The sequence below is a fragment of the uncultured Bradyrhizobium sp. genome, assembly GCF_947648125.1.
Lineage (GTDB): Bacteria > Pseudomonadota > Alphaproteobacteria > Rhizobiales > Xanthobacteraceae > Bradyrhizobium.
Window position 1 is genome coordinate 56,506 of record NZ_CANSMR010000020.1, and the last position, 54,851, is coordinate 111,356.

Genomic DNA, 54,851 nt, shown 5'->3' on the forward strand with positions numbered 1-54,851 from the left:
AGAAGGCGAGGTGGCCGGCGATCTCGGTCATGGCCGGGAACGGCGCCTCATAGGTCCAGATCGCATTGTCCAGCGTCTTGCCGTTGGCCTTGATGCTGAAGTAGTTCGCGTCCCCCTTGTAGGGGCAATGCGTGGTGCGCTCGGTGCGGGTCAAAAGCTCCATGTTGGCGTCCTGCCGGGGGACGTATTGCACGGCCGGATAGCTCGCTTCCTTCAAGGTCAGCGCATGGGTGGTCTCGGCAATGACGACGCCGTCGGCGGTGACGCGGACACGCCTGGCATTGGGCGTGATCGTGATCGGATGGTCGGGGCCGGGGAGCTTCATGATTCTGCGCCTCTTCTGGTCATTTCGGCGTGATGGCTTGTGACCGATTGATGCAGGTTTAAATCGCTGGGAATGGGAATATAGTGTGCCCCGGGATGACCTAGAAGACCTCAAGCGCCAGGTTTTATCTTGGGTTTTGCCTTGGGGTTTGTCTTAGTTTTCCTGGCCGAATCGGCCCTGATTCGAATGACCTGACGGAGGTGGACTGGGATGCCGATGGACGCCCGTGATATCGAATCGATGATCAAGGCAGCGATCCCTGATGCCGAGGTGACGATCCGTGATCTGGCCGGCGACGGCGACCACTACGCGGCCACTGTCGTTTCCGAGTCATTCCGCGGCAAGTCCCGCGTTCAGCAGCACCAGATCGTCTACCAGTCGCTGAAGGGCCAGATGGGCGGCGTGCTGCACGCGCTGGCCCTGCAGACCGGCGTGCCGGAAGGCTAGTCCCCGGCAACCGGGCGGGGGCCCCAAGCGATGGCAGATAATCCGCGCGGCGCGATGTTTCGCGTCATCGTGCCGAACCAGCACAGCCGCGTCACCAATGCCGAGCTGTTCTTCGACCTCGTCTTCGTCTTCGCCGTCACGCAGCTGTCGCACACGCTGCTGCACCACTTCACCCCGCTCGGCGCGGTGCAGGTCACGGTGCTGTTTCTCGCGGTGTGGTGGGTGTGGGTCTACACCACCTGGGTCACCAACTGGCTCAATCCCGACCTGACGCCGGTCCGCCTGCTGCTGTTCGTTCTGATGCTGGGCGGGCTGTTGCTGTCGACCTCGATCCCGACCGCCTTCGAGGGCCGCGGGCTGTGGTTTGCCGGGACCTATGCGGCGATGCAGGTCGGCCGCACTGCGTTCTGGCTGCTGGCGACGCCGCGGCGCCGGACCGCGGTGCGCCACAACGCAATCCGCATCCTGACCTGGCTGTCCTGCTCGGCCGTGCTCTGGATTCTCGGCGGCTTCGCCGAGCACGAGACGCGGATGTGGCTCTGGATCGCGGCGCTGGCCATCGAATATGTCGCGCCGGCTCTGCGGTTCTGGACCCCTGGGCTGGGCTTCTCCTCGATGGAGGCCTGGTCGGTCGAAGGCGGCCATATGGCCGAGCGCTGCGCTGGCTTCATCATCATTGCGCTCGGCGAGGCGATCGTGGTCGATGGCGCGACCTTTGCCGAGCTGACCTGGACGCCGGAGAATGTCGCCGCGTTCATCTCGGCGCTGGTCGGCAGCATCGCGATGTGGTGGATCTATTTCCACAAGGGCGCCGAGGCCGGCGCGGACATGATCTCCAGGTCGGAGGAATCCGGCCGCGTGGCGCGGATCGCCTACACCTATCTGCACATGCCGATCGTCGGCGGCATCATCCTCACCGCGGTCGCCGACGAGCTGGTGCTGAAGCATCCCGGCGGCCATTCCGACCTGAAGACCATCGTGAGCTCGGTCGGCGGCCCCGCGCTGTTCCTGGTCGGGACCATCCTCTTCAAGTACGTGATCCGCAATTTCCTGCAGCTCTCGCACGGCGTCGGCATCGTGGCGCTGGTGATCACGGCCTATTTCGCCCGCGAGATGTCGCCGCTGATGCTCTCGATCGTCACCACCGTCATCATGATCGTGGTCGCGGCGTGGGAATCGATCTCGCTGCGGTCGAGCGGGGAGGAAGAATAGCGGGCTCGTTACCCGCGACCGGCCGTCGCCACGCGGTGCTGCCAGTAGACGAACAGCGGGGCGCCGATCACCTCCAGCGCAGTGAAGCCCACGAAGGGCAGCGGCGGCAAGCCAACCATCACCATCGACAGCAGCCGGCCGATGCCACCGAGGAAGATGCCGCCCCAGACGACGCGGAACAGTACGCTCTCGCTCTCGATGCGCGGCACCAGCCAGAGCAAGGCGAGGCCGAGACCAAGCCAGACCCCGCCGAAGAAGCGCAGATTGCTGTCGAGCACCGGCAGCACTGGCACGCCCGACGAGGCGTAGAGCGGGTCGCTCACGCCGAGCATCGTGATGATGCCGGTCAGGATAGGGATAAGGGCGAGCAGGGCTGTCGCGATCTGTAGCGCACGCCGGCCCATGATTGTGCCTCGTCCGGTTTGGTTTAGGCCGCGACCAACGCGTGCACCGAGAACATCGTGTTGGCGTCGGTCCAACTGTCGCGCACCGTCCAGCCTGCGCTGCGGGCGAGCGCGGTGAAACGCTCGAGCGAGTATTTGTAGCTGTTCTCGGTGTGGATGCTCTCGCCGGGACGGAACGCGAAGGTGTTGCCGAGGATGCGCACGGTCTGTGCCTTGCGGCTGATCAGGTGCATCTCGATGCGATGGCGGTCGCGGTTGTAGATCGAGCGGTGGGTGAAGCCCGACAGGTCGAAATTGCCGCCGAGCTCGCGGTTGATGCGAACCAGCACATTGAGGTTGAAGCGCGCGGTGACGCCGGCCGCGTCGTTATAGGCGTCGTACAGCACCCGCTCGTCCTTCTCGAGGTCGACGCCGATGATCATCTGCGCGCCGTGGCCGAGGATCTTGCGGGCGCTGCGCAGGAACGCCAAGGCCTCGCTCGGCTCGAAATTGCCGAGCGTCGAGCCGGGGAAGAAGCCGACCTTCGGCATGTCGGCGACGGCCTCGGGCAGCGTGAACGGCGTGGTGAAATCGGCTGCGACCGGATAGATGCCAAGGCCCGGGAAATCGCGGCGCAACCCGTCGGCCTGGGCCTTGAGGAAATCGCCGGAGATATCGACCGGCACGTAGGCTGCGAATTCGCAGTGCTCGAGCAAGAGGCGCACCTTGGTGGTCGCGCCGGCGCCGAACTCGACCAGCGCCGCGCCGTCCGGAATGATCGCGGCGATCTCGCCGCCGCGGTCGCGCAGGATGCTGAGCTCGGTGCGCGTCGGATAATATTCCGGCAGCACCGTGATCTGCTCGAACAGCTCCGAGCCGGTGGCGTCGTAGAAATATTTCGGCGACAGCCGTTTGGGGTGACGGGCGAGATCGCCGATCACATCGCCGGCAAACGCCGAGGTCGCTTCGTCGAACGGATACGCTTTGGCCAAAGCGGCGGCATGCACATTCATGATACTCTCCCGAACGCGCTTACCGACGCGTTACCGATGTCGACAGGACTCAATCAGGCATAGTCGGCGAGGCGTAACCCCGTGAATTGCCAGCGATGGTGCGGATAAAAGAAGTTGCGGTAGGTGACACGGCTGTGACCTGAAGGCGTCGCCAGCGACGAGCCGCGCAGCACGAGCTGGTTGACCATGAACTTGCCGTTGTACTCGCCGAGCGCGCCTTCGATCGCGCGGTAGCCCGGATAGGGCGAATAGGCGCTGCGGGTCCATTGCCAGACGATGCCATAGGCGTCGTTGAGCAGGCCGGCGCGCGCCGCGACCTCCCATTCCATCTCGGTCGGCAGATGCTTGCCGGCCCAGCGGGCGTAGGCGTCGGCTTCGTAGTAGCTGACATGGCAAACGGGAGCCTGGGGATCGATCGGCTGCAGGCCGCCGAGCGTCATGATCTTCCATTCGCCGTCGATCTCGCGCCAATGGCCCGGCGCCTGCCAGCCCTCGTTGGTCACAGTGCCGAAGCCATCCATCAGCCACAGCGTGGCGGTGGAGTAGCCGCCGTCCTTGATGAAGGCGAGCCAATCGGCATTGGTGACGAGGTTTTTCGCGAGCTTGACCGGGCCGACCAGCGCGCGATGCGCGGGCTTTTCATTGTCGAAATGGAAGCTGTCGTCGGCGTGGCCGACGGTGTGGATGCCCTCGTTTAGTGTCACCCATTCCTCAGGCCCGCGCTGCGATGCCGGGAAGCGCCACGCCGGATCGTAGGCCGGCGGGATCGGGTTTTGTGCGAAGGCATGCAGGATGTCGGTGTACATCAGCTCCTGATGCTGCTGCTCGTGATTGAGACCGACCTCGACCAGCGGCACCAGCGTTTCGAGCTTGTCTGTCGGGGCAGTCTGGAAGAATTTCACTACCTCGGCGTCGACATGGCGGCGGTAGGCGGTGACTTCGTCTGATGTCGGGCGGGTCAGATGGCCGCGCTGGTGGCGGGCGTGACGGGGGCCAGCGCTGACGTAATAGGAATTGAACAGATAGGCGTAGTCCGGATGGAACGGCGTGTAGCCCTTGACGTGCTCGCCGAGCAGAAACTGCTCGAAGAACCAGGTGGTATGGGCGCGGTGCCACTTGGCGGGGCTCGCATCCGGCATCGACTGGATCAACTGGTCTTCCGCCGACAGCGGCGCGGCCCGGCGCTCGGTCTCGTCGCGGACCGCGCGATAGGCGTCCACCAGCCGCTGCGCGAGCGACCCGGATTCGGAGGACAATGACGGGGAGGTGCCGGGAATGGCTGCCGCGGCAGAGGCTGGTTTCGTCAACGATGGTCTCCGATTCAAGGGGAGAACGTTGCTTCGGTAAACTGGTTCCAGACGGACAGTTCGTCCTAGATAGGGGCTCCGTTACGGGAAAAAAGCCTCCCCCATGATGATATTGGGCCCGTCAGATAATCCCGGCCCGTTTTGCGGTGCCGTCCGGCCCCCGCCGCATGCCAGATTTCCGCCATTTTGCTTTGGATGCACAATGGTTTGAGCTACATATATAGCCAGTCACGGGTTAGAAGGGTGGGCCGGCCCACAAGGCTTGAGAGCGCCGCCCCCGAAGGAAGCGAAAATGAGCATCGAGCAATTCATCGACAACGAAGTGAAGTCGAACGACGTCGTGCTGTTCATGAAGGGCACGCCGCAATTCCCGCAGTGCGGGTTTTCCGGTCAGGTCGTGCAGATCCTCGACCACATCGGAGTCGGCTACAAGGGCCTCAACGTTCTGGAATCGGCCGAGCTGCGCGACGGCATCAAGGTCTATTCGAACTGGCCGACGATTCCGCAGCTCTATGTGAAGGGCGAGTTCGTCGGCGGTTGCGACATCATCCGCGAGATGTTCCAGGCCGGTGAATTGCAGCAGCTGTTTGCCGACAAGGGCATCCCGGTCGACGTGGCTGCCTGACCTTGACGGCGCGCCAGATCGGCAAGGCGCGGCTCGAAGTCATCGTTACCGACATCACGACCCTGCGCGTTGACGCCATTGTCAACGCGGCCAATTCGTCGCTGCTTGGGGGTGGCGGCGTCGACGGTGCGATCCACCGCGCGGCGGGCCCCGAGTTGCTTGCGGAATGCCGCACGCTGCATGGCTGCAAGACCGGCGATGCCAAGATCACCGGGGGCTACCGGCTCCCCGCCAAACACGTGATCCACGCCGTCGGGCCGATCTGGCATGGCGGCACCCAGAACGAGGATGCGCTGCTCGCATCCTGTTATCGCCGCGGCATCGAGTTGTGCCACACCAACGGGCTCGGCTCCGTCGCATTTCCCGCCATCTCGACCGGCGTCTATCATTTCCCGCCGGACCGCGCCGCCGCTATTGCGGTCAAAGCCGTCGTCGATGTCCTGCCGTCGGCCCCAAATGTTACGCAGGTGATCTTCTGCTGCTTCTCGGCCCAGAGCGGTGAGCTGCATCGGGAGGTCCTGGACGCCTTCGGGAGCCCTTGTGCCTGATGCTGCCGCCGCTACACTTCCCCGTGATTTCCGGGGAGGGATAGTTCAAATGCATTCAATTCGTTTGACGTGCGCGGCCGCGGCCTCCGCGGTGTTGCTGGCGGCATCGTTGGCGTACGCGCACACCGAGGGCACCTACGAGATTCCGGCGGGTGCGCATTTCAACCCCGACAAGCTCGCCAAGATCAGCGAGTTCTTCAAGAATGAGGTCGCGACCGGAAAGATTCCCGGCGCCATCGTCCTGATCCAGCAGCACGGCAAGCCGGTGTATCACGAGGCTTTCGGCGTGCAGGACGTGGTCAGCAAGGTGCCGATCACCGACAAGACCATCTTCCGGTTGGCTTCGATGTCCAAGTCGATCACCGCCGTGGCCTCGATGCAGCTGCTGGAGGAGGGCAAATACAAGCTCGACGATCCCGTCTCGAAATACATTCCTTCCTTTGCCAACATGAAGGTCGGCGTCGAGAAGAAGGCCGAGGACGGCACCAAAACGCTCGAGCTGGTGCCACTGAGGCGGCCGATCACGATCCTCGATCTGATGACGCATACGTCGGGCATCACCTACGGCTTCTACGGCGACAGCCTGGTCCGCAAGGCCTACAAGGAAGCCAATATCTACGGCGGAGATTTCGATCTCGCCGAATTCGCCGAGCGGATCGCCAAGCTGCCGCTTCACAACCAGCCCGGCGCGCTCTGGCAATACGGCCATTCCACCGACATTCTGGCGCGCGTGATGGAGATAGTCACCGGCGAGAAGCTCTCGACGATCGAGCGCGAGAAGCTGCTTGACCCGCTCGGCATGAAGGACACCGGCTTCTTCGTCACCGATCCCGAGAAGCAGAAGCTGATGGCCGAGCCGATGCCGAACGACAGCGATTTCCGGGTCGGACGGGTCAACGATCCGACCAAGGTCAAGAAATGGGAATCCGCCAGCGGCGGCATGGTCTCAACCATGGCGGATTATTCGCGCTTCGCGCAAATGCTGCTCAATGGCGGTACCCTCGACGGCAAGACCATCCTGAAGCCCGAGACGTTCAAGGAGCTGACCACCGACCGCGTCGGCCCGGGCTCCGGCGTCGATCGCGACTTTTTCTACTTCCCTGGCGATGGCTTCGGTTTCGGGCTCGGCATCGCGGTGCGCACCGATCCGGGCACCGCGAAGCCGCCGCCGCCCGGCGATCTCGGCGAGCTGAAATGGGATGGCGCCAGCGGCTGCTATTACATCATCGACCGCAAGCAGGACTTCTTCTTCGTCCTGCTGGAGCAGACGCCGACGGAGCGGCAGCGCATCCAACGGACGTTGAAGCAGCTCGTCTATGAAGCCATGGAGAATTGATATGCGTGGGTGCCGCGCGTTCGTCGCGGCGCTCGTGCTCGCGTCCGCTGCAACGGTTGCGCAGGCCGGCTCCCCGGGGCCGGCTCCGCACAGCTTCTCGGCGGAGGGCCTCGCCAAGGTCTCCGACTATGTCAGGAACGAGGTCGCGACCGGGAAGATTCCCGGCGCGATCCTGCTGCTGCAACAGCACGGCAAGCCGGTCTACTACGAGAATTTCGGAGTTCGCGACGTCGCAACCGAATTCTCGATGAGCGCGGATACCATCTTCCGCCTCTATTCGATGTCGAAGCCGATCACGTCCGTCATCGCCATGATGCTGGTGGAGGAGGGCAAGCTCGCGCTCAGCGATCCGGTGTCGAAATACATTCCGGCCTTTGTCGACATGAAGGTCGGCGTGGAAAAGCGCGGCGATGAGGGCAGGGCGGCGATGACGCTGGAGCCGCTCAAGCGTCCGGTGACGATCGAAGACCTGATGCGCCACACCGCAGGTCTGCCCTACGGCTATTATGGCGGCGGTGTCGTCAACAAGACCTACGCCGATGCCGGCCTGTTCGACAACGATCCCGACAATGCCGAATTCACGGCGCGGCTCACGGCACTGCCGCTCGCCGAACAACCCGGAATGCAATGGGATTATGGCCATTCCACCGACGTGCTCGGCCGCATCATCGAGGTGATCACAGGAAAATCGCTGTTTCAGGTCGAGAAGGAGCGGCTGCTCGGTCCGCTCGGGATGAACGAGACCGCATTCTATGTTGCCGACCAGGCGAAATGGCCGCTGATCGCCGAGCCGATGCCGAAGGATCGCACGCTCAGCCCGGTCGCCGACGTCAGCGACCCGCGCCAGCCGCTGCGACGGGAATCCGGAGGCGGCGGCATGGTCGGCACCATCGGCGACTATGCGCGCTTCTCGCAGATGCTGTTGAACGGCGGCAGCTATGGGGGGAAGCGCTACCTGAAACCGGAAACCATCGCCCTGATGGCGTCAGATCACATCGGTCCCGAAACCGGTGTCGTGCGCGACAAGAACTATTATCCAGGGCCGAACTCCGGCTTCGGCCTCGGCTTCGCGGTCCGCACCTCGGTGCCGGAGAACACGTCCTGGCCGCTCGGCGAATATCGCTGGGACGGCGTCGGCGGCACGTTCTTCTTCATCGACCCCGCCGACGATCTGTTCGGGATCTTCATGGTGCAGACGCCGTCACAGCGCGGCCGCATCCAGCAGGAGCTGAAGACGCTGATCTACCGGGCGATGGGAAGGTGACTTGACACAAGACTGTCACTCGTCATTGCGGGCGAAGCGAAGCAATCCATCTCGCCACTTGCCGAGAGATGGATTGCTTCGTCGCTTCAGCGCAAAATTGCTTTGCAATTTTGTCGCGAGCTCCTCGCAATGACGGTGTGCGAGCTACGCCCCGCGGACGATATCCCTGACGTGCCCGATCGCTTCCTCGATCATGGCGGCAGTGACGTCGAGATGCGTGCAAGCCCTGATCCGGCCGTCCATCATTGCGAGCGTCACGCCGCGCTTGCGCAGCTCGGCGACCATCTTGTCGCCGGATACGCCTGAGCCGTCGGGCTTGAAAAAGACGAGGTTGGTCTCGGGCGCTTGCACCGCGATGCCGTTGATCTGCGACAGCCCGCGCGCCAGCGCCCGCGCGTTGGCATGGTCATCGGCGAGACGGTCGACATGGTGATCGAGCGCGTAGATGCAGGCGGCGGCACAGACGCCGGACTGCCGCATCGAGCCGCCGAGCCGCTGCTTCCAGCGCCAGACGTCGTCGATGAAGGCGCGGGTGCCAGCGATCACGCCGCCGATCGGTGCGCCGAGGCCCTTGGAGAAATCGATCCAGGCCGAATCCCAGCCCGCCGTCATGTCGCGCGGCGAGATGCCTGAGGCGACGGTCGCATTCAGAAGGCGTGCACCATCCATATGGGTCACAAGCCCGTGGTCCTTGGCGATGCGCACGACCTCGTCCAGCGCGGCCTTCTTCCAAATCGTTCCGCCGCCGATATTGGCGGTCTGCTCGACACTGACGAGCACCTGCGGCGGCTGGTAGCGGGTGCGTGGATGCAGCGCGGCGCGGAACGTCTCCGGCGTGAACTGGCCGTCATCGCCCGGCAGCTGCGTGATCTGGAAGCCGCCGAGCGCCGCATGCGCACCGCCCTCGCGGGCGATGATATGCGCGGTGGCGTGCGCCAGGATCTCGTCGCCGGGGCGGCAATAGGCCAGCGTCGCCGCGACGTTGCACATCGTGCCCGACGGCATGAAGACGGCGGCTTCCTTGCCGAGCAGATCGGCGACGCGGGCGTTGAGCTCGTTGGTGGTCGGATCGTCACCGACCTGCTCATCGCCGACCTCCGCCCTCGCCATCGCCTCGCGCATCGCCGGCGTCGGCTTCGTCTGTGTGTCCGACAACAGGTTGATACGGACGGCGGGCGCCTTGGGATCGGGCCGGGCAGGGGTGTAGTGCATGGCTTTCCTCATCGCTCCGCTAGCGCGCGGATTCGCCGCTAGCGTATAGGCTTCCGGGCAGCGTGACGAAACCGCATAATGATGATCTCGGTCTACGTTACGCGATAGTCGATCAGGTAGGGGTATGGTGTGGTCGAAAGCCGGCGGACGCCTGGACGGCTCGTCGCGCGCCCAGCACGGGGTTGCTCTTGCAGCAGCGTGATAAGGGTCTGGATGCGGTCGCGGACGTGGATCGCCCCTTGAGGCGATCGCGCTTCGATATCGGAGAGCGCTCGATCGATCTGAGCAAGGGCGTGTCGCGTATAGCGGACGTTCACAGCCCGTGCTTTCTCCACATCGCACGAACTTCCTCGTCCGTTGCCAACTCGCCGCGTGCAATCTCGGCGTCAGCTTCAGCCAGATCGGCGTTTTCTTCCGGCGTGAGCTGGAGCGGCGGCTGGTCGACACCGGCAAGCTGCAGCATGATACGCGCGAGCGCATCCTGCTCGGTGTCAGGCAAACTTGAAACCGTTTCGAACGCTTCTTCGAGTAACCGGGTCATCGGCAAGTACCTCTACGGGCAGCCATCTGCCAAGTCCTACGCATGCAAGTCCGCGAATAGTAGTCGTCCTGCGCCCAAACAAAAAGGCCCCGGCAAAACCGGGGCCTTTCGGATCTCGCATGCGTGCTGTGATCAGCGCGAATAGAATTCGACGATCAGATGCGGCTCCATCTGCACCGGGAACGGCACGTCGCCGAGCGCCGGGATGCGGACGAACTTCGCGGTCATCTTGCCATGATCGACTTCGAGGAAGTCGGGCAGGTCGCGCTCGGGCAGCTGGGCGGCTTCCAGCACCGGGGTGAGCTGCTTGGAGGCTTCCTTGACCTCGATGGTGTCGCCGACCTTCAGCTTGTAGCTGCCGATGTTGACCTTGCGGCCGTTCACCTTGATGTGGCCGTGGTTGATGAACTGGCGCGCGGCGAACATCGTGGCGACGAACTTGGCGCGATAGACCACGGTGTCGAGACGACGCTCGAGCAGGCCGATCAGGTTCTCGCCGGTGTCGCCCTTCAGGCGGCTGGCCTCGACATAGATGCCGTGGAACTGGCGCTCGGAAATGTTGGCGTAGTAGCCCTTGAGCTTCTGCTTGGCGCGGAGCTGCACGCCGAAGTCGGAGAGCTTGCCCTTGCGGCGCTGGCCGTGCTGGCCGGGGCCGTATTCACGGCGGTTCACGGGGCTCTTCGGGCGGCCCCAGATATTCTGGCCCATGCGGCGATCGATCTTGTACTTCGCCTCACTGCGCTTTGTCATCGCGTCCTCTTTGATAGCCGTCGCTACCCAGCGCCCGGCGTTTTGTCAGTTTCAGGTTTGAGGAGACGCGCCCTCCTGTGTACCGGCCAAAAGGCCTGTACCGACAGGTCCGCCTCGAAAGCTCGGGGAGAACCACGGGTCGCGAAACGCATCGCGGGCCGAAACCGGCCCGCGAGCAACGGTGGTCTTAAGGAGAAAGTCCGGTTCTGTCAAACAAAACGCAGGCCGATTTGGGCCGAATCGGCGTCAAAATCGGTCCCTTTCGCAGCTCAAAGCCGGGTTCCGGCCGCCCGGACCGGCCGGGCGTCGGCTTGCGGCCGGATCGCGCACAATTCCGCGGCGATTTCCCCGCCCAGCACCTGCTCAAGCCGGGTCAGGGTCTTGGCGATCAGGGCGGCATCGCAGACCAGATGGTCCCAGCGCAGCACCACATCGACGGTCAAGTCCGGCTTGATCACGCCATAGCTCAGCAGAAACGGCCCGGGGCTCAGCGCGTGCAACTCGCCCGGGCCATAGGCCGCGACCGAGGTGACACCGAAGTTGCCGCAGAAATTGGCGCGCTGCCGGCCGAAATTCATCCCGATCGCCCATGCCAGGCGGCGCAGCGGAAACGGCAGGCGCGTCACACAGAGCATCTTGCGGAACGAAGGGATCTCGTGCAGCGGCGCGGTCTTGGCGCGCCGGATCAGCGCATCGACATCGCCAAGCGCCATCTCGTCGGCTCCGCAGACGCGCTCGAACAGCACGCAATCCTCGCCCTTCTCAACGCGCGCAATGGCCACCATGCCGACGCTGCGCGGCAACTCGTAGAGGCAGGGCCACGGCCATTTGGCGTGCAGCGTGCGCAGGGTCGGCTCGGTCCTGGCGACCAGCGCGAATGCCTTGACGAAGATCGAGGCCCAGCCCGGCGCCTGCGCCGCGCGTGCGCGGGCCTCGACCACCGCACGAACGTTCAGCGAGCGCGTCAGGGAGACGAACGGCACGCCGGCCGATGCGTACATCAGATCGGCGACGAGACGGCGCGGCAATGAAATCCGACGAAATTTACCGCGCATCTGTTCGGTTCGTATCCCCTGCAATCAGGCAAAAATCAAAAATCAAAGGCCCGGCGAGCTCGGATTGTTGCTCGCCGCACCTGAAGCCAACATGAACCAACTGGTCGGAGGCCAACAGGTTCGGCTCACGGCGCCGGTTTGGCCAAGGGCTCGCCGGCCTTCACCACATAGACCCCTAGCACCTTGAGCGGCTTGTCGCCGGAAGTTTTGGCATCGTGCACCGCACCTTCCGGGATTTGGTAGGAATCGCCTGCCTTCAGCTTCAGCGGCGGCTTGCCGTCGATCACAAGTTCCAGCTCGCCTTCCAGCACATAGCCGGTTTCAGCGCCGGGATGGCTGTGACGACCCGACGCACCCCCGGCCGGAACCTCGGCAATCGCCGTGACCGTGTTGTAGCCCGCCGGGAAATCGACCTTCTGTAGCGGCGTCCGCTTGATGCCGCTCTGCTGCGCAAAGGCAGCGCCGGCACCGGCAAAGGCAATCACGGTGAGACCAAGCAGCAATTTCCTGAACATGCATTTTCCTTCCCAAGGCGCGAAACTCTAGCAGCGCGGAATCGCGGCGGAAAGCGGGCGAAGTGTGATCTGCGCTTGCGACGTTCGGATAAGTCCGTTCATCCAATAGTGCAGGCTGTCGTTGAATTAGGCGCGGCCGAGATTACGCGAGGCTGACAAGCTGTTCAGGCAATTATGGCGCTCACCCTTCAGGGTGTCGAAGACACGCTCAAGTTGTGCAGCGATTCCTTCGTGACATGACTGGAACTTGCTCGCCGGCGGAGCACGCGTGGGCGCGGCGCGCGATGACCTCACGCCTACCGCTTGATCCCGGCGAATGCGGCGGCGATGCCGCGCTGGAACAGCGACCAGTCGAAGCCGAGCGCAAGCGCGAGGTAACCGCGATCGATCATCGCATTGGCCTGCTCGGCGGTGCGGGCGACGCCGCCGATCGGCACGCCGCTCTTCAGGATGCCTTGTTCGGCGCGCTGTATCAGCGCGACCACTTCGGGGTCGTCTGCTAGCCCGCGCTTGTTGATCGAGGTGGCGAGATCGCCGGGCCCGATCACTGCGAGGTCGATTCCCGGTGTCGCCATGATCTCGTCGATCCGGTTGACGGCATCGACATGCTCGATCGTGATCATGCAGATCATGTCGTCGTCGGCGGTCGCCATGTAGTCGTTCATCGAGACGCCCCAGCGGAACGGCGCATGGAACGGCCCCCACAGCCGGTCGCCCTTCGGCGGATAGCGCACGCTGCGCGCGGCCTTCTCGGCGTCGTCGCGGTTGCAGATCATCGGGAAGTTGATGCCGAGCGCACCGATATCCATCGGCGCCTTGGCGAGGTGCGGCTCGTTGGCGGCGATCCGCACCATCGGCACGCAAGGCGTGCCCGAAGTTGCCACGATCATCGCGTGCGCGGTGCCGAGGTCGATCGGCCCGTGCTCGAGATCGACGATGATCCAGTCCAGCGACTGCGCCATGATCTGCACAGTCTGGATGCTTGGAATCGTCGCGATCGCGCCGAAGGTCGGGCGCTTGTCGCGCCACGCCTGGCGCAAGCGGTTGAGCGGCGTCAGCGGTGCTGTGGTCAAATGCGGTCCTCCCTCGAAGGCGGGCAGAGGCTAGCAGCGCGCTGTGACGGCGAAAAGGATCAGGCCGGGACTCTGCCGCCGAAGAATGGCGTCAGCGCTTCGGTCAGCCTGTGCGGGCGCTTCGAGGTGAAGATCATCTCGGCGCCGGCCTCATCGCTCTCCGAGCCTGCCGGGCCGAGCAAATCGGCGACGCGGCGGGCGATCGCCGGCGCCGGATCGATCCAGTCGACCGGCCAGGGCGCGAGCCTGGTCAGGCGCTCCAGCAGCAGCGGATAATGTGTGCAGGCCAGCACGACGGTGTCGGTGCGGGCGGGGTCATTGGCGTCATCGCCGACGAAGCAGGGCGCCAGTTCGGCGGCAATGTCCTCGTCGCGCACGGTCAGCCCGCTGAGCGCGGCTTCCGCCAGCGAGGCGAGCTCGCCGGAGCCGACCAGCGTCACCTCGCAGCCCTGTGCGAAATCCGAGATCAGCTTGCGGGTATATTCACGCTTCACGGTGCCCCTGGTGCCGAGCACCGAGACGCGGCGCGTCCGTGACGAGGCGCAGGCCGGCTTGATCGCCGGCACCGTGCCGACGAAGGGCAGGCGGTAGGCATCGCGCAGATGCGACATCACAAGGGTGGATGCCGTGTTGCAGGCGATCACGACGAGGTCGGGCGCATGGGCCTCGATCAGCTCGCCGACCAGCGGCACCACCCGGGCGATGATCTCGTCCTCGGTATGGTGGCCATAAGGGAAGAAGGCGTCGTCGGCGACATAGACATAGTGGGCGTCGGGCCGGGCGCGGACGATCTCGCGCAGCACGGTAAGGCCGCCGAGGCCGGAATCGAAGATGAGGATGGTCGGGGGAGTGGACACGGTGAAAAGTCTATCCGAAGCAGGGTTACCATTCAGTTGTTTTGGCTATCCGGCCACTGGGGCCGACAAAAGGCGGTGAAGGCGGGAATTTCATATGGCTTTGGCCTATCCCTGCAAGTATCACGGCAAACTATTGCTGCGACGTGCGAAATCCAAACGGGGCCATTCGACCATGATCCGCAATACCACCGCGAGCTGGGGCTCGCTCGCCCGTGCGTTCCACTGGGTGCTGGGCATCGCCATCATCGGCATGCTGGCCTATGGCTGGTGGATGAACCACATCCCGGCACGGGCGGACAAGTTCTTCTACCGGGCGATCCATGCCGATATCGGCTACATGGTGCTGCTGCTGACCGTGTTGCGGCTGCTCTGGCGCGGCGTCAACCCGACGCCGGCGCTGCCGGCCGAGATGCCCTCCTGGCAGCGGATCGCCGCCCGCGTCAGCCATGGCGCGCTCTATGCCGTCACCATCCTGGTCGCGATGCTGGGCTGGGCGCATTCCGGATCCCGTGCCCAGGACTATTCGAGCTTCTTCGGCCTGTTCCATGTTCCCCAGATCACCTCGCCCGACAAGGCCGCGGCGGACGCCTATGAAGATCGTCACATCTTCTTCGCCTACGTCCTGCTCGCGCTGATCGTGCTGCACCTCGCCGCGGTCGCCTTCCATCATTTCGTCAAGCGCGACCGGGTCGCGGCGCGGATGATGGGGGCGGGCGAGGTCGACCACGCCCAAGAGGCGGCGCGGGCGGCGACGCCCAGGACGAGCGGGTGACCGCCGAGCCCTTGAACGGCCAAGTGATGGCATCGCACCGGCGACGGCGCTAGTCTGGCGGTGAACCCGGGAGGGCCATCGCGGCCGAACGCTCGTGGATGATTTGACGCGGGACACGACGAACTGGCGGATGCCGGACGAGGGCGCGCCGCATGCCGCGACCTGGATGGCGTTCGGCGCCAGCGCCGCGATCTGGGGCGGCAAGCTGCTTCCGGCGGCGCGGGAAAATCTCGCCAACATTGCCAAGGCGATTGCGGCCTATGAACGCGTCAACATGCTGGTGCGCGAGGAGGACCGCGAGATTGCCGCGCGGCTGTGCGGCCCCGCGGTCAGCCTCGTCGTGCAACCGGTCGACGACGTGTGGATGCGCGACACTGGACCGGTGTTTGTGCGGGACCCGTCGGGGCAGCTTGGCGCGGTCGATTTCAACTTCAACGGCTGGGGCAACAAGCAACGCCATGCGCTCGATGCCGAGGTCGCCGCGCATGTCGCCGGTGCCGCGAACGCGACATTCCTCAAGGCGGGCCTGGTGCTGGAAGGCGGCGGGATCGAAGTCGACGGTGAGGGGACGGCCATCATCACCGAGAGCTGCGTCCTCAACCCAAATCGTAATCCCGGCGTCTCCCCGGAAAAATGTGAGACCGAATTGTCTCGCCTGCTCGGGCTGGAAAAGATCATCTGGCTGCCCGGCATCGCCGGCAAGGACATCACCGACGGACATACCGACTTCTACGCACGCTTTGCCAGTCCCGGCGTTGTCGTGGCCGGCCTGGAAGTGGACCCGTCGTCATTCGATCACGCGGTGACCAGGCGACACCTCGATATCCTGCGCGGCGCCATTGATGCGAAGGGCCGTCGTCTGGATGTCGTGGTGTTGCAGGGCCCGTCGACGGTGCGTCCAAAGCACGGCAGCAAGGACTTCGCTGCCGGCTACATCAATTTCTACGTCTGCAACGGCGTCGTCATCGCACCGGAATTCGGCGACGCGACCGCGGACCGCAACGCGCGCGATATCCTGCGCGACCTGTTTGCTGACCGGGAGATCATCCAGCTCAACATCGACGGCATCGCTGCCGGCGGCGGCGGCATTCACTGCACCACGCAACAGCAGCCGCGTTGATGTAATTGGCCCGGCTGCGACGGATCGCGGCCGGGCCGTTCATCGATTGCGCAAGCGGTGCTAACCCGCCGGCATCTGCTTCTCGACCAGACGCACCCAATACGAGGCGCCGTGGCCGAGGATGTTGTCGTTGAACTTGTAGGCCGGGTGGTGACACATCGGGCCGTCGCCCATGCCGAGGAAGACGAACGCGCCGGGGCGCGCTTCCAGCATGAACGCGAAATCCTCGGCGCCCATCACCGGCACCAGATTGTCGTTGACGCGTTCGGCGCCGGCCACATCGCGAGCGACTTCAGCGGCGATGCCGGCTTCGCGCGCGTGGTTCAACGTCACCGGATACATGCGTCCATAGTCCGTCTCCGCGGATCCGCCATAGGCCTTGGCGATGTTGGAGGCGACCTCGCCGATCCGGCGCTCGACCAGATCGCGCACGCCGGGATCGAGCGTGCGCACGGTGCCGCCGAGCGTGACGGTCTCCGGGATCACGTTGAACGCGGTGCCGGCCTCGAACATCGTGATCGAGATGACCGCCGATTTCAGCGGATCGAGATTGCGCGACACGATCGATTGCAGCGCATTGATGATCTGGGCACCGATCAGCACGCTGTCGACCGCCTCGTGCGGGGCGGCGCCGGCGTGGCCGCCCTTGCCGTGGACGACGATCTTCAAGGTGTCCGACGAGGCGAGCATCGGGCCGGGCGTGGTCGCGAAATAGCCCTCGGGCAGGCCAGGCATGTTGTGCAGGCCATAGACCTCCTGGATGCCCCAGCGGGTCATCAGCCCGTCGTCGACCATCGCCTTGCCGCCGGCGCCGCCTTCCTCGGCGGGCTGGAAGATCACGACCGCGGTGCCGTCGAAATTGCGGGTCTCGGTAAGATATTTTGCGGCGCCCAAGAGCATCGCGGTGTGGCCGTCATGGCCGCAGGCGTGCATCTTGCCGGGGATCTTCGAGGCGTAGGCGACGCCCGAGGCCTCGGCGATCGGCAGCGCGTCCATGTCGGCGCGCAGCCCGATGGTCTTGCCCGATCCGGACTTGCGGCCGCGGATCACGCCGACCACGCCGGTGCGTCCGATCCCCGTCACCACCTCGTCGCAGCCGAACTCGCGCAGCTTGTCGGCGACGATGCCGGCGGTGCGGTGCACCTCATAAAGCAGTTCGGGATTCTCGTGGAAGTCATGGCGCCAGGCGGCCATTTCATCCGAGAGGGCAGCAACGCGATTGACGATGGGCATGGGAGCGTCCGTTTCTTGTGAGCTTTGTAGTGAACCGTGTAGGGCGGGTCAGCGTAGCGTAACCCGCCGGCTTGTCACGCGAAAGCGACCGTGATTCCCGGGCGATTCGAGCCCCATTCGCAATTGCGAACTGTGGAATCCAGAGGTTGCGGCGCGAGATTCCGGGTTCACGCGTGGTGCGCGTGCCCCGGAATGACGGAGCAGATCCTCACGCTTCGCCGAATACCCGCTGAAAGATCGTGTCGACATGCTTGAGGTGATAGCCGAGGTCGAACTTTTCCTCGATCTCGGCGTCAGTCATGTACTTCTTTACGTCGGGGTCGTTCTTCAGCAGCGTCTGGAAGTCGCCTTCGCCGCGCCAGACCGGCATCGCGTTGCGCTGCACGAATTTGTAGGCGTCCTCGCGGCTGGCGCCCTTCTGGGTCAACGCGATCAACACGCGCTGCGAATGCACGAGGCCGCCGAGCCGGTCGAGGTTCTTCTGCATGTTCTGCGGATAGACCAGCAGCTTCTCGATCAGACCGGCGAGGCGGACCAGCGCGAAGTCGAGCGTCACGGTAGCGTCGGGGGCCATCATGCGTTCGGCCGAGGAGTGCGAGATGTCGCGCTCGTGCCACAGCACGACGTTCTCCAGCGCCGGCGTCACATAGGCGCGCACCATGCGCGACAGGCCGGACAGGTTCTCCGACAGCACCGGATTGCGCTTGTGCGGCATCGCCGACGAGCCCTTCTGGCCCTCGGAGAAGAACTCCTCCGCTTCCAGCACCTCGGTGCGCTGCAAATGGCGCACCTCGACCGCGAGTCGCTCGACCGAGGCGGCGATCACGCCGAGGGTGGCGAAATACATGGCGTGGCGGTCGCGCGGGATGACTTGCGTCGAGACCGGCTCCGGCCGCAGGCCCATCGCCTTTGCGACGTGCTCTTCAACCCGCGGGTCGATCTGGGCGAAGGTGCCGACCGCGCCGGAGATCGCGCAGGTCGAGATTTCGTCGCGCGCCGCGACCAGGCGAGCGCGGGCGCGCGCGAACTCGGCATGGGCATAGGCGAGCTTGAGGCCGAACGTGACCGGCTCGGCATGGATGCCGTGCGAGCGGCCGATGGTCGGCGTCATCTTGTGCTCGAAGGCGCGTGTCTTCAGCGCCGCCAGCACCCGGTCGAGATCGGCGATCAGGAGGTCGGCGGCGCGCTTGAGCTGGACGTTGAGGCAGGTGTCGAGCACGTCGGAGGAGGTCATGCCCTGGTGCACGAAGCGCGCCTCGGGGCCGACGATCTCGGCGAGATGGGTCAGGAAGGCGATGACGTCGTGCCTGGTCTCACGCTCGATCTCGTCGATCCGCGCGACGTCGAAGGTGGCGTCCTTGCCCTTGGCCCAGATCGTCTTGGCGGCTTCCTTGGGGATCACGCCGAGCTCGGCCAGCGCGTCGGCGGCATGCGCCTCGATCTCGAACCAGATCTTGAAACGCGTCTGCGGCTCCCAGATCGAAGCCATTTCCGGGCGGGTATAACGGGGGATCATCGCGCACTCCGAATCGAGCGGGGCGGGGCCGCTCACAAAGGGAATATAGTGCGGAAACCGGCCAAAATAACCGGCGCGGCGGCCGTTGCCCGGATGAGCGCAAACCGGGGGACTTGCAGCCGGTCCCGGGTGTCGCTGCGTTCACCCGGGCTACGAGATGGCTACAAATTCGCCAGCCCGCATTCGACGGCCAGACGGACCAGCTGGGCATCGGTCCGCATGCCGGTCTTGGCCTTGATCAAATAGTGGTAGTTCTGCACGGTCTTGGTGCTGAGGTTGAGATTGGCCGCGATCTGTTCCTTGGTGCTGCCGGCCGCGAACTGCCGGAGGATCTCGATCTCCCGCTCGCCGAGCTGGTCGAGGGCCGATTTGGCCGGCACCAGGCTCTCCAGCGCGAGCACCCGGGCGACGTCGTCGCTCATCGCAGGCTCGCCGCGCGCCACTTGGCGGATCGCCGCGATCAGCTCGGCCGGCTCGCTGCCCTTGGTGACGAAGCCGCTGGCGCCGGCGCCGAACGCCGCCTTCACCTGGGCGGCCTCGCTGTGCATGCTGAAGACCAGGATGCGGGCGTCGGCATCGCGCGCGCGGATGTTGCGGATCGCTTCGAGTCCGCTCGCGCCGGGCATCGAGATGTCCATCACCACCACATCGGGCCCGTGCGACTTGAAGGCGCGGTAGGCATTGGCGGCGTTGTCGGCCTCGGCGACCACGCTGAAATCGTCCTGATGCTCCAGCACGCGCCGGTAGCCCTGGCGGACGACGGGATGATCGTCGACCAAGAGGATCGAGATGCCGCGACTCTTTACGTTCGTTGCCTTCACGGTTGTCGTCTTCGCGGTCGTCATCTCAGGCAGCAAGTGGAATCGTGGCGGCGACCGAGAGGCCGCGGCGGGCAGCCGCGATCGACAGCGAGCCGCCAAGCGCTGCGACGCGCTCGCTGACGCCGGTGAGGCCGAAGCCCGCCGACTGCGCCACCTTGACCGCATCGCCGCCGCCATCGTCCTCGACGCGGACCAGCAGCGCGTTCTCGGCTCCGGTGCGCCGCTCGATCCGCAGCACGATCTCGCGCGCGGCGCTGTGACGCAACGCATTGGTCAGGCACTCCTGCGCAATGCGATAGGCCGTCGCGGCGACCGTGCCGCTGATGTCGGCGAGGTCGCCCTGCAGATCGAGCTGGATCATCGGCTGCGTCGTGCGCGATCGGCAGCTATCGACGAGATCGACCAGGCTTGCCTCCAGCCCGAGCTCTTCGGCCGGCGGATGGCGCAGGCGATTCAGCGTGTCGCGCAGGCAGGCGATGATGCGGCGCGTGGCCTGCGAGATCATCCGTGCGTCCTGCGCAATTTCGGTGCCGGCGGCGTATTTGTCGCCGGCGCTTGCCTCGATCGTGGTGGCGAAGGCGAGGATCGCGGTGAGATTCTGGCCGAACTCGTCGTGCAACTCGCGGGCCAGCGCGCGGCGTTCGTCGCTGCGGATTTCGAGCAGCCGCCGCGTCAGCAGCGTACGCTCTTCCTCGGCCTGCGCGAGGCGGTCGCCGAGGTCGCCGACGGCGCGTCCGATCATCGCGAGATCCATCGAGCGGACGCGCGGCAACGGCGTGCGGTACTCGCCGTCGGCCATGCGCCGCAGCGCCGACACGATCGAGTGGGCGGGCGCCAGCGTATGCGCGATCGCGAGCGAGGCGAGCAGCGCGATGGCGAGCGCCATCAGCAGCGCGACGTGGATGTTGTCCAGGATGTGCTGCCAGGCGAGCGCGATCGCGGCGTCCGGATCGGAGATGGCGCGGACGGTTCCCGCGGTCGCGGCGCGGGCGCTGATCGGCCGCTCGACGGTGGCGTGATCGCCGAGCACCGTCTGCACGGTGGCCGCGAACCAACGCGGCGGCGCCTTGCCAATCCCCTTGCTCTGGCCGCAGAGCGGCTTCTCGAAGGCACCGGCCGGTTCGAACTGCACGCAGATCCCCGGCGCGATCAGTCCCATGGTTTCGATGGTGCGCCAGTCCGGCGCCGGCAGCAGTTGCTCGCGCATCCGGTTGCTGCGCAGCAGCAATTCGCGCCAGTACAAGGCTTCAAGCGCCTGCGACACCCGCTCGGCGGACGCCGATGTGGCGCGATCGACGCTGCGATAGGCATCGATCGTGGCCCAGACGGTGGCCGCGCCGAGGCACAGCGCGACGATGACAAGCAGGCGGGCGACCAGTTGAAGCACGAGGCGCATGCGATCACTCCACGGCCGGAGCATGATCCAGAAAGAGGAGCGAAGCCTAACAGCAACCCCGTTCGCGGCAAGTACGAGCATGCCCAGCCATGCAGGTCGGGAAATTTGCCCGACGAAATTTGGGCAGATGTCTTTGGACGGCGCCCACAGGCTCTGCTCTAACGGGAGGCGAGGACCTCGCGGGGCCTCATGGAACAGTCATCGCAGGGAGCTCACGCAGCATGAATGCCAAGGTCGGCGCCGCCGCATCGGCCGGCACGGATGCGGCGGAGCGCAGTGTCCTGCTGCTCTGGATGATCTTCACCGGCCTTTCGGTGTTCGCCGCCTTCCTGCTGTGGCGCTACGGGCTGATCCGCCTGATGGTCAATTCCGACCGCACCTACATCTCCAGCGTCATCGCCGTGCTCTACATCGTCACCTGCATGCATTGCTTCTGGCGGACGCGGGCGATCGCGCGGGAAGGGGAGGTTGCGCGCGGCTGCCGCGCCATCCTCGCCGCGCCCGACGGCGCCAAGGTGCTCGCATCGGATGCGCGCGGCCTGCCCCGTGGCCTCGTCACCGATCACATCAAGAGCCTGGTGCAGAAGGCCGATGCGCAAGCCAAAGGGCGCATCGACCAGACCCTGCTGCTGCGGACGCTGGCCGACCGCCTGCGCGGCTCCAACGGTTTTGGCGCCTTCGTCTCCGACACGCTGATGAAACTCGGCCTGCTCGGCACCATCATCGGCTTCATCATCATGCTGGCGCCGATCGCCTCCCTCGATGCCGCCGATAAGGTCGCGATGAAATCGTCGATGGGCCTGATGAGCGACGGCATGGCGGTTGCGATGTACACGACGCTCGCCGGGCTGATCGGATCGATCCTGGTCCGGATCCAGTATTACATGCTGGATTCCGCGACCCAGCGGGTGTTCTCCGACGCCGTCGTGCTGACCGAGACGCACGTCACCCCGGCGTTGGAACGCCGCCTTGGTACGCCCCTTGGATCGCCGCCATGATGGACGAGTTCGGGCTCTATCCGCGCGAGGAGCCGTTCGATCCGCTCGGGGTCATGCTGTTCAAGGCGCTGCAGGTGATCGCTTTCCTGTTCTTCCTCGCGCTGCTTTCGGTGTCGCCGGATTCCAAGGAAGGCAAGATCGACTCCAAGGCGGAGTTCATCATCACGATGGACTGGCCGGACAACCATCCCGACGACCTCGACCTGTTCGTGCAGGACCCGGCCGGCAATATCGCCTGGTACCGGCATCGCGAGGCCGGCTTCCTGACGCTCGATCGCGACGATCGCGGCGGCGCCAACGACTTCATCGTGGTCAACGGCAAGAAGATCGCGTCCCCGATCCGCGAGGAGATCGTCACCTTGCGCGGCATCGTCGCCGGCGAATACACCGTCAACGTCTCGCATTTCCAGGCGACGACCGGCGAGCCGGTGCAGGCGAATGTGAAGGTGCAGAAGCTCAATCCGACGGCGCAGGTGATCTTCGACGACAAGCTGACCGTCAACCACACCGGCGACGAGAAGACCGCGGTCAGGTTTCGCCTCGACGCCGAAGGCAAGGTGATCAACGTGGATCAGCGGCCGAAATCGCTGCTGGAGACGTTCCGCAACGTCCACGCCAACGGCGCCGATCTCGACCCGAAGACCGGGGTGAGGATGCGCCGTGATTAGTCTGCAGTCGGTGATCCTCACGCTAGCGGTGGCCTACGCGATGGTCGGTGCGCTGCTGCTGATCGTGCTGGTCTATGCGCGGCTGCACTGGTCGCTGAAGGCTGTCGTCATCGTCGTCACCAGCGCGTTCTATTTCGTCAGCTTCGGCGGCATGCGCGGCCTGCTCGGCTGGGCCTCCGCGGAGAAGCTGCCGGCGAACTTCAAGCTGCTGTCGACGCGGATCGTGGAGCCGCATTCGCTGGAGGGCGATCCGGGCTCGATCTATCTTTGGGTTGAGGAACTCGATGAAGACAACCGGCCGAGCGCCGTGCCGCGCGCCTTCCGGATTCCCTACAGCGATGCGTTGGCCGAGCAGACCCACACCGCCGACAACGAGATCAAGGCCGGGCATCCGCAGGGCGGACGGGCGGCGGATTTCGGCGGCGGCGACGGGACCATCATGGACTTTGTCAGGGAGTACATCACGCCGAAGACGATCCTGGAGACCACCGGCGGCGATTCCACGACCGGGACCTTCGTGCCCCCGCCGGCGGGCGCGCAAGGATCGGTCTTCACGCCGCTGCCGCCGCCCCGGATGCCGCCGAAGGACGAGCAGCAATAGAGGGATGCGCACCACAACGAGGATGGCATAAAAATAGGGATCGCCAATAATCAGTCAGAGGCGTGGACAGTAGTCATCCGGAATTCCTCAATTCCCTGAACCGTGTAGTCTTAGAGCTAACCGGGGCTAGATTTCATCCCCAAGCCATTTTCCCGGCAAAGGGGCCGCTGCGTGAAGCGGCCCCTTTCGATTCCGGCGCCTGGTTCCCGGCACCGTGCGGCGGCCTCAGAGCACCGTCAGGAATGCGATCGCGAGAACCATCAGCCACCCGACGATGACGAGCGAGACCACCGCGCCCGCGGTGATCTTGGCGATCTCCTTGAAGGTCGTCGGCCGGTCCATGGCAGCGTCTCCCGGGTAGCCCCCTAAGCGGGAGATAGGCACGGACCGGCGGATCGCCCGGCTGCTCACGGAACGGTGTAGCGCGCTATACGGCCGTGCCGGACGGGCCCGGCGGCCCGTCCAGGCCGCATGGCTGTCATCTCGCAAAGTTTGTCTGACAGATATTGAAATCTGTCAGCGGGATGGTGTATATACTCGGCAGCCCAAGGGAGGAGGGCGCCCAGTGGCTGTTCCGGCGTTTGGCCGGGGGAGCCGTACTTAATTTGACTACCTCGAAGGACTACCTCCATGACGATAGAAATCTTTCAATTAACCGCCCAGATTCAACAGTGGCTCAACCATCGCGTCGCCCGCCACTTGGCCGCCCAGGCCGCCAAGTTCACCCGCGGGCAGGACAGCGATAACCAGACGGTAAACGCATGAACGAGGCGGTGGTTTTGACTCCGGAGCGGATCCTCGAGGCAACCGAGGATGTCTTGAGGCGCTTCGGGCTCGCCAAGGCCACCGTTGTCGACGTTGCCCGCGCGCTGGATGTCAGCCACGGCAGCGTGTACCGCCATTTCCCCAGCAAAGCCTCGCTGCGTGACGCGGTCGCCAAACGCTGGCTCGACCGCGCCAACGAGCCGCTGTGCAAGCTCGCGGCAAGCGATGGCCCTGCGCCGGAACGGCTGGAGAAATGGCTGCGCACCGCCTTCACGATCAAGCAGAAGAAGGTCTGCGACGATCCCGAGATGTTCGCGACCTACCTCGCGCTGGCGCAGGGCGCGCGCGAGGTGGTGGAAGCCTACAAGGACAAGCAGGTCGATCTGATCGCGAAGATCCTGTCCGACGGTGTCGCGCAGGGCGTGTTCGAGGTCGACGATGTGAAGGCGACCGCGCGCGCCGTATTCGACGCAACCGTCCGCTATCACCACCCGGCGCATGCCGAGGAATGGGCCAAGCCAGAATGCCCGTCGCGGATTGACGCCCTGATCGCCCTGCTGCTGCGGGGCGTGCGGGTGTGCAAGCACTAATCGACCGTTCTTCCGACATCCCCTGATCACCTGATGCCTTTGGCCCGATTGCGAGCCCGGGGCCGCGTGTGCTTGATATCGGGCACGGATCAGCGGTACGGACCACGATGCGGCTTGCACTCTTTGCCGATATTCATGCCAACCGGCAGGCCTTCGCGGCCTGCCTCGACGCTGCGCGTGCGCGCGGCGCCGAGCGGCTGATTTGTCTTGGCGATATCGTCGGCTATGGCGCCGATCCCGAATGGGCCGTCGACACCGTGATGGACCTCGCCGCGAAGGGCGCGATCGCGGTGCGCGGCAATCATGACAATGCGATCGGCGTGCCGAGCGACAGCATGAATGCCGATGCGCAGGCCGCGATCGACTGGACCCGCAACCGGCTAAGCGCCGGGCAGAAGCAGTTCCTCGCCGAGCTTCCGATGTCGCGGGATGAGGACAACCGGCTCTACGTGCATTCCGAGGCGTCCGATCCGGCGAAATGGCGCTATGTCCGCGACACCTCCGATGCCGCGCGCAGCATGATGGCAACCGAATTGCAGATCACCTTCTGCGGCCACATCCATCGTCCCGGCCTCTACTCGATGTCCTCGACCGCGAAGATGACGAGCTTCGTTCCGACTGCGGGTGTGGCGGTGCAATTACTGACGGGGCGGCGCTGGCTCGCCGTGCTCGGCTCGGTCGGCCAGCCGCGTGACGGCGATCCCGCCGCATCGTTTGCGATGTTTGATACCGTGAGCCGCGAGATCACCTATCACCGCGTGCCCTACGACGTCGCGACCGCCGCGGCGCGGATCAAGGCCAACGGTCTGCCGCTCTGGCTCGCCGACCGCCTCGCCGTCGGCAGGTAATGCCGATGGCGGCGCTGACGATGCAGGCGGGCGCCGAGATCGATGGCTTCACCATCGGCGAGCGCGTGCACCGCGGCGGCATGGCGACGCTGTGGAGCGTCACCCATCCCGGCATCACCGTGCCGCTCTTGATGAAGGTGCCGCTCACCTCGGAGGGTGAGGATCCGGCCGCGATCGTCAGCTTCGAGATGGAGCAGATGATCCTGCCGCGGCTGTCGGGGCCGCACGTGCCCGCCTGCTTCGGCAGCGGCGATTTCGAGCGCCAGGCCTATGTGGTGATGGAGCGCATCCCCGGGCAGACGCTCTACAAGCGGCTCGACGCCCTGCCGCTGCCGTATGAGGAGGTGAGGGTGATCGGCGGCAAGGTCGCGACCGCGCTCGCCAGCCTGCACCGGCAGAACGTCATCCACCACGACATCAAGCCGAGCAGCATCATGTTCCGCGAGCGCGGCGAGGCCGTGCTGATCGATTTCGGCCTCTCGCATCACCAGCATCTGCCCGATCTGTTGCAGGAGGAGTTTCGGCTGCCTTACGGCACCGCGCCCTACATGGCGCCGGAACGCCTGCTCGGCGTGCGCGACGATCCGCGCAGCGACCTGTTTTCGCTCGGCGTGCTGCTGTATTTCTTCACCACCGGGGTTCGCCCGTTCGGCGAGACCGAGACCCTGCGCGGCATGCGCCGGCGGCTGTGGCGTGATCCCACGCCGCCGCGCAAGCTGAAGCCCGACTATCCGCTTTGGTTGCAGGAGATTGTGCTGCGGTGTCTCGAGATCGACCCGGCCGCACGCTATCCGACAGCGGCGCAGCTCGCGTTCGATCTCGGCCACCCCGAGCAGGTCAAGCTGACGGCGCGGGCGCAGCGGCTCGACCGCGATCCGCTCGGCACGGTCTGGCGCCGCCGCTTCAATCTCGGCACGGTGCCGCCGCGGCCGAAGTCCGACGTCGCGGCCCAGCTCGCATCGAGCCCGATCGTTGCCGTGGCTCTCGATCTCGGCGAGGGGACCGAGGCGCTGAACGAGACCATCCGCGTCACCGCCGAGCAGGTGCTCTCGACGTCGCCGTCGGCGCGGCTCGCCTGCGTCAACGTGCTGAAGCTCAATCTCCTGGCGATCGACCGCAGCCATGACGAGCAGGGCCAGAGCAAGCATGTCGACCGCCTGGTGGCGCTCCAGCATTGGGCGCGGCCGTTCAAGCTCGAGGAGGGGCGGCTGACCGTGCATGTGCTGGAGGCGATCGATCCCGCCGCCGCCATCCTGGAATTCGCCGCGATCAACCTGGTCGACCACATCATCATCGGCGCGCGGCAGAACTCGCTGCGGCGTGCGCTGCTCGGCAGCGTGTCCGCCAAGGTCGCCGGTGAAGCGCCGTGTACGGTGACCGTGGTGCGGCCGTCGCGGCTAGCGCCGGCGACGGAGGCTGAAGACGGCGCGGCGGACCCGGCTGCCAGTGCCGCGGTCACGCCGCCCGCATTGTTTTGATCAGATCGCTTCGCCGCGCGCGTCAGCCGCTGCATTGCGGATCGCGGCGATGTTGGTCTTGTAGGCCTCGACGGTGCCGCCCTTGAACACGGCAGATCCGGCGACGAAGGCGTTGGCGCCGGCGGCGGCGAGTTGGCCCGCGACATCGGGCGCGACGCCGCCATCGACCTCGATGTCGATCGGGCGGCCGGCGACCATCGCCCTGACGTCAGAGATCTTGCCGATCGCCGAGCGGATGAAGGCCTGGCCGCCGAAGCCGGGATTGACCGACATCACGAGCACCAGGTCGATCAGGTCGAGCACATATTCAATCGCGCTCGCCGGCGTTGCCGGATTGAGCGAGACGCCGGCCTTCTTGCCGAGCGCGCGGATCGCCTGCAGCGAGCGATGCAAATGCGGGCCCGCTTCGGCATGCACCGTGATGTGGTCGCAGCCCGCCTTGGCGAACGCCTCGAGATAGGGATCGCAGGGCGAGATCATCAGATGCGCGTCGAAGATCTTCTTGGTGTGCGGCCGCATCGCCTTGATGACGTCGGGGCCGTAGGAAATGTTCGGCACAAAATGTCCGTCCATCACGTCGAGATGGATCCAGTCGGCGCCGGCCTGGTCGACGGCACGGACCTCCTCGCCGAGCTTTGAGAAGTCCGACGCCAGGATCGACGGGGCGATGACAAGGGGACGCGGGGTGAATGACTGAGTCATAGCGCAGTTCCGAAAGGCTTCAGGGGGCGACGGGTGATCCCGCCTAACATGCGCAGGCGTGGCGGGCAATGCGAGCGGACGGCACCTCGGAGCCGGAAAATTCTGCCGCCGGCGGCAGCTCTTGCCGGGTGCGCGGAACCCGCAACGATGCGCCAAGGCCTGGTTTTATTGGGTTTTTGCCATGGCACGCCGCTTGCTGCGCCCTTGCCAAGCGTTTGAGCCGCCAGGCGCGGCCTTGTTGGAGTATTGCCATGTTATTTGCCATTGGCGCTGCGTCATCCGCCATCGATCTTTTGAGCTCGCTGATGTCGTCGAAGTCGACGACACAGACCGGCAGCTCCACGCAGGGAAATCAGTCGACCGGGCTGTTCTCGGCCTCGACCAGCACCTCGACGTCGACCTCTGGCAGCACGGCTACCGGCACGGGCAGCAGCAGCTCCACGCAGATTTCGCCGCTGACCATGAGCGCGCTGCTCGACGCGCAGAGCCAGTCGCAGACCACGGCTTCGACCAGCGCGACGCCGACCAGCCGGTCGGATGCGCTGAAGGACCTGTTCTCGCAGATCGATGCCGACGGCAACGGCCAGATCACCAAGTCGGAATTCGAGAAGGCGCTCGGCGCCGGCGGCACCAACATCGCGCAGGCCGACGACGTGTTCTCCAAGCTCGATACCAATGGTGACGGCAGCGTCAGCCTCGGCGAGATGTCGCAGGCCCTGCAGGGTCACAAGGGCGGCGGCCATCATCACCACGCGGCCGGCGGCTCGACCGACGGATCCAGCGGCGGCTCGGGCGGATCGAGCTCCGATCCGTTGATGCAGGCGCTGAACGGTGCGACCTCGACCTCGGTGACCAACAGCGACGGCTCGACCACCACCACCACGACCTATGCCGACGGCTCCAAGGTGTCGATGACGTCGGCGGCCACGTCGTCGACCACCAGCAGCGCGAACTCGTCCTCCGCCGGCAGCAACGCGACCTCGTCCTACAATTTCATCGAGCAGTTGATCCAGCGCCAGTCGCTGGCGATCTCGGCCCAGGCCTCGTCGTCGCTGTCGGTCAGCGCTTAAAGCGAGACTGGTAATTTCCGTCATTGCGAGGAGCGAAGCGACGAAGCAATCCATCTGTCCACATGTGCGGACAAATGGATTGCTTCGCTTCGCTCGCAATGATGGCAGAGCCAGAAGCGCGATGACCTAACCGAATTTGTCCCGCCAGCTCGGCAGCGCGCCGGGAAAGGGAAGCGCGGTGGCTGAATGGACGCCGCGCGCGATCGCGCGCGCCACCGTGTTGGCGGCGATCGCACCGAGCTTGGTCAGGCCGAACAGCGGATCGACCGGCTTTGCGCCGGTCGCGGCGGCAAACACCACATCGCCGTCGAGCGGGGCATGCACCGGGTAGATCGCGCGCGCCATGCCGGTCTGCGCAATCATCGCAAGGCGCCTCGCCTGCGGCTTGGTCAGCTGCGCATCGGTCACGACAACGACGAGCGTGGTGTTCTCGGCGGCGGTGGCGTCCGCGCCGCCCTTCAGCCGCAGCTTCAGCATGTCCGGCGTGAACGCGGGCGGCAGGCCGCGCCCGCCGAATTCACCGTCGACCTCGAACGGCGCCGCCCAGAACCACGGACCGCTGCCGACCGTGACACTGCCGACCGCGTTGACCACCGCAAGCGCTGCGACCTTGACGCCGTCGTCGGTCACAGCCGACGCCGAACCGAGGCCGCCCTTCAAATTGGCGGTGGTCGCGCCCATGCCGGCGCCGACGCTGCCGAGCTCGAAATTGTCGGAGGCGGCATTCGCCGCCGCATAGCCGAGATCGCGATAGGGCGGAAAGCGTCCCCACGCCTTGTTGCCGCCGTTGAGCAGGTCGAAGCAGATCGCGCCCGGCACGATCGGGATCACCGCATCGCGGATGCGAAAGCCGCGGCCGCGCTCGGCGAGCCAGGCCTGCACGCCGCCGGCCGCGTCTAACCCGAGCGCCGAGCCGCCGGACAGCGTGATGGCGTCGATCGCCTCGACGACATTGTGCGGGGACAGCAGCGCGTCCTCGCGGGTGCCCGGACCGCCGCCGCGGACGTCGATCGAGGCCACCGCCGGCCGCTCGAACAGGATGGCGGTGACGCCGGAGGCGATCACGGCGTCGTCGGCGTGGCCGACGCTGACGCCGGCAATATCGGTGAGAAGGTTTTTCACGATTGGGTCCGTCCGCCTGCTGTCCGATCGATCCGGTATAGCAGCCGCGGCGGATGCAGCAACCTTTGAGCGCGCGTGAGCAGGGACCTGCGGCAGGACTGAGGTAAGACTTGCAGGTATCCGGTCAAAAAAACGCCCCGGCGGAGCGGGGCGTTTTCGTTACTCTGACTGGATCAGCGCGAGAGGCTCAGGAGCCCTTCGGATTGATCTCGGTGTAGTTGCCCTTGGCGTCCCACTTGTAGACGACGTAGTCGATCGCCTTGATGTCGCCCTTGGCGTCGAAGCCCATCTTGCCGAGCACGGTGTCCCAGTCGCCGGCCTTGATGGTGTCCATCACCTTCTTGGCGTCGGTGGTGCCGGCCTTGGCGACTGCCTGCGTCCAGACCTGCATCGCGGCGTAGGTGTAGAGCGTGTAGCCTTCGGGGTCGATGTTCTTGGCCTTGAACTTCTCGACGATCGCCTTCGCGGTCGGCTTGTTGCGCGGATCGGGGCCGAAGGTGAACAGCGTGCCTTCGGCGGCGGGGCCGGTGATCGAGGCGAACTCCTTGTCGTTCATGGCGTCGCCCGCCATCAGCACGGTCTGCAGGCCCTGGTCGCGCATCTGGCGCAGGATCAGGCCGGCTTCCTGATGGTAGCCGCCGACATAGACCAGATCGATATTGTCGCGCTTCAGGCGCGAGACGATCGAGTTGAAGTCCTTGTCGCCCTTGTTGTAGGACTCGAACATCTTCTCCTGGAAGCCGGCCTTGTTCAGCGCCTTCTTGGTCTCGTCGGCGAGGCCTTTGCCGTAGGTGGTCTTGTCGTTCAGGATCGCGACGTTCTTGCCCTTGAAGTTCTTCATGATGTAGTCGGCGGCGACCAGGCCCTGCTGGTCGTCGCGGCCGCAGACGCGCGCCACGTTCCACAGCTTGCGCTCGGTGAACAGCGGGTTGGTCGACGCCGGGGTGATCTGCAGCACGTTGGCGTCGGCATAGGCCTCGGAAGCCGGGATCGACGACGACGAGCAGAAATGGCCGGCCACGAACGGGATCTTCGAGGAGCCGATCTTTTCCGCGATCGAGCGCGCCTGCTTCGGATCGCAGGCATCGTCGTCGGCTTCCAGCGCGAGCTTCTTGCCGAGCACGCCGCCGGCGGCGTTGATGTCGGCGACTGCCTGCTCGGCGCCGTTCTTCATCTGCCGGCCAAAAGCGGATTCGGAGCCCGTCATCGGGCCCGCGACTGCGATGGTGATGTCTTGCGCGAACGCGCTCGCCGATAATGCGAACGACGCGCCCAGTGCCAGGCCGATCAGCTTCAGTGATTTCATGAGACGTCCCTCGTGGTCGTTGCCTCTTGCGGAAGGGCCCGGCATGCCGGGCCCCAAAACCGCGGGCATTCTCGGCTGATTTCGCGGCGAAGTCACCGGCAATTTTCAGGCAAATCGACGCTGCATCAGCCGCATCCTGCTGCAAGGGGCGGCGCTCAAGGGTGAGTTAGCCGCGGCGGCCGCCTTCCAGATAGGCGGCGCGGATCTCCGGGCGCTGCAGCAATTCGGCGCCGGTTCCGGCCAGCGTGATCAGGCCGTTGACCATGACATAGCCGCGATGGGCGAGCTTCAGCGCATGGTTGGCGTTCTGCTCGACGATCAGCACGGTGAGGCCGTCCTGCCGGTTCAGCGTGCGGATGGCGTCGAAGATCTGCCGCGCGATCAGCGGCGCAAGGCCGAGCGAGGGCTCGTCCAGCATCAACAGCCGCGGCCGGCTCATCAAGGCGCGGCCGATCGCGAGCATCTGCTGCTCGCCGCCCGACAATGTGCCGCCGCGTTGTGCGACGCGCTCCTTCAGCCGCGGAAACAGCGCGAACACGCGCTCCAGCCCGGCCTCGCGTTCGGCCTCGCTGCATTCGGTGGCGTCGGCGCCCATCTGCAGGTTTTCCGCGACGCTCATGCGCGGAAAGATCCGCCGGCCCTCGGGCGATTGCGCGATGCGCAGCCGCGCGATCTCGTGGGTCGGCACGCCGGTGATGTCGTGGCCATCGAATTCAATGCGGCCGGCGCGCGCGCGCGGCCTGCCGAAGATCGTCATCATCAGCGTCGACTTGCCGGCGCCATTGGCGCCGATCAGGGCGACGATCTCGCCTCGATTGATCTCGATGTCGACGCCCTTCAGCGCCTCGATCTTGCCATACGCCGCACGCACGCCGCGCACCGCGAGCAGGGGTGTGGTTGCCGCTGCCGCGCTCACGTGCCGCTCTCCATCACGGCGATCGCCTCTTCCTCGTCGGCGCCGAGATAGGCGGCGATCACCTTGGGGTCGTCGCGGACGGCCTGCGGCGTGCCTTCGGCGATCTTGACGCCGTAGTCCATGACCACGACGTGATCGGAGATCTCCATCACGACCGACATGTCATGCTCGATCAAGAGGATCGAGGTGCCCTGTTCGTTGCGGATCGACAGCAAGAGCTCGTTGAGCCCGCCGCTCTCGCGCGCATTCAGTCCGGCCGCCGGCTCGTCGAGACAGAGCAGCGCAGGCTCGGTGCACATCGCGCGCGCGATCTCGAGCCTGCGCTGGTCGCCATAGGGCAGATTGCCGGCGGCATCGTCGGCGCGGTCCAGCAGCCCGACGCGGTTGAGCCAGGTCCGCGCCAGCTCGATGGCGCGCTGCTCGGCCTCGCGCCACGACGGCAGGCCGAGCAGGCCGAGCAGGGTCAGGCCGGAGGCGCGCATCAGCGCGTTGTGCTGGGCGACCATCAGGTTTTCCAGCGCGGTCATGCCGGGAAACAACCGGATGTTCTGGAAGGTGCGCGCCACCTTCGCCTGCTTGGAGATGCGGAAATCGTTCAGCCGCTCGAGCTGGATGGTGCGGCCGTCATCATGGGCGAGGCGGATCGCACCGCCGCTCGGCCGGTAGAAGCCGGTGATGCAGTTGAAGACGGTGGTCTTGCCGGCGCCGTTCGGCCCGATCAGCGCGGTGATCTTGCGCCGCTCGGCCGCGAAGGAGAGCTCGTTGACCGCGACGATGCCGCCGAAGCGCATCATCAGGCGATCGACGGTGAGGATATGGTCGCCGCTCATCCGTGGCCCTCCTTGACGAGGTCGGACGAGATCGCCTGGTTGCGCTCCAGGAACACGGTGGGCGCGCGATGGCCGATCAGTCCGCGCGGCCGCCAGATCATCAACAGCACCATCGCGATGCCGAACACCAGCATGCGGTACTGATCGAAACCACGGAACAGCTCGAAGCCGCCGATCATGGCGAGCGCGGCCAGCGCGACGCCGAGCTGCGAGCCCATGCCGCCGAGCACGACGATCGCCAGCACCAGCGCCGATTCCTGGAAGGTGAAAGATTCCGGGCTGATGAAGCCCTGCCGCGTGGCGAAGAACGCGCCGGCAAGGCCGCCGAACATCGCGCCGGTCGCGAACGCCGTCAGCTTGGTGGTCGTGGTGTTGATGCCGAGCGCGCGGCAGGCGACCTCGTCCTCGCGCAGCGCCTCCCAGGCGCGGCCGATCGGCAGCCGCCGCAGCCGGATCGTCACCCAGTTGGTCAGCAGCGCCATCGCCAGGATCAGATAGAACAGGAAGACGAGGCGGTGGGTCGGCGAGAACTCGATGCCGAGCCTGGCGGCGAGCCCGTCGTCGCCCGGCGTCAGCGGAATGCCGAACATGGTCGGGCGGGGGATCCCCGAGACGCCGTTGGGGCCGCCGGTCAGGCTCTGCCAGTTGATGATGACGAGGCGGATGATCTCGCCGAAGGCGAGCGTCACGATCGCCAGATAGTCGCCGCGCAGCCGCAGCACCGGGAAGCCGAGCAGCACGCCCCAGAACGCCGCCAGGATGCCGGCGAGCGGCAGGCAGACCCAGAACGACAATCCGAAATTGGTCGCGAGCAGCGCGTAGGAATAGGCGCCGACCGCATAGAACGCGACATAGCCGAGGTCGAGCAGGCCGGCGAGGCCGACCACGACGTTCAAGCCCCACCCAAGCATCACATAGGTCAGGACCAGGATCGACAGGTCGAGAATGTAGCGCTGGTTGTAGAAGATGACGGGCACGAGGAATGCGAACACCAGGAGCGCGGGCGCCAGCCATCGTCCGGCGAACGAGATCGCTGATTGCACCGGCTTCGGCACAATGCTGTCCTTGTCGACCGGTCCCCACCATTGCCGCAGCAGCTCGACGATGATGCTGCCGCCGAACACCGTGCCGACAAGGGCGGCGAGGTCGCCGAACCGCGTCCAGTAGATCAGGCCGCCTTGCGGTCCGGCCTCGGTGCGCACGCCGATCATCAGCGAGAACAGCACCAGCGCGACCAGTGCGCTGATCAGGGCTTTCTTGAGAATGAAGGCGCTGCCCGAGGGCTGCGCGGCGGGCGATGGTCGGGCTGTGGTCGCGCTCACGAAGTGCCTGTCAGACTTTTTCGACTTCGGGACGGCCAAGCAGGCCGGTCGGCATGAAGATCAGCACCACGATCAGGATCGAGAACGCGGCGACGTCCTTGTACTCCACCGAGAAATAGGCCGACCAGAACGTCTCGATCAGACCGATCGCAAGCCCGCCGAGCATCGCGCCCGGCAGCGAGCCGATGCCGCCGAGCACGGCGGCGGTGAACGCCTTGATGCCGGCGACGAAGCCCATGAAGAAATCGACCAGGCCGTAATACAGCAGGTACATCATGCCGGCGACGGCGGCGAGCGCAGCACCGATCACGAAAGTCATCGAGATGGTCCGGTCGACGTCGACGCCGAGCAGTGCGGCCATGGTCTGGTCCTGCTCGCAGGCGCGCATGTCGCGCCCGAGCCGGGTGCGCGACACCAGCCAGGTGAACAGCGCCAGCAGCACGATGGTGGCGAGCACGACCATGATCTGGATGTTGGAGAGCTGCACGGCGAAGCCTTGCGCGCCCTCATGCAGCGTGTAGCCGCCGGTGATGATCGGCGGCACCGGCTTGACGCGCGCGCCCTGCGACACCTGCGAGAAGTTGGTCAGCACGAACGACATGCCGATCGCCGACAGCATCGGCGCCAGGCGGAACGAATGCCGCAACGGCCGGTAGGCGATGCGCTCGATGGTCCAGCCATAGAGCGCGGTGATCGCCATCGAGACCAGCAGCACGATCAGCAGGATCAGGGGGATCGCGGTGAGGCCGAGCGACACCAGCACCAAAAACGAGATCAGCGCGATGAAGCCGCCGATCATGAAGATGTCGCCATGGGCGAAGTTGATCATGCCGACGATGCCGTAGACCATCGTGTAGCCGATGGCGATCAGGCCGTAGATCGAACCGAGCACGAGGCCGTTGATCAGTTGCTGGGCGAAATAATCCATGCGCTGCCGTAACTCGAGGGGTGACGCGCCGAGGGCCCCCGGCAGCCTGGTCCGTCGCGTCGTGACATTTTCTAACAGTGGAATACCGGCGGCGGCAACAGCGTGGCAGCAGCAGATAAGGGCTTGTACATAACTACTTCGGCGGGTGCGGTTCCGATGTCACAGGGGCGATACCTCGCTGCCCTGCAATGATCGCGCCGGAACCCGTGTTGGCCAAGCCACAGCGACGGTCAGAAGCCCGGGGAGCAGCAGGATCCCGACCGGCAGGGCCAGAAACCCAATCCGGAGCGCTCATTCGGGGCAATTGAGCAGATGCAACAAATGGGTCTCACCGAACGACGAGGCCCATTTGTCAGCTCTTTTGTTTCTGCTTCTGCTCAGGCCAACTGATCGGCGAAGCGGCCGCGGAAGGCGAATGAACCGAAATGCGTGAGCTCGCTTCGAAGGTCGAGCCAGATTTCGCCGCCGAGATCGAGCCAGCGCCGGCAGAAGGCGTAATCTTCGGACAAATACTCGCCGGTCGTCTTGTCGATCATGCATTCGAACAGCGAGACTCGGTCGAGGTCGGCGCGAACCAGGTCGCCGGTGTTCAAGTCGTTGCTCTTGTGGTTCGCCCGATATTTGAGTTCGGGGTGGGCGTCGCACAGCCTGACGAGGGCGGATCGCTTCATCATCAGGAAGCCGGTTCCGGCATACCGGACCTTGGCGAAGCCATCGCCGCGAGCCGTGATCTGGTCGCCCTCCCATGTGACGACATAGTCCAGCGAGGATGACGCGAGGTTTTGCCGCTTGGCCTCCGCGGCCCGCTGCACCTTTGCCCAATCGATGTGCTTGAGCGGGTAGGCCGCGGCCGAAACCTCGGCGTCGCAATCCAGCAGCCGGAAGACGGACTCGGGTTCGAACCCGATATCGGCATCGATGAACAGGAGATGGCTGGCGCCGGATACAAGGAATTGGTGGGCCAGTTCGTTCCGGGCGCGCACGATCAGCGATTCGTTTCCTATCAGGTGGAACTGGATGTCGATGCCCCGGGCAGTGGCCACCGCCTGAAGCTTCAGGGCGGACAGCACATAGGCCATCTTCAGGTCGCCGCCGAAACAGGGCGTCGCGACGAAAACGCGGGTTCTTTCGGTCATTTTACCCCCTTTATCTCGACCGGCGCAGCTGCCGGCCGGGCCCGATCGCATCGATCCGGAACCATCGCACCGCGCTTAACCTTAACAAAGGGTTTAAATTGCTGCCGGCAATCGATCGGCGTTACCTCGCAGGCTGAACCGTCGCCAACCCAAAAAGGGCGCCGGAACCACGGGAAGCGGCAATGTCGAGTAACTGGCGGATCAGCTCCTTCAACGGCGCGCTGCTTGCGGCCTATTTCATTCCGGTCTGGACCATCATCGCCTTCAGCATCATCGTGTCGCCGATCCACGGCCTCTATGAGCGGCCGAGCGTATCGATCGCCTTCTACGCCAGCGACCACCTGCACCTCGCCAAGATGGCGACGGTGCGGCTGGCATGGCTGCTGGCGCTGGCGCGGATCACGGTGGTGGCGTTCTTCGCGGTCTTCCTCGCGATGGCCGCGTTCTCGCCGCTCCGCAAGACCAGCAGCGGCGCCGACGAGGCACTGGCTGTGGCGCTCTGCCTCGGCAGCGTGCTGAGCTTCGCCAGCATGATGATGGCGTCCAAGGTCGGCGAGATCGAAGCGTTGCGCATGCATGCGGCCGAGCTCCTGATGCTGCTCGGCACCGCGATCGTGATGCTGTTCGAGACCTCGCCGAAGCGAACCGCCGAGTCGTCCGCTGCCAAGGCACCTGAGGCCGAGACGGGCGCACCGGCAGGCGGGCTATCCCTTCAGCAGCCCTAGTTCGGCGATGATCGCGCCGGCTTCCTTGACGGCGTGATTGGCGGCAGGCACGCCGCAATAGATCGCCTGCTGTAGCAGGATCTCCTTGATGTCCTCGGGCGTGAAGCCGCCTTCGCTGAGCGCGGCGCGCACATGCAGGCGGAATTCGTCCCACTGGCCGAGCGCGACCATGGTGCCGATGACCAGCACGCGGCGCGTGCGGTGATCGAAATGCGGCCGGGTCCAGATGTCGCCCCACGCATAGCGCGTGATCAGGTCCTGGAAGTCGGTGTTGAACGCGTTGCGGTTCTTGATCGACTTGTCGACCCATTCATTGCCCAGCACCTTGCGGCGCTGTGTCATGCCGTCGTCGCGGCGCTGATTGTCGTCCATCGGTGTCTCCTCCCGTCATTGCGAGCGAAGCGAAGCAATCCAATTCACCGCTTGCGGAGGCATGGATTGCTTCGTCGCTGTGCTCCCCGCAATGACGCTTTTGTGCATTTGGAATCGTAGCCCGGATAGAGCGAAGCGTAATCCGGGGTTCGGCGCTAGTCTCAAGACTTGTCCCGGATTTCGCTTCGCTCCATCCGGGCTACACGGGTCCTTCGTCGCTTCGTCAGCGTTGCGTCAGGAAGCCGACCACGGCTTCGGTGAAGGCGTGCGACTGCTCGACATTGGAGATGTGCGCGGCATCGAGCAGCGTCATGCTGGCGCCGGGAATGAGGCTCCGGATCATCTCACCCGCCGACACCGGCGTCGCCATGTCCCGCTTTCCCGCGATCACCAGGGTCGGGCTCTCGATCCTGGGCAACAGCGCGCGCTGGTCGAGCGTCGACAGCGCTTCGCAGCAGGCGAGATAGCCCTCGACGGGAGAGGCTAGCAGCATCGCCTTCATCCGCGCTGTGGTCTCCGGCTCGCGCTCACGGAAGTCGGCGGTCAGCCAGCCTGCGATCACGGTGTCGGCGACGGCGGCGATGCCGCCTTGCTTCACCGCCTTGATGCGGTTCAGCCAGTTGGTCGGATCGGGATAGTAGCAGGCGGTGTTGGCGAGGATGATCTTGCCGAATCTGTCGGGCGCGTTGGCCCCTAACCATTGCCCGACCATGCCGCCCATCGACAGGCCGCACCAGTGCACCTTCTCGATGTTGAGGTCGTCGAGGATCGCAAGCACGTCGCGGCCGAGCCGCTCCATCGAGTAGGGGCCTGCCGGCACACCGGATTTGCCGTGGCCGCGACGATCGTAGCGGATGACGCGGAACATCTGCGTCAGTGCCTTCATCTGCGGTTCCCACATCTGCAGAGTGCAGCCGAGCGAGTTCGACAGCATCAAGGTCGGTCCGCCATCACGGCCATCCACCTGGACGTTGAGCAGGCATCCGTCGGCGTTGATCATCGGCATCGTCTTGTCCCTCTCGTCATCCCGCTACTTGTCATCCAGTGAAGCCAGCAAACGGTCGATCAGCGCCTGCGAGGCGCCCTGATAGGCCATCGGCTCGAACAGTTCTGCGAGATGCTTTGTGTCGAGAAGCGCAGTGACCTTCGCATCCGCCGACAGCACGTCGCGCAGATGCGTCTTCTCCGCGACCGCTTTCTTGCTGGCAGCTTCGATCAGGTGATGGGCGTCGCTCTTGCCGATCTTTTCGGCCAGCGCAAAGGTGACGGCTTCCGCCATGATCAACCCATGAGTCGCATCGAGATTGGCGCGCATCCGCGCCGCATCGACCTCGAGCCCTTCGGCGAGGTCGACGATGGCGGCGAGCGCGCCCGAGGTCACCAGCATCAAGGTCGGCAAGGTCGGCCATTCCGCGTGCCAGGGACCGGCGCTACGCTCATGGTCCTGCACTTGCGCCGCGAAGATCGTGGCAGTGAGGTTCGGCGCCATGGTGGCGGCCCCCAGCGCGCTCGCGGCGGCAACGGGATTGCGCTTGTGCGGCATGGTCGAGGAGCCACCGCGGCCGGCGCCGGCGGGCTCGAAGGCTTCGCCGACATCGGTCTGCATCATCAGCGACACGTCGCGCGCGATCTTGCCGCAGCTGCCGGCGAGGATCGCGAACACCGACGCCGCCTCCGCGATGCGGTCGCGGTGGGTGTGCCAGGGCGCGTCCGGCAGCGGCAGGTCCAGCTCTTTCGCAAGCGCTTCGGCGACCGCAAGGCCCTTGTCGCCGAGCGCGGCGAGCGTGCCGGCGGCGCCGCCGAATTGCACGGCCAGCGTCTCGCGGCGCAGGCGCAGCAAGCGCTTGCGGGAGCGGTGCAGGGCCGCGGCATATTCGGCAAGCTTCAGGCCGAACGGCATCGGCAGCGCATGCTGCAGCCAGGTCCGCGCCACCACCGCAGTGTCGCGATGGGCGCGGGCAAGCCCGGCAAAACCCGCAACAGCGCGCTCGAGGTCGGCGAGCAGCGCATCGATGCCGGCGCGCAGCGACAGCATGGTCGCGGTGTCGATGACGTCCTGGCTGGTCGCGCCCCAATGCACATAGCGCGCCGCCTCGGCATCCTTTTTGGCGACGTTGGCGGTCAGGGCCTTCACCAGCGGGATCGCCAGATTGCCCGAGCGCGTCGCGGCATCGGCCAGCGCGGCGAGGTCGAATGATTCGGCTTTGCAGGCAGCGCCGATCGGGCCGGACGCCTCGTGCGGGGTGACGCCGCAGGCCACTTCGGCGCGGGCCAGCGCGGCCTCGAAATCCAGCATGTTTTGCAGGATGGCGGCGTCGTCGCAGACCGCACGCATCGCGGCGCTCGACAGCATCGGCGCAAGCAGGGGGGACAGGGCTGTGCTCATGGCGCGCGACCTAACCATTCCTGCGCGTCGCTGCCAATGCCCCTGCGCTGCCGTCAAATTCAGCAAGCGGACCGCGCGATTTCGTGAACGATGCGCTTGGCTTGCTGCGGTGCGAATATGCATCGCTCATCCTCCGAAGGTGCCCTTTCCTTTGCGCCCGGGCTGCTTTACTTGGAGGCAAAGGTTTTAGCGATCGAGGAGGTCCCCCATGGCCATGACAATGACCGGCGAAGTCCAGCTTGCAGCGCCGCGCCAGGCTGTGTGGGACAAGCTCAACGATCCCGAAGTGCTGAAGGCCTGCATTCCCGGCTGCGAAGAGCTCGAGAAGACCGACGAGGGCGGCTTCCGCGCCACCGCCAAGATGAAGGTCGGCCCGGTCTCTGCCCGCTTCAAGGGCAAGGTCACATTGAGCGATCTCGATCCGCCGAACGGCTACAAGATTTCGGGTGAAGGCGAGGGCGGGGTCGCCGGCTTCGCCAAGGGCGGCGCCACCGTCGGCCTTGCCGACAAGGACGGCGGCACGCTCCTGAGCTACAACGTCGAGGCGCAGATCGGCGGCAAGCTCGCCCAGCTCGGCCAGCGCCTGATCAACGGCGCCGCCAAGAAGCTGGCGGACGAATTTTTTGCAAATTTCGCCAAAGCGGTGCAGGGTTAACCCCGCAGGCGGGCCGGCTTATTCAGGCCCAGCCATGCCTTGCCGTTATGTCCTGGATGGGTGGCTCGAAAGGTTGCCCATCGCGGGGCGCGCCCATATTATGCCGTCTGGAATGATTTTAAACCGCCTGCTTCGCCGATATGCGGTGGGGCAGATAAGAGAGTGCTGATGGCCAAGATTTCAATGATCGTGAACGGCAACCCCGTTAACGCGAACGTCGACCCCCGTACCCTTCTGGTCCAGTTTCTGCGCGAAAATCTGCGGCTGACAGGTACCCATGTCGGCTGCGACACCTCGCAGTGCGGCGCCTGCGTCGTGCATCTGGACGGCAAGGCGGTGAAGTCGTGCACGACGCTTGCGGTGATGGCCGACGGTCATGAAGTCAAGACCATCGAGGGGCTGGCGGCCGATGGCGCGCCGCTGCATCCGATGCAGGAGGCCTTCCGCGAGCATCACGGCCTGCAGTGCGGCTTCTGCACGCCGGGCATGATCATGACCGCGGTCGACCTGGTCCATCGCAAGGGCCACGACCTCTCCGACGAGGTGATCCGCGAGGAGCTGGAAGGCAATCTGTGCCGCTGCACCGGCTACCAGAACATCGTTGCTTCGATCGCCGCCGGCGCCAAGGCGATGGCCAAATCGGACCTCGCCTAATCAGCAATTCGTCGCGACAAGCGATCAGGACATTCCAATGTACGAATTCAAATATCATCGTCCCGGCACCGTGCGGCAGGCTGCCAATCTCCTGGTGAAGAACGAGGACGCCAAGCTGATCGCCGGCGGTCACACGCTGGTGCCGGTCATGAAGCAGCGGCTCGCGAGCCCGCCGCATCTGGTCGACCTCTCCCATATCGAAGGTCTCGACACGATCGAGATGAAGGGCCGCTCGCTGGTGATCGGCGCCACCGCCAAGCACGCCGAGGTCGCGAACTCCGCGACCGTCCGCGAGGCGATCCCGGCGCTGGCCGAGCTTGCCGGCATGATCGGCGACCCTGCCGTGCGCCACCGCGGCACCATCGGCGGCTCGCTCGCCAACAACGATCCGACCGCCGACTATCCGGCCGCGGTTCTGGCGCTGGGCGCGACCATCGTCACCAACAAGCGCCGGCTCAAGGCCGAGGAATATTTCCAGGGTCTGTTCTCGACCGCACTGGAGGCCGACGAGATCATCACCAAGGTGATGTTCCCGCTGCCGAAGAAGGCGGCCTATGTGAAGTTCCGCAACCAGGCCTCGCGTTACGCGTTGGTCGGTGTGTTCGTGGCCAAGCGTCCGTCGGACGTGCGCGTCGCGGTCACCGGGGCAGGCTCGGACGGCGTGTTCCGCGTCGCCGCGTTCGAGGAGGCCCTGAAGAAGCGCTTCTCGCACAAGGTGCTCGACGGTATCGCGGTTCCCCCCGACGGGCTGAACAGCGACCTGCACGGCAGCGCGGAATACCGCGCGCATCTGATCGGCGTTCTGACGCGCAGGGCGGTGGAAGCCGCCAACGCCAAGGACTAGATCCAAGGGACTAGATCCGAACCGGATCCCAAGGACTAGATCTAACGCGTGACATTGCTAACCCCTGTTCGAAGACTGGCTGTTCCATGAGTGCATCGGCGTTACCCACTTCCGTCGATGCGCTCGAGCAGCTCTTGACGTCGCGCGGCTATCTCGCCGAACGGTCGCTCGCGACCGTGACCTATCTCGCACTGCGGATGGGCCGGCCGCTGTTCCTGGAAGGCGAGGCCGGCGTCGGCAAGACCGAGATCGCAAAGGTCCTGTCGGCGGCGCTCGGGCGCAAGCTGATCCGCTTGCAATGCTATGAAGGCCTCGACGTCGCCTCCGCCGTCTATGAGTGGAGCAGCGCGGCGCAGATGATCGCGATCCGGCTTGCAGAAGCCTCCGGCGACACCGATCGCGACCAGCTCGCGAGCGATATTTTCGCCGAGCGCTTCCTGATCAAGCGGCCGCTGCTGCAGGCGCTCGAGTCCGACGTCGCGGGTCCTCCGGTGCTGCTGATCGACGAGCTCGACCGCGCCGACGAAGCGTTCGAGGCGTACCTCTTGGAAATCCTCAGCGACTTCCAGGTCACGATCCCCGAGCTCGGCACCGTGAAGGCGCCGGCGCCGCCGATCGTCATCATCACCTCGAACCGCACCCGCGAGATCCACGACGCGCTGAAGCGGCGCTGCCTCTATCACTGGGTGGATTATCCCACGGCCGACCGCGAGCTTGCGATCGTTAAGTCGCGGGTACCGAACATTTCCGCAAAACTGTCGCAGCAGGTCGTCCGCTTCGTGCAGGCGCTGCGCAACCAGGATTTCTACAAGTCGCCGGGCGTCGCCGAGACCATCGACTGGGCCACCGCGCTGTCCGAGCTCGACGCGCGCTCGCTGACGCCGCAGGTGGTCGGCGACACGCTGGGCGCGCTGCTCAAATATCAGGACGACATCGCGCGGATGCAGGGCGATGCGTTGCAGAAGACATTGAAGGAAGCGACGAGCGAGACGTAAGGCTCGCGTCATAACAACGTTCGTCATTCCGGGATGCGCCATCCGAACTCGGGTTTACCCGAGTTCGGCAGACTTAAGTGTCCAAGTCGGCAACAGCCGACTTGGATGGCGCGAGCCCGGAATCCATACTCACGATTGTGGTTATGGATTCCGGGCCTGCGCCTGCGGCGCATCCCGGAATGACGGGAGTGGATAGCTAATGGCCATCAACCACCTCGCGCCTCCGACCGGCCACATGGCCGACAATGTGATCGGCTTTGCCCGCGCGCTGCGGGCGGCCGGGCTGCCCGTCGGGCCGGGCTCGGTGATCGATGCACTCGATGCGCTGCAGCTGATCGAGGTCGGCCATCGCCTGGACTTCTACGCCACGCTGGAGGCGATCTTCGTCAAGCGCCATGAGCATGCGCTGATCTTCCGCCAGGCCTTCGAGCTGTTCTTCCGCGCCGCGGAGGAGTGGAAGAGCATGCTGGATTCGGTCCCGCTGCCGGACCACGCCAAGAAGAAGCCGCCGCCGGCCTCGCGCCGCGTCCAGGAGGCGATGGCGCAGCCGGCCAAGAGCGAGGAGCGGCCGCAGGCCCAGGAGCAGGAGCTGAAGCTCTCGGTCTCCGACAAGGAGGTGCTGCAGAAGAAGGACTTTGCGCAGATGACCGCGGCCGAGATCGCCGAGGTCACGCGCGAGATCGCCAGGATGCGGCTGCCGCAGGCCGAACTGGTGACCCGCCGCTACCAGCCCGACGCGCGCGGCTTGCGGCTCGACATGCGCCGCACCGTGCGCAACTCGCTGCGCACCGGCGGCGAGATCATCGATATCCGCAAGCTCGGCCGGATCGAGAAGCCGGCGCCGATCGTGGCGTTGCTCGATATCTCCGGCTCGATGAGCGAGTACACCCGCCTGTTCCTGCACTTCCTGCACGCCATCACCGACTACCGCAAGCGGGTCTCGGTGTTCCTGTTCGGCACCCGCCTGACCAATGTGACGCGCGCATTACGGGCGCGTGACCCCGACGAGGCGCTGGCGAGCTGCACATCCTCGGTCGAGGACTGGGCCGGCGGGACGCGGATCGCGACCTCGCTGCACACCTTCAACCAGCTCTGGGCCCGCCGGGTGCTCGGGCAGGGCGCCATCGTCCTCCTTATATCCGATGGACTAGAACGCGAGGCGGATGCCAAACTGGCCTTCGAGATGGACCGTTTGCACCGCTCCTGCCGCCGCCTGATCTGGCTCAACCCGCTGCTGCGCTATTCGGGCTTCGAGGCCAAGGCGCAGGGCATCAAAATGATGCTGCCCCACGTTGACGAATTTCGCCCGGTGCATAACTTGACGTCCATCAAGGGCTTGATCGGGGCGCTGTCATCCCCGCCGCCGGCGCACCACCGCAGCCTGATCCGCTCTGTAGCCTAAGAAGCCTGACCCGATAGCAGGAGGCCACCATGCTGAACCGCGACGAAGACATCCTTCAGGCCGCCGAGACCTGGCAGAAGCAGGGCCATGGCGTGGCGCTCGCCACCGTGGTCGAGACCTGGGGTTCGGCGCCGCGCCCGGCTGGCTCGAGCCTCGTCATCAATGACGACGGCACGTTCTTAGGTTCGGTCTCCGGCGGCTGCGTCGAGGGCGCCGTCGTCACCGAGGCGCTCGACGTGATCGGGAGCGGCCAGGCAAAAATGCTCGAATTCGGCGTCGCCGACGAGACGGCCTGGAATGTCGGCCTGTCCTGCGGCGGCACCATCCGCGTGTTCGTCGAGAAGGTCGGTTAGCCGTGAAACTCGAAGTCCTCAAAGAGCTGAACGCCGAGCGCGCCGCGCGCCGCCCGGTCATCATCGTCACCGACACCGCCAATGGCGAGCAGCGCCTGGTCAAGGCTGCGGACATTGCCGCCGATCCGCTACGGGCCGAACTCGCCAAGCAGCTCAGGATGGGCAAGAGCGGCAATGTCGAGGTTGCGGGCAAGAAGCTGTTCCTCAACGTCTACGCGCCGACCGCAAAGCTGGTGATCATCGGCGCGGTCCATATCAGCCAGGCCTTGGCGCCGCTGGCGCGCTCGCTCGACTATGACGTGACGGTGGTCGATCCGCGCACGGCGTTTGCGAGCCCGGAGCGTTTCCCCGACGTGCCGCTGGTCGCCGAATGGCCCGATGTCGCGCTGCCGCCGCTCAATGTCGATCACTACACCGCGTTCGTCGCGGTGACGCATGATCCCAAGATCGACGATCCGGCGCTGCTGCACGCCTTCGACCGCGACTGCTTCTACATCGGCGCACTCGGCTCGCGGAAGACCCACGCCAAGCGTGCCGAGCGGCTGCGCGCGCAGGGCGCCAAGGACAGCGACATCGCGCGCATCCACGCGCCGATCGGCCTCGACATCGGCGCGGTGTCGCCGTCGGAGATCGCGGTCGCGATCATGGCCGAGATCACCGCGCAGCTGCGTCTGCCTCCCAAAGAAAAAGAAGAAGCGGCATGAAGTTCGGTCCCGCCAGTCCGGCCGACGCGATTGGCGGCGTCACCGTGCATACGCTCCGCCAGGGCACGCTGGTGCTCAAGAAGGGCACCACGATCGGCCCTGATGAGGTCGAGGCGCTGACCAAGGCCGGCGTCAAGGACGTCGTCGTGGTCCGGCTGGAAGAGGGCGATGTCTCCGAAGACGTCGCGGCCGCCAGCATCGCACAGGCGGTGGCGGGCGAGGGCGTCAATGTCGAGCGCGCCTTCACCGGCCGCGCCAATCTGTTCGCTGCGCGCCCCGGCGTGCTGGTGGTCGATCGCGCCGCGGTCGATCGCATCAACGGCGTCGACGAGGCGATCACCTTTGCAACCCTCGCGGCTTACAAGCCGGTGGTCGAAGGCGAGATGATCGCGACCGTCAAGCTGATCCCGTTCGGCGTCGAGGGCCGGCTGCGCGATGCGGCCGTGGCCGTGGCTGGCAAGGACACGCTGCGGATCGCGCCCTACACGATCAAGAAGGTCGGCGTGGTCTCGACGCTGCTGCCGGGCCTCGCGCCGAAGGTGATCGACAAGACGCTGCGCGTCACCGCCGAGCGTCTGGCGCCGGCCGGCGCCACCATCATCGCCGAGCGCCGGGTGCCGCATGACGAGACCGTGCTCGCGGCCTCGATCAAGGAATTGCTCGGTTTGGGGGCCGAGCTTGTCATCGTGTTCGGCGCATCCGCGATCGCCGACCGCCGCGACGTGATTCCGGCCGCGATCACAGAGATCGGCGGCGCGATCGAGCATTTCGGCATGCCGGTCGATCCCGGCAATCTGCTGTTGATCGGCAGCGCCGGCGGCGTGCCGGTGCTGGGCGCACCGGGCTGCGCGCGCTCGCCGGTCGAGAACGGTTTTGACTGGGTGCTGATGCGGCTGCTCGCCGGCATCAAGGTGACGCGGTCGGATCTCACCGGCATGGGCGTCGGCGGCCTGTTGATGGAGATCGTGACGCGGCCGCAGCCGCGCACCGTCCCCGACACCGAAGGCAACCGCAACGTCGCGGCGATCGTGCTCGCCGCCGGCCGCTCGACCCGGATGGGCGGCCCGAACAAGCTGCTCGCCGAGCTCGACGGCAAGAAGCTCGCACGCATCGTCGCCGAGCAGGCGCTGGCCTCGAAGGCCTCGGAGGTGATCGTCGTCACCGGGCACCAGGCCACGCTGGTCGAGCAGGCGCTTGATGGACTCAAGGTCAAGTTCGTCCGCAATCCGGATTTCGCCGGCGGCCTTGCCAGCTCGGTGAAAGCCGGCATCTCGGTGGTGTCCGACGGCGCCGATGGCGCGGTGGTCTGCCTTGGCGACATGCCGCTGATCGATGCCAAGCTGATCGATCGCCTGATCGAAACCTTTGCGCCCGACCGCGGCCATCTGATCGCGGTCCCGGTCAGCGAGGGCCGCCGCGGCAATCCGGTGTTGTGGTCGCGGCGCTTCTTCAGGGAATTAATGACGCTCGACGGCGACATCGGCGCCCGTCATCTGATTGCCAAGCATGCCGAGGTGGTCGCCGAGGTCCCGGTCGAAGGCAACAGCGCCTTCCTCGACATCGACACGCCGCAGGCGCTGGAAGCCGCGCGGCGCGGCTAGCTCCATCCGCCGTCGTCCCGGCCAAGCGAAGCGCGAGCCGGGACCCATAACCACCAATGCGGATTGTTTTGCGCGGCTGGGGCCGCTTCCCCGCCAACAACAACGTTCGGTGGTTATGGTCCCGGCCCCCGTGCGCAATTGCGCACTAGGCCGGGACGACGTGCAGATAGAACTCGCCCAACCCGTCATTCACCATCTGGAAACGACCCCTGCGTACAGTCCGCGCCGGACTTTGGGGGATTTCCGCTTGATCATTTCGACCGCCGCCGCGCAGCGCCGCGCGCTGACGATTCTCGTCCTGACATTGCTGCTCGGTGCCACGCGTTTCTCCGTGGAAACCTTCGTCCCCAAGGCTCACGCCGCCGGCGCGTTCGCGGTCGGCAAGTGCGGTGCCTATGGCCAGGCCTACGATTATCCGGCGGAGGGCGCGGCGCGCGCCGCGGCGCTGAAGCAGTGCAAGGGCGAATGCACCACCGTCACCATGAAGCGCGCCTGTGCCGCGCTTGCGATCGACATGAAAAATCCCTGCGGCGCCCATGGCTATGCGGTGGCGCCGAAGATCTCGAGCTCGCTCAATGCCGCGACCAAGAAGTGCTACGACTACGGCGGCAAGGAATGCGTAATCCGCGCCTGGGCCTGCGACGCCAAGGGCTAGGGTGTGCGCTCAGACGGCGCCGTAGAAGTGACGATATTGCCAGGCGGCGTCGCGCTCCAATCGGGCTTCCGACCACGATTGGTCTTTGAACCGCGTAACCGACATCGGCGATAGATCGACGGGCGGCTTGCCGTCCACGATCCAGGCTGCAAGTGCCTCGCCGACAGTTGGCGAGATCGACAGACCGGCGACATTGCACCCGCTCGCAAAATAGAAGCCGGTCGCGCCAGTGGCCGGGCCAAGAACATGATGGCCGTCGGCGGTCATGGTCGGAATGCCACCGCGGAATTCCCGCACTTTGGCGGTTTGCAGGGACGGGAGCTGATCCTTCACCTCACCGGCGGCTGCATGAAGCACGCCGATGTCGAGCGGCATGTCCTTGACGTCGAAGCCGGCCCCCAGCGACTGCATATCGAAGAAGCGCGGCGATTCCTCGTAGACGCCCCACAGGAAGCCGCCTTGGCACGGGCGCATATACACCGCGGCATCCATGATGCGGATCATCGGCAAGTCGGCACGCGCGCCGTCCATCGGCTCGGTGACGATCAATTGCTGCCGGGTCGGCACCAGCGGCACGCGAATGCCGCTTGCCTCCGCGATCTGTCGCGTCCACGCACCGGCGGCATCGACGACGACCGGACTTTCGATGATGCCGTTCGCGGTGGTCACGCCGGTCACCTTGCCGCCGTCGATGTTCACGGCGTGCACGTCGGTCTTCGGCAGCACGGCCGCGCCCCGGGCCGCCGCGGCCCTGGCGAAGCCGACGGCAATCTGCGCCGGGTCGAAATAGCGGTCGTCGCCGATCCGCATCGCGGCGACGACACCCGCCGGCTGCAAGAACGGATTAAGTTGGCTCGCCTGCTCCGGAGTGATCAGCTCGACATCGAGGCCCATGCGGTGCCCGCGCTCAAAGTCATCCCTGATCACCTCGGCGTCCTGTGGCCGACGCGCGATCTTCAGGCTGCCCGAATGCACCCAGTCGAGCGGCTGGCCGGTTTCTTCCGTGAACGCCTCGATCTTGCGGCACGCGTCCTTGATGAGGCCAATCATCAGGTCGCTCTTGCGTGCGCAACTCACCATGCCTGCCGCTCGCGGCGAGGTTTGCGATCCGATCTCATGCTTGTCGACAAGGGCGACGCTGAGATCGCCACGCTTGCTCAAGTAATACGCTGTGGCCGCGCCCAATCCGCCCGAACCAATCACAACAACATCGGCCTTGCCGATCATGTGCAATGCCTTGAATAATGCCGATGGTAATCGAACGCTCGAAGCCTACTACGCGGCCCAGGACCTGACTATGGCTTTCCGGCGCATGTGGAAGCAGATGCTCAAGCCTTCGTCGCGGGCGCGGAACGGAAGGTTCCAGCCGTCGGCGGAATCCGACTGGCGTTGCTCGCGGCTCTGCGGATAAGCTCGCACCATGCAGTTCGACACCAAGATCGCGGTCGTGATCCGCACCGACCTGGAAGCCTGGCAGAAGCTCAACGTGGCGTCGTTTCTCGCCGGTGGCATCGCCGCTTCGTTTCCCGAATGTATCGGCGAGAATTACGAGGACGGCTCGGGGACGAAGTATCTGTCCCTGATCGGCCAGCCGATCCTGATCTACGGCGCCGATCGCGCGCAGTTGTCACGCGCGCTGGAACGTGCGCTGGCGCGCGAGGTGCGGCCGGCGCTGTACACCGAGGACATGTTCAAGACCACGCATGATGCCGCCAACCGCGAGGTGGTGAGGGCGGTGGCACGCACTGAACTCAACCTGGTCGGTCTTGCCTTTCGCGCCGAGCGGAAGGTGGTCGACAAGATCCTCGATGGGCTGAAGTTTCATACGTAGTCGAGCAGCGGGCGTTGCAGGGTAGGATGGGTAGAGCGAAGCGAAACCCATCATTTGCACCGCGGACGTGAATTGATGGGTTTCGCTGCGCTCTACCCATCCTACGAACTGCCGACTCTCTCCGTCGTCATTCCCCGGTGCGCAATTGCGCACCTGGGTGCTCGCGAAGAATCCATTTATCTAGGCGTCATGTGGCTCGATGGATTCCGGGCTCGTGCTTCGCACGCCACGGAATGACGGAGAGGGCGGTGTGGAATGCAGTGCACGCTTGAGCGTGCACAGGGCCCATGGAGGCGATCGGGACCAGGCTTGCCTCGAGTGTTGCGCCGCGAGACCGCGGTCGCACGGCCTCTGACCGTCAGCCCGGAAATGGGAACGGCTTTTGATCCCGCTCAAGCACGCGAACAGGAACATTTCGTATCGAACCGGGTCTTCCTGGATCACATTGACAATGACTGACCAGTCAGTCATATTGTGGCATGACAAAGCGCACCGAAAAGACGACCCCCAGCCCACCCGCCAAACGCCGCACCACGATCCGCGCCGCCGCGGCGAGGATCCCGAAGGTGGCCTCCGCACCACTGCCTGAGGCGAAGCCGGCTGCCAGCCGCGCCGGGAAATCCGCCGAGCGGCGCGCGGCGATCATCGAGGCGGCGATGGACGAGTTCATTGCACGCGGCTTTGCCGCGACGCGGCTCGACGATGTCGCCAAGCGCGCCGGCGTCGCCAAGGGCACGCTCTATCTCTACTTCAAGGACAAGGAATCGATGTTCGAGGAGCTGATCCGCACCGCGCTGGTGCCGCTGATCGGCCGCTTGACCGCGCTGCCGACGATCACCGGTCCCGTGCGCGACGCGGTGGAGGGGTTTGCCGAGACCTTCATGCGCGAGGTCGTGGCGACCCGGCGCGGCGACATCATCCGCCTGATCGTGTCCGAAGGGCCGCGCTTCCCGGCGATCGCCGATTTCTATTTCCGCGAGGTGGTGTCGAAGGGCCTGACCGGCATGAAGGCGCTGGTGCAGCTCGCGATCACGCGCGGCGAGATCAAGCATCGCGAGCTCGGGGATTTCCCGCAGCTGGTCGTCGCGCCGGCGATCGTCGCGGTGATCTGGCAGAGCCTGTTTGCCCGCCACGCGCCGCTCGATGGGCTCGCGATGTTCAAGGTGCATCTCGATCTGATCTTCGGCGAACGGAGGAAGACATGACCGCGTCGCGCATGATGAAGCTGATCGCGGCCGTCGCGCTGGCCGCGGCGCTCGCCGGTTGCAAGGAGAAGCGCGACCCCGGCTTCCAGGGCTGGGTCGAGGCTGACATGATCTTCGTCAGCCCGGATGAATCCGGCCGCGTCATCAAGCTCAACGTGCGCGAGGGCGAGGAGGTCAAGCCCGGCGATATGCTCTATTCGGTCGACGACGATTTGCAGCGCGCCGATCTCAACCAGAACAACGCGACCCTGGCGAACGCGCAGCAGAGCTACGACCGCGCGGCCTCGCTGCGCGGCACCGGCGCCGGCACCCAGGCCAATCTGGATTCCGCTGTCTCGGCACTGCGCGTCGCGGAAGCGCGCGTCGTCACCTCGCAGACGCGGCTCGACCGCCGCAAGGGCTTTGCGCCGATCGCGGGCTCGATCCAGCAGATCTATTTCCGCGAGGGCGAGATGGTGCAGGCGCAGCGGCCGGTGCTGTCGATCATGCCGCCCGGCAACATGAAGCTGCGCTTCTTCGTGCCGGAGACCGAGCTGCCGAAGCTTGCGCTCGGCGACGAGGTGAGGGTGACCTGCGACAATTGCGCTGATGATCTCACGGCGAAGATCTATTTCATTGCGACCACGGCGGAGTATACGCCGCCCGTCATTTACAGCCTCGATGAGCGCAACAAGCTGGTCTATCTGATCCAGGCGCGGCCGAGCCGGCCCGATGTCCTGCGCGTCGGTCAGCCGATCAGCATCTACCTCAATCCCAAGACTAACTCGAAGACGCCGGTGGCGGAGCGCAGATGAACGGCGGCCTGAGCAACACGCAGCCCAACGCAGCTTCCATCGCGATCGATGTGAAGGGCCTGACCAAATCGTTTGGCGGGAGAGAGGTGGTCCACGACCTGTCGATGCAGGTCAAGCGCGGCTCGATCTACGGCTTCCTCGGTCCCAACGGCAGTGGCAAGACCACCACCATCCGCATTCTGTGCGGCCTGTTGACGCCCGACAGCGGCGAGGGCACCTGCCTCGGCTACGACATCCGGCGCGATGCCGACAAGATCAAGCGCAAGGTCGGCTACATGACGCAGCGCTTCAGCCTCTACCAGGATCTGTCGGTGCGCGAGAACCTGGAGTTCGTCGCGCGGCTCTATGGCATGCCGGATGCGCGTGGCGCCGCGGCCGACATGATCGCGCGGATCGGGTTGAAGGGCCGCGAGGAGCAGCTCGCCGCCAATCTCTCCGGCGGCTGGAAACAGCGGCTGGCGCTCGGCGCCTGCACGCTACCCAATCCGCAATTGCTGCTGCTGGACGAGCCGACCGCCGGCGTCGATCCCAAGGCGCGGCGCGATTTCTGGAACGAGATCCACGCGCTCGCGGCCGAAGGGCTCACCGTGCTGGTCTCGACCCATTACATGGACGAGGCCGAGCGCTGTCATGAGATCGCCTATATCGCCTACGGCCACCTCTTGGCCCACGGCACGGTGGATGAGGTGATCGCAGCCTCCGCGCTGTCGACCTGGACGGTGACGGGCGAGGATTTCAACGGATTGATGGCCGAGCTCACCGGCAAGCCCGGCGTCGACATGGTGGCGCCGTTTGGCACCAGCCTGCACGTCTCCGGCCGCGACAAGGCGGCGCTCGAGGCTGCCATTGCGCCCTACCGCAGCAATTCGAAGTGGCACTGGCAGCCGAGCGAGCCGTCGCTTGAGGACGTCTTCATCGACCTGATGGGGCGCTCCAAGGACAACTTCCAGGGATAGAGTCCGATGAGTGCGACGGATACGATCCAGAAAGACGAAGAAAGGGAGTCGGCGTTCGGCTTCTGGCGGCGCAGCTATGCGATGCTGGTCAAGGAGTTCATCCAGCTCCGCCGCGACCGCGTCTCGTTCGCCATGATCATCATGCTGCCGGTGATGCAGCTGACGCTGTTCGGCTACGCCATCAACACCACGCCGCGCAATCTGCCGACCGCGGTGCTGACCCAGGAGGACAGCGATCTCGGCCGCTCGATCCTGAAGGCGATGGAGAACACCGCCTATTTCCATTTTGTCCGTGAGGTGCACACCGTCCAGGAGTTCGACGAGCTCCTGCAGTCCGGCAAGGTGCTGTTCGGCGTCGAGATCCCGCGCGGCTTCGAGCGCGCGGTGCGGCGCGGCGACCGGCCGGCGCTGCTGGTCGCGGCCGATGCCACCGATCCGGTCGCCTCGGGCACCGCGCTCGGCACGCTCGGGCCGCTGGTGCAGTCCGCGCTGGCGCATGACCTGCATATCGGCGATCCCCCTGACATGCCGTTCGAGATCCGTGCCCATGCCCGCTACAACCCGGCGGCGGACTCGCGCCTCAATATCGTGCCCGGCCTGGTCGGGACCATCCTGACCATGACCATGCTGATCTTCACCGCGCTGTCGGTGACGCGCGAGATCGAGCGCGGCACCATGGAGAGCCTGCTCTCGATGCCGATCAAGCCGGTCGAGGTGATGTTCGGCAAGATCATCCCCTACGTGCTGGTCGGGTTCATCCAGGCGACGCTGATCATCGCCATCGGCATCGTGCTGTTCGGCGTGCCGGTGCTCGGCAGCCTGACGCTGCTGGCGCTGCTCACCACGCTGTTTATCACCACCAATCTGTCGATCGGCTACACGTTCTCGACCATCGTGCAGAACCAGCTGCAGGCGATGCAGCTCTCGATGATGTTCTTCCTGCCGAGCATCCTGCTGTCCGGCTTCATGTTCCCGTTCGCGGGCATGCCGGTCTGGGCGCAATATATCGGCGAGGGGCTGCCGCTGACCCATTTCGTACGCATCGTCCGCGCCATCATGCTGAAGGGCGCGGCGATGCCAAACCTGCAATACGACACCATCGCGCTGGTCGCCCTGATGTTGTTCGCCATGACCATCGCCGTGACGCGCTTCCGCCGCACGCTCGATTGAGGCTAAGATGGCCGTAGTTGTTCATCGTCATTCCGGGGCGATGCGAAGCATCGGACCCGGAATCTCGAGATTCCGGGTTCGCTTCGCGTCCCGGAATGACCGGGGCGGGGAAATGGCGGAATCTTCGGATAGTGACAGCGCAGCGGCAGGCACGACAGTATCCGCCAATTTCAACCACGCTTTGATGCGCGAGGTGATGACCACCGAGCTGCTCCGCATCAAGGTGCTGATCGGCACCGCCATCGTGCTGGGGGCGATCAGCTTGCTGGTGTATTTGTTCGCGCCCGAGGCGGTCAGCCGGGTCTGGCACGGCAACCTCGACCCCGCCTACATCTTCTATGTCACCGTTCCGCTGATCCTGTTCGAGATCTGGGTGCATGGTGCGATCAGCTGGTACAGGCGCAACGGTCGCGATCTGCCGGTGATCCGGCGCTACATCGGCGTGCTGGTCGAGACATCGCTGCCGACCGTCGTGCTGGGGCTGCATATCGACAGCATGGGCCGCCAGGAGGCGCTCGGCTTCGTCGCCCCGCTGATCTATTTCGTCTTCATCATTCTCTCGACGCTGCGGCTCGATTTCTGGCTCTCGACCTTCACCGGATTCGTCGCCGCGACCGAGCTGTTCTACATGGCGGTGTTCTTCCACGCGCCTGACGGCGTCGCGGCCGATCAAGACATCTATTATCACGCCGCGCGCAGCACGATCATCCTGATCTGCGGCGTGCTGGCCGGTGGGGTCGGCTTGCAGCTGCGGCGCCAGTTCGCCGCCAGCATCGCGGCTGCCACCGCGCGCGACCGCATCACCAATCTGTTCGGCCAGCACGTCTCGCCGCAGGTGGTCGAACGCCTGATGGCGGAGGGCGCCACGACCGCGAGCGACATCCGCCGCGTCGCCGTGATGTTCGTCGATTTCCGCAGCTTCACGGCGGGCGCGCGCTCGCGCTCGCC

General features: G+C 65.3%; 61 protein-coding genes (2 of these 61 only partly in view). 32 read left to right on the forward strand and 29 right to left on the reverse strand.

The genetic code is table 11. The features are described 5' to 3' along the window. Nucleotides 1-325: the 5' portion of a DUF427 domain-containing protein gene (locus Q0030_RS28725; RefSeq protein WP_298374801.1), read on the reverse strand. Its footprint begins 35 nt before the window's first position; only the first 325 of its 360 coding nucleotides appear in the window; the start codon lies at nt 323-325; the stop codon falls past the left edge of the window. A 210-nt stretch (nt 326-535) separates the two neighbouring features. Between Q0030_RS28725 and Q0030_RS28730 the strand changes: the two genes are divergently transcribed. Both Q0030_RS28730 and Q0030_RS28735 read left to right on the forward strand, forming a co-directional pair. After that, a complete protein-coding gene (locus tag Q0030_RS28730) occupies nt 536-772 on the forward strand; it encodes a BolA family transcriptional regulator (protein WP_021077843.1) in 237 nt (78 codons plus the stop codon). Nucleotides 773-802: 30 nt separating this feature from the next. Then, entirely contained in the window at nt 803-1,984 is a 1,182-nt protein-coding gene (locus Q0030_RS28735) for a low temperature requirement protein A (protein ID WP_298374804.1), read from the forward strand. 8 nt (nt 1,985-1,992) lie between these two features. Here Q0030_RS28735 and Q0030_RS28740 read toward each other — a convergent pair whose 3' ends face one another. Genes Q0030_RS28740 through egtB form a run of 3 tightly spaced genes read right to left on the reverse strand, consistent with a single transcriptional unit; the run spans nt 1,993 to nt 4,687 of the window. After that, nucleotides 1,993-2,388 (reverse strand): DUF4345 domain-containing protein, encoded by a 396-nt coding sequence (locus Q0030_RS28740; protein ID WP_298374807.1) that lies wholly within the window; start codon nt 2,386-2,388, stop codon nt 1,993-1,995. Between the two features lie 23 nt (nt 2,389-2,411). Continuing rightward, nucleotides 2,412-3,380: an L-histidine N(alpha)-methyltransferase gene (gene egtD / locus Q0030_RS28745; protein WP_298374810.1), complete on the reverse strand. Its 969-nt coding sequence runs from the start codon at nt 3,378-3,380 to the stop codon at nt 2,412-2,414. A gap of 53 nt (nt 3,381-3,433) precedes the next feature. Continuing rightward, on the reverse strand, nt 3,434-4,687 hold the full coding sequence (gene egtB, locus Q0030_RS28750) for an ergothioneine biosynthesis protein EgtB (protein WP_298374813.1): 1,254 nt from the start codon (nt 4,685-4,687) through the stop codon (nt 3,434-3,436). A 292-nt stretch (nt 4,688-4,979) separates the two neighbouring features. Between egtB and grxD the strand changes: the two genes are divergently transcribed. Genes grxD through Q0030_RS28770 form a run of 4 tightly spaced genes read left to right on the forward strand, consistent with a single transcriptional unit; the run spans nt 4,980 to nt 8,460 of the window. Further along, complete coding sequence (grxD, locus tag Q0030_RS28755) at nt 4,980-5,312, forward strand: Grx4 family monothiol glutaredoxin (RefSeq protein WP_028336765.1); 333 nt, start codon at nt 4,980-4,982, stop codon at nt 5,310-5,312. Beyond that, nucleotides 5,309-5,860: an O-acetyl-ADP-ribose deacetylase gene (locus Q0030_RS28760; protein ID WP_298375020.1), complete on the forward strand. Its 552-nt coding sequence runs from the start codon at nt 5,309-5,311 to the stop codon at nt 5,858-5,860. Before grxD ends, Q0030_RS28760 begins: the two co-directional genes overlap by 4 nt. 49 nt (nt 5,861-5,909) lie before the next feature. Next, a complete protein-coding gene (locus Q0030_RS28765) occupies nt 5,910-7,196 on the forward strand; it encodes a serine hydrolase domain-containing protein (RefSeq protein WP_298374820.1) in 1,287 nt (428 codons plus the stop codon). Between the two features lies 1 nt (nt 7,197). After that, a complete protein-coding gene (locus Q0030_RS28770; protein WP_298374823.1) occupies nt 7,198-8,460 on the forward strand; it encodes a serine hydrolase domain-containing protein in 1,263 nt (420 codons plus the stop codon). Nucleotides 8,461-8,604: 144 nt separating this feature from the next. Here Q0030_RS28770 and Q0030_RS28775 read toward each other — a convergent pair whose 3' ends face one another. The 8 genes from Q0030_RS28775 to murI form a co-directional block, all read right to left on the reverse strand. Then, nucleotides 8,605-9,672, reverse strand: coding sequence for a threonine aldolase family protein (locus tag Q0030_RS28775; protein ID WP_298374825.1), 1,068 nt, complete (start codon nt 9,670-9,672; stop codon nt 8,605-8,607). 92 nt (nt 9,673-9,764) lie between these two features. Then, nucleotides 9,765-10,007: a type II toxin-antitoxin system RelE/ParE family toxin gene (locus Q0030_RS28780; protein ID WP_363323505.1), complete on the reverse strand. Its 243-nt coding sequence runs from the start codon at nt 10,005-10,007 to the stop codon at nt 9,765-9,767. Beyond that, a complete protein-coding gene (locus Q0030_RS28785; RefSeq protein ID WP_298374831.1) occupies nt 9,986-10,213 on the reverse strand; it encodes a hypothetical protein in 228 nt (75 codons plus the stop codon). The genes Q0030_RS28780 and Q0030_RS28785 overlap by 22 nt, the downstream gene beginning before the upstream one ends. A 132-nt stretch (nt 10,214-10,345) precedes the next feature. Beyond that, nucleotides 10,346-10,963, reverse strand: a complete 618-nt coding sequence (rpsD, locus tag Q0030_RS28790; RefSeq protein ID WP_298374834.1) for a 30S ribosomal protein S4 — start codon at nt 10,961-10,963, stop codon at nt 10,346-10,348. Between the two features lie 269 nt (nt 10,964-11,232). Further along, a complete protein-coding gene (locus tag Q0030_RS28795) occupies nt 11,233-12,018 on the reverse strand; it encodes an acyltransferase (RefSeq protein ID WP_298374837.1) in 786 nt (261 codons plus the stop codon). 125 nt (nt 12,019-12,143) lie between these two features. After that, the gene (locus tag Q0030_RS28800) at nt 12,144-12,533 is read right to left on the reverse strand and encodes a cupin domain-containing protein (RefSeq protein WP_298374840.1); all 390 of its coding nucleotides are present in this window, start codon (nt 12,531-12,533) and stop codon (nt 12,144-12,146) included. 296 nt (nt 12,534-12,829) lie between these two features. Continuing rightward, entirely contained in the window at nt 12,830-13,606 is a 777-nt protein-coding gene (locus tag Q0030_RS28805; RefSeq protein ID WP_298374842.1) for an aldolase/citrate lyase family protein, read from the reverse strand. A 59-nt stretch (nt 13,607-13,665) separates the two neighbouring features. Further along, nucleotides 13,666-14,463 carry a glutamate racemase gene (gene murI, locus Q0030_RS28810; protein WP_298374845.1) on the reverse strand — a complete coding sequence of 266 codons (798 nt, stop codon included), beginning with the start codon at nt 14,461-14,463 and terminating at the stop codon, nt 13,666-13,668. A 172-nt stretch (nt 14,464-14,635) separates the two neighbouring features. Between murI and Q0030_RS28815 the strand changes: the two genes are divergently transcribed. Together Q0030_RS28815 and Q0030_RS28820 are read left to right on the forward strand one after the other, a co-directional pair. Further along, nucleotides 14,636-15,235 (forward strand): cytochrome b, encoded by a 600-nt coding sequence (locus tag Q0030_RS28815; RefSeq protein WP_298374848.1) that lies wholly within the window; start codon nt 14,636-14,638, stop codon nt 15,233-15,235. Nucleotides 15,236-15,329: 94 nt separating this feature from the next. Continuing rightward, nucleotides 15,330-16,355, forward strand: a complete 1,026-nt coding sequence (locus Q0030_RS28820) for an agmatine deiminase family protein (RefSeq protein WP_298374851.1) — start codon at nt 15,330-15,332, stop codon at nt 16,353-16,355. A gap of 60 nt (nt 16,356-16,415) precedes the next feature. Here the strand turns inward: Q0030_RS28820 and Q0030_RS28825 are convergent, their stop codons facing one another. The 4 genes from Q0030_RS28825 to Q0030_RS28840 form a co-directional block, all read right to left on the reverse strand. Continuing rightward, nucleotides 16,416-17,588: a M20 aminoacylase family protein gene (locus Q0030_RS28825; RefSeq protein WP_298374854.1), complete on the reverse strand. Its 1,173-nt coding sequence runs from the start codon at nt 17,586-17,588 to the stop codon at nt 16,416-16,418. 208 nt (nt 17,589-17,796) lie between these two features. Next, complete coding sequence (gene purB, locus Q0030_RS28830; RefSeq protein WP_298374857.1) at nt 17,797-19,104, reverse strand: adenylosuccinate lyase; 1,308 nt, start codon at nt 19,102-19,104, stop codon at nt 17,797-17,799. 161 nt (nt 19,105-19,265) lie between these two features. Further along, nucleotides 19,266-19,925, reverse strand: a complete 660-nt coding sequence (locus tag Q0030_RS28835) for a response regulator transcription factor (RefSeq protein WP_298374860.1) — start codon at nt 19,923-19,925, stop codon at nt 19,266-19,268. A gap of 25 nt (nt 19,926-19,950) precedes the next feature. Continuing rightward, nucleotides 19,951-21,321, reverse strand: a complete 1,371-nt coding sequence (locus Q0030_RS28840) for a histidine kinase (RefSeq protein WP_298374863.1) — start codon at nt 21,319-21,321, stop codon at nt 19,951-19,953. Nucleotides 21,322-21,542: 221 nt separating this feature from the next. Between Q0030_RS28840 and Q0030_RS28845 the strand changes: the two genes are divergently transcribed. The 7 genes from Q0030_RS28845 (at nt 21,543) to Q0030_RS28875 (ending at nt 27,269) form a co-directional block, all read left to right on the forward strand. Then, entirely contained in the window at nt 21,543-22,319 is a 777-nt protein-coding gene (locus tag Q0030_RS28845; protein WP_298374866.1) for a MotA/TolQ/ExbB proton channel family protein, read from the forward strand. Continuing rightward, nucleotides 22,316-22,987, forward strand: a complete 672-nt coding sequence (locus tag Q0030_RS28850) for a hypothetical protein (protein ID WP_298374869.1) — start codon at nt 22,316-22,318, stop codon at nt 22,985-22,987. Before Q0030_RS28845 ends, Q0030_RS28850 begins: the two co-directional genes overlap by 4 nt. Next, nucleotides 22,980-23,588, forward strand: coding sequence for a hypothetical protein (locus Q0030_RS28855; protein WP_298374872.1), 609 nt, complete (start codon nt 22,980-22,982; stop codon nt 23,586-23,588). The genes Q0030_RS28850 and Q0030_RS28855 overlap by 8 nt, the downstream gene beginning before the upstream one ends. Nucleotides 23,589-24,218: 630 nt before the next feature. Next, nucleotides 24,219-24,353 (forward strand): hypothetical protein, encoded by a 135-nt coding sequence (locus Q0030_RS28860; RefSeq protein WP_283808131.1) that lies wholly within the window; start codon nt 24,219-24,221, stop codon nt 24,351-24,353. Further along, the gene (locus Q0030_RS28865) at nt 24,350-24,943 is read left to right on the forward strand and encodes a TetR family transcriptional regulator (protein WP_298374879.1); all 594 of its coding nucleotides are present in this window, start codon (nt 24,350-24,352) and stop codon (nt 24,941-24,943) included. The genes Q0030_RS28860 and Q0030_RS28865 overlap by 4 nt, the downstream gene beginning before the upstream one ends. 107 nt (nt 24,944-25,050) lie before the next feature. Beyond that, complete coding sequence (locus Q0030_RS28870; RefSeq protein WP_298374884.1) at nt 25,051-25,791, forward strand: metallophosphoesterase family protein; 741 nt, start codon at nt 25,051-25,053, stop codon at nt 25,789-25,791. A gap of 5 nt (nt 25,792-25,796) precedes the next feature. Beyond that, entirely contained in the window at nt 25,797-27,269 is a 1,473-nt protein-coding gene (locus Q0030_RS28875) for a bifunctional serine/threonine-protein kinase/universal stress protein (RefSeq protein ID WP_298374887.1), read from the forward strand. On the opposite strand, the gene rpe is transcribed toward Q0030_RS28875, so the two are convergent. After that, entirely contained in the window at nt 27,270-27,971 is a 702-nt protein-coding gene (gene rpe, locus Q0030_RS28880; RefSeq protein WP_298374890.1) for a ribulose-phosphate 3-epimerase, read from the reverse strand. Nucleotides 27,972-28,222: 251 nt separating this feature from the next. On the opposite strand from rpe, the gene Q0030_RS28885 reads away from it, so the two are divergent. Continuing rightward, nucleotides 28,223-29,041, forward strand: a complete 819-nt coding sequence (locus tag Q0030_RS28885) for an EF-hand domain-containing protein (RefSeq protein WP_298374892.1) — start codon at nt 28,223-28,225, stop codon at nt 29,039-29,041. 126 nt (nt 29,042-29,167) lie between these two features. On the opposite strand, the gene Q0030_RS28890 is transcribed toward Q0030_RS28885, so the two are convergent. From Q0030_RS28890 to Q0030_RS28920, 7 genes are all read right to left on the reverse strand, one after another. Continuing rightward, entirely contained in the window at nt 29,168-30,163 is a 996-nt protein-coding gene (locus tag Q0030_RS28890; RefSeq protein ID WP_298374895.1) for a P1 family peptidase, read from the reverse strand. A gap of 187 nt (nt 30,164-30,350) precedes the next feature. Then, nucleotides 30,351-31,469, reverse strand: a complete 1,119-nt coding sequence (locus tag Q0030_RS28895; protein WP_097675725.1) for a branched-chain amino acid ABC transporter substrate-binding protein — start codon at nt 31,467-31,469, stop codon at nt 30,351-30,353. A gap of 166 nt (nt 31,470-31,635) precedes the next feature. Continuing rightward, nucleotides 31,636-32,385, reverse strand: coding sequence for an ABC transporter ATP-binding protein (locus Q0030_RS28900; protein ID WP_298374898.1), 750 nt, complete (start codon nt 32,383-32,385; stop codon nt 31,636-31,638). Beyond that, on the reverse strand, nt 32,382-33,215 hold the full coding sequence (locus Q0030_RS28905; protein ID WP_298374901.1) for an ABC transporter ATP-binding protein: 834 nt from the start codon (nt 33,213-33,215) through the stop codon (nt 32,382-32,384). Before Q0030_RS28905 ends, Q0030_RS28900 begins: the two co-directional genes overlap by 4 nt. Then, nucleotides 33,212-34,537 carry a high-affinity branched-chain amino acid ABC transporter permease LivM gene (livM, locus tag Q0030_RS28910; RefSeq protein WP_298374904.1) on the reverse strand — a complete coding sequence of 442 codons (1,326 nt, stop codon included), beginning with the start codon at nt 34,535-34,537 and terminating at the stop codon, nt 33,212-33,214. Before livM ends, Q0030_RS28905 begins: the two co-directional genes overlap by 4 nt. A 10-nt stretch (nt 34,538-34,547) precedes the next feature. After that, nucleotides 34,548-35,465: a branched-chain amino acid ABC transporter permease LivH gene (locus tag Q0030_RS28915; RefSeq protein ID WP_092115272.1), complete on the reverse strand. Its 918-nt coding sequence runs from the start codon at nt 35,463-35,465 to the stop codon at nt 34,548-34,550. A 377-nt stretch (nt 35,466-35,842) separates the two neighbouring features. Beyond that, nucleotides 35,843-36,601: a hypothetical protein gene (locus tag Q0030_RS28920; RefSeq protein WP_298374907.1), complete on the reverse strand. Its 759-nt coding sequence runs from the start codon at nt 36,599-36,601 to the stop codon at nt 35,843-35,845. 182 nt (nt 36,602-36,783) lie between these two features. Between Q0030_RS28920 and Q0030_RS28925 the strand changes: the two genes are divergently transcribed. Next, entirely contained in the window at nt 36,784-37,326 is a 543-nt protein-coding gene (locus tag Q0030_RS28925) for a hypothetical protein (RefSeq protein WP_298374909.1), read from the forward strand. On the opposite strand, the gene Q0030_RS28930 is transcribed toward Q0030_RS28925, so the two are convergent. From Q0030_RS28930 to Q0030_RS28940, 3 genes are all read right to left on the reverse strand, one after another. Continuing rightward, nucleotides 37,306-37,698, reverse strand: coding sequence for a carboxymuconolactone decarboxylase family protein (locus Q0030_RS28930; RefSeq protein WP_173637433.1), 393 nt, complete (start codon nt 37,696-37,698; stop codon nt 37,306-37,308). The two genes, Q0030_RS28925 and Q0030_RS28930, sit on opposite strands and share 21 nt — an antisense overlap. A gap of 223 nt (nt 37,699-37,921) precedes the next feature. Then, the gene (pcaD, locus tag Q0030_RS28935; protein ID WP_298374914.1) at nt 37,922-38,704 is read right to left on the reverse strand and encodes a 3-oxoadipate enol-lactonase; all 783 of its coding nucleotides are present in this window, start codon (nt 38,702-38,704) and stop codon (nt 37,922-37,924) included. Nucleotides 38,705-38,728: 24 nt separating this feature from the next. Further along, entirely contained in the window at nt 38,729-40,084 is a 1,356-nt protein-coding gene (locus tag Q0030_RS28940; RefSeq protein ID WP_298374916.1) for a 3-carboxy-cis,cis-muconate cycloisomerase, read from the reverse strand. A gap of 208 nt (nt 40,085-40,292) precedes the next feature. Here Q0030_RS28940 and Q0030_RS28945 point away from each other — a divergent pair, with 208 nt between their 5' ends. From Q0030_RS28945 to Q0030_RS28985, 9 genes are all read left to right on the forward strand, one after another. Next, a complete protein-coding gene (locus Q0030_RS28945; protein WP_016840413.1) occupies nt 40,293-40,739 on the forward strand; it encodes a carbon monoxide dehydrogenase subunit G in 447 nt (148 codons plus the stop codon). A gap of 168 nt (nt 40,740-40,907) precedes the next feature. Next, nucleotides 40,908-41,393, forward strand: coding sequence for a (2Fe-2S)-binding protein (locus Q0030_RS28950; protein WP_021077804.1), 486 nt, complete (start codon nt 40,908-40,910; stop codon nt 41,391-41,393). A gap of 37 nt (nt 41,394-41,430) precedes the next feature. Further along, nucleotides 41,431-42,237: a xanthine dehydrogenase family protein subunit M gene (locus Q0030_RS28955; RefSeq protein WP_298374922.1), complete on the forward strand. Its 807-nt coding sequence runs from the start codon at nt 41,431-41,433 to the stop codon at nt 42,235-42,237. Between the two features lie 86 nt (nt 42,238-42,323). Then, nucleotides 42,324-43,232: a MoxR family ATPase gene (locus Q0030_RS28960; protein ID WP_298374925.1), complete on the forward strand. Its 909-nt coding sequence runs from the start codon at nt 42,324-42,326 to the stop codon at nt 43,230-43,232. A 199-nt stretch (nt 43,233-43,431) separates the two neighbouring features. Beyond that, nucleotides 43,432-44,634: a VWA domain-containing protein gene (locus tag Q0030_RS28965; RefSeq protein ID WP_298374928.1), complete on the forward strand. Its 1,203-nt coding sequence runs from the start codon at nt 43,432-43,434 to the stop codon at nt 44,632-44,634. 29 nt (nt 44,635-44,663) lie between these two features. Continuing rightward, nucleotides 44,664-44,987 (forward strand): XdhC family protein, encoded by a 324-nt coding sequence (locus Q0030_RS28970; RefSeq protein WP_298374931.1) that lies wholly within the window; start codon nt 44,664-44,666, stop codon nt 44,985-44,987. A gap of 2 nt (nt 44,988-44,989) precedes the next feature. Next, on the forward strand, nt 44,990-45,691 hold the full coding sequence (locus tag Q0030_RS28975; RefSeq protein WP_298374934.1) for an XdhC family protein: 702 nt from the start codon (nt 44,990-44,992) through the stop codon (nt 45,689-45,691). Continuing rightward, nucleotides 45,688-47,292 (forward strand): molybdopterin-binding/glycosyltransferase family 2 protein, encoded by a 1,605-nt coding sequence (locus Q0030_RS28980; protein WP_298374936.1) that lies wholly within the window; start codon nt 45,688-45,690, stop codon nt 47,290-47,292. The genes Q0030_RS28975 and Q0030_RS28980 overlap by 4 nt, the downstream gene beginning before the upstream one ends. Nucleotides 47,293-47,596: 304 nt before the next feature. Further along, the gene (locus Q0030_RS28985; RefSeq protein ID WP_298375023.1) at nt 47,597-47,947 is read left to right on the forward strand and encodes a DUF4189 domain-containing protein; all 351 of its coding nucleotides are present in this window, start codon (nt 47,597-47,599) and stop codon (nt 47,945-47,947) included. A gap of 9 nt (nt 47,948-47,956) precedes the next feature. Here the strand turns inward: Q0030_RS28985 and Q0030_RS28990 are convergent, their stop codons facing one another. Then, nucleotides 47,957-49,174 carry an FAD-binding oxidoreductase gene (locus tag Q0030_RS28990; protein WP_298374938.1) on the reverse strand — a complete coding sequence of 406 codons (1,218 nt, stop codon included), beginning with the start codon at nt 49,172-49,174 and terminating at the stop codon, nt 47,957-47,959. 193 nt (nt 49,175-49,367) lie between these two features. On the opposite strand from Q0030_RS28990, the gene Q0030_RS28995 reads away from it, so the two are divergent. After that, nucleotides 49,368-49,778: a DUF2000 family protein gene (locus Q0030_RS28995; RefSeq protein WP_298374941.1), complete on the forward strand. Its 411-nt coding sequence runs from the start codon at nt 49,368-49,370 to the stop codon at nt 49,776-49,778. A gap of 463 nt (nt 49,779-50,241) precedes the next feature. Here the strand turns inward: Q0030_RS28995 and Q0030_RS29000 are convergent, their stop codons facing one another. Further along, entirely contained in the window at nt 50,242-50,448 is a 207-nt protein-coding gene (locus Q0030_RS29000) for a hypothetical protein (RefSeq protein ID WP_298375029.1), read from the reverse strand. Here Q0030_RS29000 and Q0030_RS29005 point away from each other — a divergent pair. The 5 genes from Q0030_RS29005 to Q0030_RS29025 all read left to right on the forward strand — a co-directional run. Then, nucleotides 50,423-50,983 (forward strand): TetR/AcrR family transcriptional regulator, encoded by a 561-nt coding sequence (locus Q0030_RS29005; RefSeq protein ID WP_298375026.1) that lies wholly within the window; start codon nt 50,423-50,425, stop codon nt 50,981-50,983. The two genes, Q0030_RS29000 and Q0030_RS29005, sit on opposite strands and share 26 nt — an antisense overlap. Further along, entirely contained in the window at nt 50,980-51,777 is a 798-nt protein-coding gene (locus Q0030_RS29010) for an efflux RND transporter periplasmic adaptor subunit (protein ID WP_298374943.1), read from the forward strand. The genes Q0030_RS29005 and Q0030_RS29010 overlap by 4 nt, the downstream gene beginning before the upstream one ends. Further along, complete coding sequence (locus Q0030_RS29015) at nt 51,774-52,733, forward strand: ABC transporter ATP-binding protein (RefSeq protein WP_298374946.1); 960 nt, start codon at nt 51,774-51,776, stop codon at nt 52,731-52,733. Before Q0030_RS29010 ends, Q0030_RS29015 begins: the two co-directional genes overlap by 4 nt. 6 nt (nt 52,734-52,739) lie before the next feature. Further along, nucleotides 52,740-53,903, forward strand: a complete 1,164-nt coding sequence (locus tag Q0030_RS29020; protein ID WP_298374948.1) for an ABC transporter permease — start codon at nt 52,740-52,742, stop codon at nt 53,901-53,903. 112 nt (nt 53,904-54,015) lie between these two features. Further along, on the forward strand, nt 54,016-54,851 hold the 5' portion of the coding sequence (locus Q0030_RS29025) for an adenylate/guanylate cyclase domain-containing protein (RefSeq protein ID WP_298374950.1). 478 nt of this gene lie beyond the right edge of the window; only the first 836 of its 1,314 coding nucleotides appear in the window; the start codon lies at nt 54,016-54,018; its stop codon lies off the right edge, out of view.

Bases quoted from the DNA above. Each gene is read 5' to 3' on its own strand.
- Q0030_RS28995 (WP_298374941.1), top strand. From the start codon at position 49,368: ATGCAGTTCGACACCAAGATCGCGGTCGTGATCCGCACCGACCTGGAA.
- Q0030_RS28785 (WP_298374831.1), bottom strand. From the start codon at position 10,213: ATGACCCGGTTACTCGAAGAAGCGTTCGAAACGGTTTCAAGTTTGCCT.
- Q0030_RS28940 (WP_298374916.1), bottom strand. From the start codon at position 40,084: ATGAGCACAGCCCTGTCCCCCCTGCTTGCGCCGATGCTGTCGAGCGCC.
- Q0030_RS28920 (WP_298374907.1), bottom strand. From the start codon at position 36,601: ATGACCGAAAGAACCCGCGTTTTCGTCGCGACGCCCTGTTTCGGCGGC.
- pcaD (WP_298374914.1), bottom strand. From the start codon at position 38,704: ATGCCGATGATCAACGCCGACGGATGCCTGCTCAACGTCCAGGTGGAT.
- Q0030_RS28990 (WP_298374938.1), bottom strand. From the start codon at position 49,174: ATGATCGGCAAGGCCGATGTTGTTGTGATTGGTTCGGGCGGATTGGGC.
- Q0030_RS28845 (WP_298374866.1), top strand. From the start codon at position 21,543: ATGAATGCCAAGGTCGGCGCCGCCGCATCGGCCGGCACGGATGCGGCG.
- Q0030_RS28825 (WP_298374854.1), bottom strand. From the start codon at position 17,588: ATGCCCATCGTCAATCGCGTTGCTGCCCTCTCGGATGAAATGGCCGCC.
- Q0030_RS29020 (WP_298374948.1), top strand. From the start codon at position 52,740: ATGAGTGCGACGGATACGATCCAGAAAGACGAAGAAAGGGAGTCGGCG.
- Q0030_RS28970 (WP_298374931.1), top strand. From the start codon at position 44,664: ATGCTGAACCGCGACGAAGACATCCTTCAGGCCGCCGAGACCTGGCAG.
- Q0030_RS29000 (WP_298375029.1), bottom strand. From the start codon at position 50,448: ATGAACTCGTCCATCGCCGCCTCGATGATCGCCGCGCGCCGCTCGGCG.
- Q0030_RS28730 (WP_021077843.1), top strand. From the start codon at position 536: ATGCCGATGGACGCCCGTGATATCGAATCGATGATCAAGGCAGCGATC.
- Q0030_RS28945 (WP_016840413.1), top strand. From the start codon at position 40,293: ATGGCCATGACAATGACCGGCGAAGTCCAGCTTGCAGCGCCGCGCCAG.
- Q0030_RS28955 (WP_298374922.1), top strand. From the start codon at position 41,431: ATGTACGAATTCAAATATCATCGTCCCGGCACCGTGCGGCAGGCTGCC.
- rpe (WP_298374890.1), bottom strand. From the start codon at position 27,971: ATGACTCAGTCATTCACCCCGCGTCCCCTTGTCATCGCCCCGTCGATC.
- Q0030_RS28735 (WP_298374804.1), top strand. From the start codon at position 803: ATGGCAGATAATCCGCGCGGCGCGATGTTTCGCGTCATCGTGCCGAAC.
- Q0030_RS28875 (WP_298374887.1), top strand. From the start codon at position 25,797: ATGGCGGCGCTGACGATGCAGGCGGGCGCCGAGATCGATGGCTTCACC.
- Q0030_RS28950 (WP_021077804.1), top strand. From the start codon at position 40,908: ATGGCCAAGATTTCAATGATCGTGAACGGCAACCCCGTTAACGCGAAC.
- rpsD (WP_298374834.1), bottom strand. From the start codon at position 10,963: ATGACAAAGCGCAGTGAGGCGAAGTACAAGATCGATCGCCGCATGGGC.
- Q0030_RS28815 (WP_298374848.1), top strand. From the start codon at position 14,636: ATGATCCGCAATACCACCGCGAGCTGGGGCTCGCTCGCCCGTGCGTTC.
- Q0030_RS28765 (WP_298374820.1), top strand. From the start codon at position 5,910: ATGCATTCAATTCGTTTGACGTGCGCGGCCGCGGCCTCCGCGGTGTTG.
- Q0030_RS28795 (WP_298374837.1), bottom strand. From the start codon at position 12,018: ATGCGCGGTAAATTTCGTCGGATTTCATTGCCGCGCCGTCTCGTCGCC.
- purB (WP_298374857.1), bottom strand. From the start codon at position 19,104: ATGATCCCCCGTTATACCCGCCCGGAAATGGCTTCGATCTGGGAGCCG.
- Q0030_RS28775 (WP_298374825.1), bottom strand. From the start codon at position 9,672: ATGCACTACACCCCTGCCCGGCCCGATCCCAAGGCGCCCGCCGTCCGT.
- Q0030_RS28980 (WP_298374936.1), top strand. From the start codon at position 45,688: ATGAAGTTCGGTCCCGCCAGTCCGGCCGACGCGATTGGCGGCGTCACC.
- Q0030_RS28800 (WP_298374840.1), bottom strand. From the start codon at position 12,533: ATGTTCAGGAAATTGCTGCTTGGTCTCACCGTGATTGCCTTTGCCGGT.
- Q0030_RS28915 (WP_092115272.1), bottom strand. From the start codon at position 35,465: ATGGATTATTTCGCCCAGCAACTGATCAACGGCCTCGTGCTCGGTTCG.
- Q0030_RS29015 (WP_298374946.1), top strand. From the start codon at position 51,774: ATGAACGGCGGCCTGAGCAACACGCAGCCCAACGCAGCTTCCATCGCG.
- Q0030_RS28870 (WP_298374884.1), top strand. From the start codon at position 25,051: ATGCGGCTTGCACTCTTTGCCGATATTCATGCCAACCGGCAGGCCTTC.
- Q0030_RS28860 (WP_283808131.1), top strand. From the start codon at position 24,219: ATGACGATAGAAATCTTTCAATTAACCGCCCAGATTCAACAGTGGCTC.
- Q0030_RS28840 (WP_298374863.1), bottom strand. From the start codon at position 21,321: ATGCGCCTCGTGCTTCAACTGGTCGCCCGCCTGCTTGTCATCGTCGCG.
- Q0030_RS28865 (WP_298374879.1), top strand. From the start codon at position 24,350: ATGAACGAGGCGGTGGTTTTGACTCCGGAGCGGATCCTCGAGGCAACC.
- Q0030_RS28770 (WP_298374823.1), top strand. From the start codon at position 7,198: ATGCGTGGGTGCCGCGCGTTCGTCGCGGCGCTCGTGCTCGCGTCCGCT.
- Q0030_RS29010 (WP_298374943.1), top strand. From the start codon at position 50,980: ATGACCGCGTCGCGCATGATGAAGCTGATCGCGGCCGTCGCGCTGGCC.
- Q0030_RS28960 (WP_298374925.1), top strand. From the start codon at position 42,324: ATGAGTGCATCGGCGTTACCCACTTCCGTCGATGCGCTCGAGCAGCTC.
- Q0030_RS28895 (WP_097675725.1), bottom strand. From the start codon at position 31,469: ATGAAATCACTGAAGCTGATCGGCCTGGCACTGGGCGCGTCGTTCGCA.
- Q0030_RS28885 (WP_298374892.1), top strand. From the start codon at position 28,223: ATGTTATTTGCCATTGGCGCTGCGTCATCCGCCATCGATCTTTTGAGC.
- Q0030_RS28930 (WP_173637433.1), bottom strand. From the start codon at position 37,698: ATGGACGACAATCAGCGCCGCGACGACGGCATGACACAGCGCCGCAAG.
- Q0030_RS28925 (WP_298374909.1), top strand. From the start codon at position 36,784: ATGTCGAGTAACTGGCGGATCAGCTCCTTCAACGGCGCGCTGCTTGCG.
- Q0030_RS28850 (WP_298374869.1), top strand. From the start codon at position 22,316: ATGATGGACGAGTTCGGGCTCTATCCGCGCGAGGAGCCGTTCGATCCG.
- grxD (WP_028336765.1), top strand. From the start codon at position 4,980: ATGAGCATCGAGCAATTCATCGACAACGAAGTGAAGTCGAACGACGTC.
- Q0030_RS28965 (WP_298374928.1), top strand. From the start codon at position 43,432: ATGGCCATCAACCACCTCGCGCCTCCGACCGGCCACATGGCCGACAAT.
- egtD (WP_298374810.1), bottom strand. From the start codon at position 3,380: ATGAATGTGCATGCCGCCGCTTTGGCCAAAGCGTATCCGTTCGACGAA.
- Q0030_RS28905 (WP_298374901.1), bottom strand. From the start codon at position 33,215: ATGAGCGGCGACCATATCCTCACCGTCGATCGCCTGATGATGCGCTTC.
- Q0030_RS28740 (WP_298374807.1), bottom strand. From the start codon at position 2,388: ATGGGCCGGCGTGCGCTACAGATCGCGACAGCCCTGCTCGCCCTTATC.